Here is a 55,949-nt window from a genome sequence, read left to right as displayed (position 1 = left end):
GTCGTCGGGGAGGCTGATGACCTCGTAGGTCGAGGCGAGCACGAACTCCCCGGGGTGGAGGATGAACGGCTCGTCACCCTCGGGCTCCACCAGCCGCGTCAGATCCGCCTGCTCGATGGAGGGGTCGATGTGGGGGTAGCGGTGGTTCTCGAACACCCGGAAGTAGCGGTCGAGGCGCACGTCGACGCTCGACGGCTGCACCATGGATTCGTCGTAGGGATCGATCCGTACCCGCCCGGAGTCGATCTCGGCCCGGATGTCCTTGTCTGAGAGAAGCACGCCCCGAGGATACGCAAGGCGCGCGAACCCGACACCATCGGCCGGTTCCGCGCGCCTACTACTGCCTCTACTGCTACGTCACATGTCTGCTTCTGCTTCTACTTCTGCTCTTCTACTTCAATTACTGCTGGTGCTCCGCTGCTGCTGCTCCAACGTCACGGGCACCACACTGCGGAGCCGCGCGCAGCGCGGACACCGGACCAGCCGGCCGGGGCCGAGCCGCTCGGCCTGCTGCATCGGGAACGAAGCGGTGCTGAACACGTGCCCTTCGGCACAACGGACGACGGTGCGCTCGATCAAGTCCTCAGAGTCCCTTCCCCAAGAGCCGTCGCCGGTCACTGTCGAGACCAGCGAGGAAAGCCACATTACGGGACGAAAGGGGCGGCCCTCCAGGCGGCACTCCGATCCCGCCCGACCCCTCTTCCGCGCCCCCACCGTACGCCCCAACTCCGGGCGCTCGCAGCGGGGTCGCGTCGCGAACATGGGTCCGGAGGCCATACGGAACTCACTCGGAACGCACCCGGAATCCGCCTGAAATCCGCCAGGGAAAGGGGCAGGCTCCACGGCTCGGCGCCGGGGACCTGGCATGGGGTAGAGTGACTGAGCGTTGTGACGCCGGTTCGGATCGGCGTATTACGCGGGTGTAGTTTAGTGGTAGAACATCAGCTTCCCAAGCTGAGAGTGCGAGTTCGATTCTCGTCACCCGCTCTTCTTCAGGCCCCAGGTCAGCGACCCGGGGCCTGTTTCATAGGGGTGTCGTTGCTGCGGTTTGCGAGTACTCCCGCACCCCGAGACTGGGACCCGCGCAACGGTCGTCGCGCCCAGACGGTAGAGATGCCCGGAAGCGCTGGCCAGCTTCGGGCAGCATCCCTCCGGACGGGGACTACTCGCCATCACCACGTGGCGTGCCCTGTCGGCCTACCTGGTTCGCGACAGCGTGCAGACCGACCAAGGAGTACGGCCGGGACGGAAGGTGATCCCTAGTTAGTGCCGCCGAGCGCCATCCCGTCCTGGCCCAAGATGAGGACCTGGGGGCTCTCCTGCGACCTGTCATTCCTCGGCATCTCCATGCCGCCATTCTCTCGCACGCATGCTTTCCCACACGGTGTGCCCCTGGACGAGGGTGGATCACCCTCGTCCAGGGGCACGGTCCGGCAACGGAGGCTCAGTGCGCGGCGCGGCGGGCCAGCGCCCCGCGCGAGCGGGTCACCAGCGCGGCCAGCAGGGCGGCGCCGAGGGGCACGGCCACCAGGAGGGCGGCGAGTGTCTCCCAGGGGACGACGATCGGCACGTACGGCGGGGCGTCACCGGCGCCGACCCAGCCATTGTCGAGAGCGTCCTGGTAGAAGCGCATCTGCTCGCGCTCCTCGGTGAGCCGCAGCCCGACCGCGGGCAGGACACCGGCAGCCGAGCCGAGGACCACACCCATCGCGGCGACCACACCGCACTGGAAGCCGCTGAGCGTGCGGCGCACCCGGGGCGGGGCGCCGACCGCTGCGAGCGTCTTGAGATCGGCCTCCGCGTCGGCCTGGGCGAGACCGGTGGCGATGCCGGCCGCACCGATGGTGACCAGGCCGGCGAAGACGGTCAGCGCGAGCAGGACGAGCCCGTTCTCGTCGACCCAGCCCTGCTCCACGGTCAGCTCGACGTTGCTGCCGAGCTTGGCGATCTCGGCGTCGAGCTTCTGCCGCTGCTCGGTGCTGGGCATCCGGTCGGTGCTGAAGAAGGCGCCGAGGGGGACGGTGGTCAGTCCGGCGGCCTTGGCGGCGGCGGGGCTGAGCACGCTCTGCACTCCGTAGGAGTCGGGCGAGCCGGGCACCTGGTAGGCGGGGAAGGACTTCAGCTCGCCCGGGACCGGCTTGTTCTGCTCGGCGGCGCGGTCGGCGGCCTTCGGGTCGGTGATCAGCTTGATGCCGACAGCGCCGTTCCTGTCGACCTGGGGCCTGTGGAAGCTGAGGAGCTTTCCGTCGGCGAGGGCCTTGGCCGCGCCCGGGTCGTCGATGCCGAGGACCTTCAGGAGCGGGGCGTCGGCGATGAGGAGACCGCCCTCGACGTAGATGCCGTTGCCGTCGCGCGAGAGGCAGCGCCAGTCCTTGGCGAGCGCGCGCCGCTGCTCCTTGGTGTACTTCTCCGCCGGGTCGGAGCCGTCGGGGGTGCTGACCCACAGCGGGCACTCGTTGGCCGGCGGGGTGACGACCTCGAAGTGGCCACAGCCCTCGCCCTCGCCATATGGGGCGCAGCCGGGCTTGCCGACGGCGATCCGGAACACGTCGGCGCGGACGTCGACGGGCAGCGTCCGCTGCACGGCGTCGCGGACCTCGGGGACGTCCCGGCCGCCCTCCTCGGTGACGAGCGTGGCGACGGCCCCGTACGGCAGGCTGGCCCGGTACTCGGCCTGACTCTGGGCGTCCTGGCTCGCGGCGTACGTCGAGACGGCGACGGTGCCCGCGACGGCGGCCAGAACGGCGGCGACAGCGGGTGCCGTACGGCCCCGGTTGCGGACGGCGTCCCGCAGGGCGAGGCGCGGCGAGAGCGGCAGCCAGCGGCCGGCCCGGCCGAACAGGCCGACCAGGGCGGGCGTCATGGCGACCACACCCAGCTCGGCGATGGCCGAGCCACCCGCGACCAGGACGAACTGGTCGGAGACGACCGAGCCGTACAGGGCGATGGCCGCGCCGAGCAGGAAGGCGCCGAGGCCGATCAGCGGCAGCACGCGGTTGCTGCGGCGCACGCCGCGACGGCCGGTGAGGGAGGCCAGGACGGTCTGCCGGGAGGCGGTGACGGCCGGGACGATCGCGGAGAGCAGGCCGATGAGGACGGCGAGCGCGGCGATGGCGAGCAGTTCCAGCGGCTTGACGGTGAAGCCGCCGAACCGCTGCCCCATGTAGTCCTCGAGGAGCGGCCGGAGGGCGAAGGTCAGGGTCAGGGCGAGGACCGTGCCGACCAGGGCAGCCGCGACGCCGATGACGAGGCCGCCGCTCAGCATGATGGCCCGGATGTGGCTGCGGGCACCGCCGTTGGCGCCGACGAGGCCCAGCTGGCGGCGGGAACGACGGGCACCGACGGCGAAGGCGGGACCGGCGAGCAGGCAGATCTCCAGCATAGCCAGACCGACGACCGTGCCCACGGCGGCGAGATCGGCGGCGTCGGCGGCCCCGCTGCTCTCGTAGTTGGCCCAGCCTTCCTTCTGGTAGAGCGGCACCTCGGAGTCGGCGGGCGGGTCGAGGGCCACGGCGCGCGAGGTGACCAGGACACCCTTGACGTTGATCGCCTGGACCGTGTTCCACGTGAAACCACCGGACTTCTGCACCAGGTAGGTGGTGGAGACGTCGGGCTTCGGCAGTCCGGCCTTCTCGACCGCCTTGGCGTACGGCGCGAGGAAGGCCCCCGGCAGGGCGTTGACCTGCTGTGCCGTGAGCTCGCTGGGCAGCTCGTACGAGCCGCTGATCACATAGGTACGGTCGAAGCCGCGGGCGGTGAGGGTGGAGCCGACGGACAGCCCGCTGCTCTCCAGGAACCGGGTGGTCGCGGCGATCTCGTCGTTCTTCTCGGGGAAGTGGCCCTCCTGCAGCCGCATGATGCCCCGGGCGACGGGATCTGCGGCGGCCAGCTCACGGACCTCGGCTTGGAGCAGGCCGTACCTGGTGGTCAGCTTGGCGCTGCCGCTGCTGTCGGTCAGCACCGTCGAACCGGCCGGGATGGTCCTGGTGACATCGGTCGGGCCGTCGGGCCAGGACTTGCCCGGCGAGTCGTAGTCCCCGGCCGGGGTGTGCTGCTCGCCGATGGGGTCCTGCAGGATGGCCACGCCGGCCGTCCCGGCGTCGGAGAAGCGAGCGTCGGCGGCACCCAGGGTGCGCTCCATCCGCTGCGCGGGGGTGAGTTCGGCGCTGCGCACGGTCAGGTCCAGGGCGCTCACGCCCATGATCGGCAGCGCGATCATGGCGAGGACGAGGAAGCTGCGGCCCTTGGAGCGCCAGGCGTCACGGCGGGCGATGCGGACCGCGACCCGCCAGGAGTGGAACCAGGTCGTCACCGCTGGGCCGCCCGGCCGGTCAGGAGCGACTCGGCGTCGCTGCGTACGGTCTGGTCGACGACGGCGCCGTCCCGCAGGAAGACGACCCGGTCGGCCCAGGCGGCGAACCGCGGCTCGTGGGTGACCATGACGCCGGCGGCTCCGGCGTCGCAGCGGGAGCGCAGCAGGGCCAGCACGGACTCGCCGGTCTCGGAGTCGAGGGCGCCGGTGGGCTCGTCGGCGAGGACGAGCCGGCGGTCGCCGACGAGGGCGCGGGCGATGGCCACGCGCTGCTGCTGGCCGCCGGACATCTCGTCGGGGAACCGGTCGGCGAGATGGCCGAGGTCCATCTCGCCGAGGGCGGCGAGGGCCTCGGTGCGGGCCTTGCGGGCCGATATGCCGTCAAGTTCGCGGGGCAGGGCCACGTTCTCGGCGGCGGTGAGGGCCGGGATGAGGTTGTAGTCCTGGAAGACGTAGCCGATGCTGCGACGGCGCAGGGCGGCGAGCCCCTTGATGCCGAGGGCGGTGACGTCGGTGCCCTCGACGAAGACCTGCCCGGAGGTGGGGTTGTCGAGGCCGCCGGCGATGGTGAGCAGGGTGGACTTGCCGGAGCCCGACGGGCCCATGACAGCGACGAGTTCACCGGGGTGGACGTCGAGGTCGATGCCGCGCAGGGCGTGCACCTCGGTGGCGCCGGAGCCGTGGACGCGGGTCAGGTTCTGCAGACTCAGCACGGGCTGCTGCTGTTGTGTGGACATGGTTCCCCCTCGGGCGTACGCCGGCGAGCGGCCGGACGTCGGTGCGACGGACGGTCGTTAGCGGCGCCGTGCGTACGGTATGGGTCTGGTTGGGTGGTTCGGAGTCTTCAGGTGCTACGGGTGGGTCGGGTGGAGCCGGTGGACTCGGTCGGCCCTGTGGATCCGGTCGTTCGGGTGCTCAGGGCCGGTCGTGAAGGGCGGGCATCACGGGCGGTGGCGTGCGGCCCTCTCTGCCCCGGCCCCCCGCGCCCCCGTCCCCGCCGCTGCCGCCCCCGGCGAGGCCGGCTCCGGCCCCGCCGCCGGGGCGGTCGACGAGAGACGGATCAGCCGGGACTCGCAGTGGTCGAGCCAGCGCGCCTCGGCCTCGGTCTGGAAGATCAGCTGCTCCAGGACGAGGAGCCAGGCGATGTCGTCCCGCTCCCGGGCCCCGTTTTTCTCCACGGCGGTGAGGGCCTGCGCCTTCAGCCGGGTGTAGTCCTGCATGGCCTTCACGGTGTGCCGGCGCTGGGACTGGATGACGTCACGAATGTCGACCCCGGGCGCCCCGACGGCCATGGCCAGCTTGATGGCCAGCTCGTCACGGGCCGGGCTGGTGCGGTCGACGGGGTTCTCGAACCAGCTGCGAAGTTCGACGCGACCGCTGTCGGTGATCGCGTAGAGCGGGTGGCCGGCCTCGTCCTCGCCGTCCTGCACGACCATGCCGTCGCGTTCAAGCCGGCTGAGCGTCGTGTAGACCTGACCCACGTTGAGCGGCCAGGTGGAGCCGGTGCGGGACTCGAACTCCGTACGGAGCTGCGAGCCGTAGCGCGGGCCGTGTTCGAGGAGGGCGAGAAGCCCGTGGCGGATGGACATACTGAGTATGTATACCGAGTAAGTTCGCGTGGACAAGCGTCCTGAGGCGGACGCCGGAGGTCCGACTCAAGGGGGACCCGGGCCGTCGCGAGCCGCTCAGCGGCGGCGCATCCGCACCCCGAGGAAGCCGATGCCGAGGCCCACCAGAGCCAGCCCCACGCCCAGTGTGAACACGGGAATCCGCCGGTCGGAGAGGTTCGAGGGGGGCCTCGGTGCCGGTCCGGTGAGCGGCCACCGACAGCTCCGCGGGCGAGCTCTCGGCGACCGGGGCGTCCGTCTTGGGTACCGCCTCGACCCCCTCGTCCGACTCCTCGGCGGGCTCCTCCTCTGTTGCCGTTTTAGTACGAGGGGGCTTCACCGGGCTCGTGGAGGACGGCGAGCCGGAGGGGTCGGCCGGGCCGCTCCCGGCCCTCCCCCGCCGGCGCCCCCGAGGGAGTCGGAGTCGCTGGGCGCGGGCGCGTCGGGCGGCCCCGACGGCTCGGGGGCCGCCGGACGGCCGGGTCCGGCGGGTCCGGCGGGTCCGGAGGAAGGCGACGCCGACGGGGCGGACGGGCGATCGGGCGGGTTGGGTGCGGCGTTCGTGGCTGCGGAACCGTGGGCGGTGCGGGGGAGACCGTCGCCGGGCGCGAGGGGGCTGGCGGGCGCGGGACGGACGGGATGGTGGGCGGCCCGGAGCGGTGCCTCACGGCGGCGGCCTCCGGCCGGAAGGCGCTGGCGCTCCGCGCGGCGCGGGGCACGCCCTCGCCCTCGTGCGCATCGGCCTCGTGCGCATCGGCCTCGTGCGCATCGAGGCCCAAGGAGTCCTCAACTCGCAGCAGGATGCTTGATGCGCGCCACTGCATCCGAAAGACGCCATGTGTGCAGTCGCGACGGCCTCACTCGGCTGCCGTTCGAGTCGGAGCCACTCCCGGTCTCTCGCAGCCAACCGGAGGCCCTGATCTCCCCCATCCCTGCGTCGCGCCCATAGCGTGCCCTTCAGAGCGGACAACCACGGTCAACAACGGTGCAACCAGTCCCTCACACCTGCCGCCTGACAACGAATCTGCCCAGTTCAGCTGCCCTATGGCCACGCAAGCGCCGTAGCTTCCCAAGCTGAGAGTGCGAGTTCGATTCTCGTCACCCGCTCTTTTTGAAGCCCCAGGTCAGCGGCCTGGGGCTTGTGTGTTGGTGGGGTCTTTCGGGGTCGTTTCGGCAAGTGGAACCTGGGGAGATCGGGCACGCGAAGGGCACGTTCTCCGGGGGCATGTCGCAGAGCCAGCCAGCGGGAGTCGCTTACCTGCGATGTTGCTCGAAGAATCGGCACGCTCGCCGGCGAAAGCCCTCAGTTTGCTGTTCCCTCGACGAGACCAGTCGGCATGTGTGCTGACAGCAGGAGGAGCAGCCGGGCGTGGGGTGGCCCGGCCCGTGCCCGCGCTACAACGGCGAGGGCGACGGCACGTTCACGGGCCGCGTCAGGTGCTGTCGAACCGGGGCGGCTCGTACAACGCGGTCGTCGGTGTCGGCGGCATCAACATCACGGACGACGGCAGGCCGGACCTGGTCTTCCGCGACACGCAAGGGCTCGTTCGGTCCGCGGGCTCAGGTCGCAAGCGCCTGAAGCGGCTACAAGGTCCTTTCTTAGGCGGTGAGTTCGGCCTTCCAGGGCGCCCGGGGGACTTGATGTCATCGGGCGCCTCTGCACTTCCCGCCTTGTGCTGGCGCACAGTTGACGCTCCTGGAGTGGCGGGGTTCATGAGCAGACGGGGCGGATCCGCGTTCGGCGTCGTCAGTCCGGTCGCGGGACGTTGCTGCCGGTCGTCAGATCCGGATTGCCCGGACGGGAGGGCTCGGGCGGTGCGAGCGCGTAGCCGGCAACCAGTCCTCCCACGCCCAGAAGGCAGTCCAGGTAGACCCCCGTCGACTGCGCGGTGCCGTTGACCACCATGATCAGAACGATCCCGGTTACAAGCACGGCAAGAAATGTCATGTAGTGGCGGCGGAGCGACATCCTCGGGTCGATCGGCATGCTTGCTCACCTTCCCCGTCTTGTCCTCGGTTGGAGACATCGGTCATTCGACCAGCCGCCCCTCCACCTGGTCCACGGATTCCTGCACAGTCCGGCATTCTCGGAATGCACCGGAGGATTTCAAGCTTCTTCGGCGGGATTCGGTGATGTTCGGCGGGTGCTCGGCGAAAGTGGGACGATCGCGGTCATCGGACCCGGCGAGGCTCTTGGAGAGGGACCATGGACGCCCACCCACGCGGCGCACCGTTACCTGTGCGGCAATTCGCATCGGAGCTGCGCCGATTGCGCATCTCCAAGGGCAACCTTCAGATAAGGACGATCGCCGCGCGGGCGCAGTGCAGTCCCGCGACGGTCTCTGACGCCCTCAACGGGCGTCGCCTGCCCGGCGAGATGGTCACCCGCCGGCTGGTTGCCGTGCTGGGCGGGGACTGGACCCAGTGGCAGCCTCTGTGGCGTGAGGCCAGAACGGAACTGGACACGCTCAAGCGGGAGGGACCTGAGGCACCGGCGGAAGCGCTGCACGCCGACATGGTGCGCTATCCGGACCCGCCCTCCTTCTACCGCGCCTCCGCCGACCGGATCCGCACGGCTCGCCGCGAGATCCGGCTCACTTACGTCCGGCTCCACCCGCCTGGTCACTGGGGAGCGGCGGAAGTGGCCGAGTACTACAGCACGGTGTTGCAGTGGGCCAGGGATCACTCCGGTGAGGGTGCCAGTGTCCGGCGCATCATCGGCGTTCCTGAACGCGACGGAGCACCGCGGGCGGCCTACTTGCAGTGGCTGCGCGAACACCAGGAGGAAACGACGGACATATACGCTTACGAGGCGCGCGTCATGCCCTGGACTGCCTCCTGCGCCTGGCACAACACCGGCCTCGTGGACGACTCCGTCACTTTTCTGTCCTTCTCCGGTGCCGGCCGTCAACAGCTGACGGGATTCAGCGTCGAGGGGCCGGCCTTCCTGGCGTACTTCGCGGACAGCTTCGACCAGGCGTGGGGCGCACTGGAGCCACTGGAGCCACTGGAAGCGTACGTGGCACGCTACTGTCCTTAGCGTAAGGCTGTCGGCAGCCCTAGGGCGTGTGCTTCCGCAATGGCCACTGGCCGACCGATGGTCGCGCCCAGAGCCGGGCGCCCCTCTGCCAACGTGCAGGGGCTGCCTCGTCCCCCGTTCGAGCGGCGTGCCCATGGCGTGCCCTTCAGAGCGGACAACCACGGCCGGCAGCGGTGTCAACAGATCCTCGCCTCCGCAGCGCTATGACGAGTATGTACAGGTCAGCGACTGCACGGCCGACCAAGCGCCGTCGCTTCCCAAGCTGAGAGTGCGAGTTCGATTCTCGTCCCGCTCCAGAATTGCCCCCAGGTCAGTGGCCTGGGGGTTGTTTGTTGTCTAGTCCAAAGCGACCTACCACACCTTCAGCATGGCGTGCCAACTGGTCCTCTGCGGCGAGGTCTTGAAGGCGAATCCCATGCGTCCACGTGACGCGGAACCTGCCATGACTGTCAAGAACCGCAGGCCGGTCCTACACCCACGTGGTGCTGTCCACAGGGCGGTTCATGGGTGCTCGGCGGACGGAACCACGGGCTCCTGCCTGCCCACGCTGACCAGCCCTGTCTCGTAGGCGGCGATGACGGCCTGGACGCGATCACGCAGTTGGAGCTTGGCGAGGATGCGGGAGACGTGGGTTTTGACGGTCGTCTCGGCCAGGTGCAGGCGGTCGGCGACTTCGACGTTGCTCAGCCCTTGGGCCATCAGGCCCAGGACTTCACGTTCGCGCGGGGTGAGCGAGGCGAGGTCGCGGTGGATCGCGATGGTCTGGCCGTCATGGCCGTCCTGTCGCGTGAATCGCTCGACCAGGCGGCGGGTGACGGCCGGTGCGAGCAGGGCGTCGCCGGAGCGGATCGTGTGGACCGCGGAGATCAGCTGCTCGGGGGTGACGTCCTTGAGGAGGAAGCCGCTGGCGCCGGCTGAGAGTGCCGCGTAGACGTACTGGTCGAGGTCGAAGGTGGTCAGGATGATGACGCGGGGTTCGCCCGGAGTGCCGGTGAGAATGCGGCGGGTCGCCTCCAGGCCGTCCATCTCGGGCATCCGGACGTCCATCAGGACCACATCGGGCCGGGTACGACGGACCGCGTCGACGGCTTCGAACCCGTCGGTGGCCTCGGCGACCACCTTGATGCCGCCGGAGCGCAGGATCATCCGGAATCCGGAGCGGACCAGGGTCTGGTCGTCGGCGAGCACCACGCGCAGCGGCGGCTCGGTCACGGTGCCTCCAGGGGGATGAGTGCTTCGACACGGTAGCCGCCGGTGAGGCGCCGGCCGGTCTGCAGGGTTCCGTCGTAGACGGAGAGGCGCTCGCGCAGGCCGAGCAGTCCGCGGCCGTTTCCGGTGGCCGCGCCCGGGCCCGGAGGGCCGCCGGTGTCGGAGACTTCCACCCGCAGCCGGTCGGGGGCGTACTCGACGGAGACCGTGGCATGCGCCCCGGACGCGTGTTTGACCGTGTTGGTCAGTGCCTCCTGGACCACGCGGTAGGCGGTGAGGCCGATGCCAGGTGGCATGGTGCGGGCCGCTCCGGTGATCTTCAGGTCGACCGGAAGGCCGGTGTCTCGGACCCGCCCGATGAGTGTTTCCAGTTGCTCCAGACCTGGTTGTGGGGTCAGGTTCTCGGCGCGGGGCGCATCCTGGTCGCCGCTGTCCATGGTGAGCAGCCCCATGACGTGACGCAGCTCGGTCATGGCGGCCCGCCCGCTCGCCTCGACGGCGAGCAGTGCCTCGTCGGCCTCGTCGGGGACGGCTCTCATGACCCTGCGAGCGGCGCCGGCCTGGATGACCATGACGCTGACATTGTGGGTGACGACGTCGTGCAGTTCGCGGGCGATTCTGGCGCGCTCCTCATCGACGGCGCGACGCAGCGACTCCGCCTGCTCGCGTTCCACGGCGGTCAGCCGCGCGTGGCCCTCGTCGGTACGCACCCGCCAGGTGCGCAGGCCGTTGGCGGCCATCGCCAGCGGCCCGAGGACCCACAGGACCACGTACTCGTTCGGAACGATGCCCGGTTGATACGGGTAGACGTGGGTGGTCGAGGCACCCGCCGTATAGATCAGGAGGACTGCCGTCGGCACGGCCGCCAGCGTGGGAATCCTGTAGGGGCTGTAGGCCGCGGCGCTGTAGACGGCGACGACGAGGGGGTAGAAGGTCAGCCGCGCAACGTCCTCCGGGGTCAGCAGCGCTGCGCCGGTCACGATGAACAGCACGGCGAGCGGGTAGCGGCGGCGCCATACAAGGGCACCCGAGGTGACGAGCGCGAGGACGCTCAGGGCGACCCGCGCACCCGTTCCCGACGGGTGGATCGCCATGCCCACACCGGGGAGGACCTCGCGAATCTGATTGTCGGCGACATCGTTGGCGTAGTACACGGTGCTGACGGCGAAGGCCACTGCCACGACCAGGTCGAACTGCCAGCTGCGCCGGGTGAGTTTCGGCGCCGGTCCGGTCGGGCGCAGCGCATGGCGGGCTGCCTCTCGCAGCCGGTCCACCGCCGTCGTCCCGTTCGTCACCGGCACATTCTCGCTGTCCTCCCGTCCTCGTGGGATCCATCTCTGCTATCACTCCTCGCACACCGCGTACATCAGCCGACTACATCTCAGGGAGGACACCCGCAGGATCCTCGTTCCGTCGGAGGACCGGAAACAGCTCGGGCGAAGGACGTGTCCGGGGCAGGAGGCCGCCTAGCGTCCAGGGCGCCAGATGCGCGGACCCTAGGAGCCCTTCATGACTGAGCCGGTGATCGAACTGTGCGACGTGAGCCGCAGATACGATGACGGACCGCCCGCACTGCGGGAGGCGTCGTTGACCGTGCGGCCCGGTGAGGCCGTAGCGATCCTCGGGCCCTCAGGGAGCGGCAAGTCCACGCTGCTCAACCTGATCGCGGGCCTGGACCGGCCGGACACAGGGACCGTCACCGTGGACGGCGTACGGGTCGACCGGTTGGGCGAGGCGGCGGCGGCCCGCTACCGGTGCTCCAAGATCGGCATGGTCTTCCAGTTCTTCAACCTGCTCGACGACCTGACCGTCGCGGACAACGTCGCGCTTCCCGCGCAGCTGGCCGGCACAGCCCGGGACGACGCGCATCGGCGGGCCGCGGAACTGCTCGAAACCCTCGGCATCGACCGGCATGCCCACGCCTACCCAGGGCGGTTGTCGGGTGGTGAACGTCAACGCGTCGCCGTGGCCAGGGCGTTGATGAACCGGCCGCCGCTGATCCTGGCGGACGAACCCACCGGCGCGCTCGACACGGCCGCGGGTCAGGACGTCAGTCGCCTGCTCAGGGACCTCAACGCCGAGGGCCAGACCCTGGTCGTCGTCACGCACGATCTCGCTCTGGCCCGCTCGTGCACCGACCGCACGCTGCGGATCGTCGACGGCCGGATCGCCGAGGACGTCAGCGCGGAGGTGGCTCGATGAGCGCGCTGGGCCGGGTGGTGCGCTCGGGCGTGGGAAGACGCCGGGTGCAGACGCTGGTGATCGGCCTGACCGCGATGATGGCGGTCGCCGCGTCCGTCCTGGGAGGCTCGTTGCTGGGGGTCTCCGGCGCGCCGTTCGACGACGCCTTCGCCCGACAGCACGGCGCGCACCTGTCCGTCGACTTCGACGCCGCCCGCACCAGCGCCGAGCAGGTGAAGGTGACCGGGCGCGCCGACGGGGTGGCGGCTGCGGTGGGCCCGTTCCGCGCGGTGTCGGTCACCCCACGCCTCCGCGGCGGCGCGGACGCGTGGCCGATGGCCGTCGTCGGCCGCGCCGATCACGACGGAGCGGTCGACGACCTCACGCTGACCGCCGGGCGCTGGGCCACTCGTCCCGGCGAGATCGTGCTGAACACGGACGCCTCGCTGATTCCGACCCTCGGTCTCGAACTCGCCTTCCCCGGCCTGCCCGGTGGCCCCCTGAAGGTGGTCGGCGCGGCCCGCTCGGTCACCGGGAGCGCCGACGCGTGGGTGACACCGTCCCAGGTCACCGAGCTCACCACGCCCGACCGCCCCGGCAGCTACCAGATGCTCTACCGCTTCACCGCCGCCGACACGGCCGCACGGGTCTCGGCAGGCCGCAAGGCCGTGACAGCGGGAGTCAAGGCGGTGACGGGGACGCAGTCCTGGCTCACTGTCAGGGCGTCCGCCGAGCGCGACACCGCGCTGTACGTACCGTTCCTCCTCGCGTTCGGCGTCCTGGGCCTGGTCATGTCGGTCCTCATCGTGGGCAACGTGGTCGCCGGCACCGTGGGTGCGGGGCTGCGCCGGATCGGCATCCTCAAGGCCATCGGCTTCACCCCGGCGCAGGTCGTGCGCGCCTACGTGGGCCAGGCCCTGATCCCGGCGGCGGTCGGCACGGCACTCGGCGTCCTCGCGGGCCACCTGCTGGCCGTACCGGTGATGTCCGAGACCGAGGACGTCTACGGCACCACCTCCCTGGCCGTCGCCCCCTGGGTCGACGCGGCCGTGATCGCCGGCGTACTCGGCCTGGTCGTGGCGACCGCGTGGGCGAGTGCCTGGCGGGCCGGACGCCTGCGCACGGTCGACGCGCTCGCCGTCGGGCGTACCGCGCGGACGGACCGCGGCCGGTGGGCGGCACGCCTGGCCGGACGGCTCCCCCTGTCCCGGCCGATCGCCCTGGGGCTGACCCGCTCCTTCGCCCGCCCCGCCCGTGCCCTGAGTATGGGAACGGCGGTCCTGTTCGGCGCCGCCGCCATCACCTTCACCGTCGGCATGGGGGCATCGCTCGCCGCGGTGACGAAGGCCAAAGCCCACGACACCGCCGACGTCACCGTCGCCGCACCGCTGCCGGAACCCGGCCCCGACGGTCCGATCGGCGCGACCCGCACCGAGCCCGATCCGGCCGCCGTCGCCGCCGCGATCGACGCCCAGCCCGCGACCCGGACCTACTACAGCACCGCGACAGCCCGGGCCACCGTCCCCGGCGTCGCCGGCACCACCGCGGTCGTCGCCTTCACCGGCGACGCCTCCTGGGGCGGCTACACCATGGTCTCTGGCCGGTGGATCGCCAAGTCCGGCGAGGCGGTGGTGCCCACCGGCTTCCTCACCTCCACGGATACGCACATCGGGGACACCGTCACTCTCGACGGCCTGGGCAAGGCGGTCACGGTCCGGATCGTCGGCGAGGTCCTCGACCCCCGCAACGACGGCATGCAGGTGTTCACCGACGACACGACGCTCGCACCCGCGCACCCCGACCTGACGGACACCACACAACACATCGTGGTGAAATCCGGTACCGACATGGCCACTTACGTCGACGCGCTGAACAAGAGCCTGAAACCGCTGGGGGTCACCGCCCGGATCGGCCAGGCCGAAGGCGGCAGCGACATGGTCGTCACCCTGAACGCACTGTCCGCGCTCCTGACGCTGATGCTCGTCGCCGTCGCCGCGCTGGGTGTGCTCAACGCGGTCGTTCTCGACACGCGCGAACGCGTGCGGGAACTCGGCGTCCACAAAGCCCTGGGCATGACCCCCCGACAGGTGATCACGATGGTCGTCACCTCCGTCATCGTGACCGGACTGGCCGGCGGCGCCCTGGGAGTTCCGCTCGGCATCACCCTGCACGGCTGGGTCATCCCCGCCATGGGCCACAGCGCCGGCCTCGACCTCCCCGACTCCGTACTCGCCGTCTACCACGCGGCCGAACTGGCCCTGCTGGTCCTGGGCGGCCTGCTCATCGCCGTCCTGGGCGCGCTGCTGCCCGCGAGTTGGGCCGCCAGGGTCCGCACCGCCACCGCCCTGCGGACCGAATAGTGGTCCCTGCGCTGATGCCGTGCCTGGGCGGCAGTGATCAGCTTGCCGATGTCGGTGGCAACACCGGCCGCGCAGACCCAACTCATCCCCTGCTGGACTGGCCGCCTCCGTTCCGGTTCGACCAGACCTCGATCCAGGCGCTTGCACACGGAACCAACGACAACCGCGAGGACGTGACGACGGAGGTGGCCTGAGCCCGGCGGAACGGGTGAGGCAGGCGCCTTCGGAAGACCTGGGGTGACGTCGATAGATCGTCGACCCTTGGCACCGGTCCTCATCAGCATCGCCGCCGCCATCAACCCGCACATGCCGATGTCCCGTGGCCGTGTGTGCGGTCGCGATGCCCCGCTCAGTTTTCCTGTGCGCTGAGCCCTCTCGAGCCTCGAAGGCACCTCCCCGACCACCATCGGCTCATCCATCACAGCGCCGTGCCCATAGCGTGCCCTTAAGACCGGAGAACCACGGTCAACAGCGGTGCGATCGCGCGCTCCCGAACGCCAGCCAAAAACACATGGTCCCAGTTCAGAAGGCACACACCTCCCCAGGCGCCGTAGCTTCCCAAGCTGAGAGTGCGAGTTCGATTCTCGTCACCCGCTCCATGCGAACCCCCAGGTCAGAGACCCGGGGGTTCTTTGTTGTCTAGACCGGTGGGCTAGGTGCGCACCACAACCGCACCATTAGCTCTCTTGCAGCCTCCTCGTTGTGGTGCGCGGGGTCGTCCCTGCGGCGCTTCGCATGCTCGGTGTGCACCAAGCCGTCAAAGCCGGCCGCGACCTCGTGCTGCCGTTCTCGTCGGAGTGCTGATAGATCAGCGCGGCGGTCTCGGAGGACCTGGCCGCGCGAACCATCGTGTGCGTGAGGGTGGCGCCCGAGCGGGGGGCGGCTCGCCGCTGGAAGTGACCTCCCGGCGAGCGCCGGCAAACGTACGGAGAGTTGTCGCCGGATCTGGCGCGCCGCCCGTGGCCCGTCGCTGCGGATCGTGGTGCCTGGACGGGCTCCCACCAGCCCCCGACTGCCGATCACGGACGGTGGCCAGTACTCCACTGAGACAGGTGCCGCTCGGCGACCAGGACAACCAAGGGTGAAAGGTAGTCGGCAAGACATGCATCAAGCCGCCGAGAGAGCACATCTGCCTTCCCGGCGAGGAGTGCATCGCCGACATCCGCGTACGGCACGAGCGCCTGGCCACGATCCAGCGGGCGGACGGAACACCGTCATCGATGCACACCCTTCCACGGCCCGAACTCTGGCGGCAGGTCGTGCCAGGGCGATCCGGTGTGGCACTTCCACGCGATCGCCTCGATCACCAGCCCCGCTGCGGGACCCGGTCCGGAAGCAATGGCTCGATACGCACCCCGCCGGCAGCAACATTCCTGCGTGAGTCGGGAACCTCCGGACGCCCGACGGCGTTCGTGTCACTGACGGCCGGACGAGCCGAGCCGTCGGCTCACAGTGCTCAACTGCTGACTCCGTACGACGACTTGACCGGGGGGCAAGAGGCGTGCAGCAGCACCGCGCACACCCGACGCGCCCGGCCGCCGTCGTGCTCTCCGCGCTGCTCGCGGTCCTGACCTTCCTCCTGCCGGTGTCGGCCAAGGCGATGCCGACGTCCCGCCCGTCCTCGACGGGCACGGCCGCGGCGGCGACCGCGCAGGCGTCCGCGACCACCGACGCGCAGCGACCCGTCACCGTGGCGCACTCCGTGCTCGGCCACGCCGACGCCGTGCCGTACCCGTACCACCCCTTCCTGGGTCCTGGCGCCGGGGACGCAGCCCCGCACCGCGCTGTCGGTGGCCCCGCCGTGGCCGTGGCGGCCGCGGCTGCAGGAGCGAGCCGGGGCGCCCACGCGTATCGCCCGCGCGGCCCGCCGTCCCGATGGAGCACCGAAGTCCGTATCGACGCCTGACCGTTCGCCTCCGCGCCCGGGGCAGACGTCGACTCCGTCTGCCTGCCCATCGTGGAGAACTCATGTCTCGCGCGCCCATGTGGCGGGCGATCGTCGCCCTAGGTGTGATCGCCGCCTCGCTCTTCTTCGCTCTCACCCAGTCCGCCCGCCTCGGCCTCGACCTGCGCGGCGGCACCCAGATCGTCCTGGAGACCAAGGATTCACCCCTCGTCAAGGCCAATGCCGAATCGACCCAGCGGGCCCTGGAGGTGCTCCGCCAGCGGGTCGACGCGCTCGGCATGTCCGAGCCGAGCCTGTACCGGTCCGGACAGCAGCGGATCTTCGTCGAGCTGCCCGGCGTACAGGACCCGCGCGAGGCCGCCGAAGTCATCGGCCGCACCGCGCAGTTGACCGTCCACCCGGTGCAGGGCGCGACGGACAAGCAGGACGAAAACAAGGGGAAGCCGGCCAAGGACGGCTCGCGCACCCTGGCCGACCCCGACCAAGAGGGGGCGTTCCTCAAGCTCGGGCCCACCGTCCTCACCGGCGAGGGCGTCAAGGACGCCGAGGCGGTGCTCGACCAGCAGAAGATGTCGGGCTGGATGGTCAACCTCACCTTCCGCGGGCAGGCAGGCAAGGACTGGGCACGGGTCACCGGTGCGGCGGCCTGTGCCCCGCAGGGCGCCCCCGAGCGGCGCGTCGCCATCGTCCTGGACGGCAAGGTCCTCTCGGCGCCCGGCGTGAACGCGGATGTGGCGTGCCAGGTCGGCATCTCCGGCGGCTCCACGCAGATCACCGGCGGCTTCGGCCGGGAAGAGGCCCGCGATCTGGCCGCGCTCGTCAAGGGCGGTGCGCTGCCGGTGCCCGTAGAGGTCGTGGAGCAGCGCACCGTCGGCCCCACGCTCGGTGCCGATGCCATCGCCGCCAGCACCCAGGCCGCGATCATCGGGCTCGCCCTGACGGGGCTGTTCATCATCGTCGTCTACCGGCTCCTCGGCGCCCTGGCCACCATCGCGCTCGCGCTGTACGGGCTGATCTCCTACGCCGTACTGATCGCTCTGGGCGCGACCCTGACACTGCCCGGACTCGCTGGTTTCGTCCTGGCGATCGGCATGGCGGTGGACGCGAACGTGCTGGTCTTCGAGCGTGCCCGCGAGGAGTACCTGGGAGCCCGCGCCCTGAAGTCGGCCTCGGCGCGCCTGGACAAGCCGCTGAGCATCGGCTTCAGCAAGGCATGGAGCGCGGTCGTCGACTCGAATGTGACCACGCTGCTCGCGGCAGGGCTGCTCTTCTTCTTCGCCACCGGACCCGTCAAGGGCTTCGGTGTCACGCTCTCCATCGGTGTCCTCGTCTCGATGATCTCGGCCCTGGTGATCACCCGGGTCCTCGCCGACTTCGCGATCCGGCGCCGCTACGTGCGGGGCCGGCCCGGCCTGACCGGGATCACCTCCACCGGCCGGGTACGTGCCTGGCTCGCGCGCCGCAAACCCCGCCTGGTGCACCACCGGCGCCGCTGGCTCGGCGTCAGCGCGCTACTGATCGTGGTTGCCGTCGCCGGAATCGGCCTGCGCGGCCTGGAGTTCGGGGTGGAGTTCACCGGCGGGCGCCTGGTGGAGTACAGCACCAGCAGGCCCGTGGACGTGGACGCAGCACGTACGGCGGTCACGGACGCCGGGTTCCCGCGCGCGGTGGTGCAGGAGTCGGGGGACGGGGACATCTCGGTACGCACTGGCGAGCTGAGCAACGACCAGCAGCACACGATCAGAACGGCGCTGGCGAAGGAGGGCGGTGAGGTCACCGTCGAGCGGGACGAGCTGATCGGCCCGAGCCTCGGCGACGAGCTGCGCCGGCACGCGCTCATCGCGCTCGGCATCGCCGTCGCGACCCAGCTGATCTACCTCAGCGTGCGGTTCCGGTGGACGTTCGCCGCCGCGGCGGTGTCGGCCATGATGCACGACGTGCTGCTTGTGGTGGGCCTGTTCGCCTGGCTCGGCAAGCCCGTCGACAGCGTCTTCCTGGCGGCCCTGCTCACGGTCATCGGGTACTCCGTCAATGACACCGTCGTCGTCTTCGACCGGGTGCGCGAGGCGCGCCGCCGCGATCCGGCGGCGGACCTGGAAACCACCGCGAACAAGGCCGTCATCCAGACGCTGCCGCGCACTGTGAACACCGGTATGGGCGCGCTGTTCATCCTGGCAGCCCTGGCCGTGCTCGGCGGTGACTCGCTCGCGGACTTCTCCGTGGCGCTGATCGCCGGCGTGGTGATCGGTATGGCATCGACGGTGTTCACCGCCGTGCCGATCGCCGTGCAGCTTGAGGGCAGCCGCCCGGCGCCGCCAGTGCGCCCCAGGCGCAGCAAGGACAGCGGGGCGCGCAGTCCGCTGGAGCGACGCGGGCGGGCGCGGGATTCAGGCGCTGTGGTGTGAGGGCGCGCGGAGGCTCGTGGGGAAGACGCGGACAGCCGGGCGCATCCCCCTATCCGGCTGTGCAACGTGCAGCATGCTCCTCGTTCGACGCCCGTACCCCTACGCCTCTATGGCGACAGACCCACGTTTCCTACAAGTGGCTCGACAATGTTTCCGCAGGCTGATCAGCCGGAGGCGGTCCGCCTGGATGAAGAACGAAGGGCCGGCACGGTGGTGGGCGTTTTCCTCGCCCACCACCGTGCCGGCAGACTCCTCGGGGACCGGCTGCGCGCAGGCTGCGTAGCCCGCGCATCCCCGGCGCCGCCTGGCACCGGGCCGACACACTGATGAGACGCCATGGTGACCGTGCCTTCCTCCTGGCCCGCTTCCTGCCCGCGGCATCGGGGTGGCACTCCTGCGGCGCCGCTCCGGGGTCCGCAACGTCGTAACAGACGCCGACCTCCGAGCGGGACGGGCCCGGCATGAATCGCTCCGTGCCGATGCCCGGCCGCGCGGCTCTCGACGGCATGCCCACAGCGTGCCCGTAAGACCGGTCACCCACGGTCGACCACGGTGCGATCCTGCACCTCCGGGCACCACGCCCGGCTGCATATGCCCAGGTCAGGAGCCATCCGGCCGCTCAAGCGCCGTAGCTTCCCAAGCTCAGTGTACGGACGGTGCTGACGCAGACGATGCAATCCGATACGGTCCCGAGCCATGGCGAATGGCAACAGTGTGCCGGAGAAGGTGGCGTGGATCCTGGTTCGGGACGACCGGGTATTGGTGACGCGTAGTCACGGCAGAGATCGCTTCTACTTCCCGGGCGGTCATCGCGAGCCGGGCGAGTCCGACGGCGAGACCCTGGTGCGGGAGATCGACGAGGAACTCCAGGCGGCGATCGACCCCGGTTCCATAGTGCACTTCGGCACTTTCGAGATCGGCGAGGGCCATCCGGATCACGGCCCTTTCCGGATGATCTGTTACACCGCTGATCACCGCGGTGAGCTGACCCCGTCGAGGGAGATCGCCGAGAAGGCATGGTTCCGCTACGCCGATCGGGACCGGGTCTCGGCCGTCGACGAGATGGCTTTCTACGCGCTTCACGAGACCGGGCGGCTTTCCTGATCCCGTGACCGCGCTTTTACGGTCGCTGCTGCGGTCTTCTTCTACGTTACGGCCGCACCACAACCGCACCAGATTGGGCGGGGAGCAGCGGGGAAACACGGGGAAGGAGCACCGGATCGAGGAAGCCGTCACACAGCCGTTCACGCAGGTCAACGCTCCAAGTAGCCGCAAATGCCCGCAGCTTCCCAAGCTGAGAGTGCGAGTTCGATTCTCGTCACCCGCTCCTCTTGAAGCCCCAGGTCAGACCTGGGGCTTTTATTGATGGGTCATTTCGGCGCTTTGCCTGCGCCCCCGCGCCGGAAGACTGGGCACGCGGAGGGCACGAGCGCCTTGTGGGTGCAGTCGGCTCACGTTGCAGCACGGCGCTGGCCTGCGATTTCGCACGGCCATCAAGGGAGTTCGCGCAGTGAGAGCACTCAGCCCGCCGTTCCATGACGGCTCCGCACGCCCCTGGATCACACTCCGGCAGTCAGGAACAAAGCCCCTTGCCGGTGCGCGCGCTTGGCCACAGATGATCTCGTGTCAGAGCGGGAGGTCGTCGGGTAGTACCCGGAACGCCTTGTGGCGGCCCAAGGGCCGTACGGCCCGGAAGTCCCGCCGGTCGAGGGTGAGGATCGCGTCGGTGTCGTAGTCGGCGGCGAGCGCCACGTTCACCGCGTCGGCGAGGTCCAGGTCGAGCGCGCCGTAGCGGACTCGGACGGACTGCGCGGCGCCCAAGTGGTCTTCCGTGATCTCGGGCATGACGATCCGACCCCGGCCCATCCATCGCCGCAGGTCATCGATCGCGCTGACGGACGCTGCGCGCCCCAACTCGCGCGTGGCCACGTGATCGAGTTCCGCCAGCAGGAGCGGGGACATCACCAGGAGACCGGCCGCCATGATCGCCTCGTTCGCCGTTCCGTGTTCCGGGTGCGTCGAGTCGAGAGCTGCCAGGAGGCCTGACGTGTCCGCAATGACGATGATCACGCGGCGGTTCCGGGATCTGTCTCGTGGCGGACCGCATCGGCGACCGCGTCACGGACCTCAGCCTTGGTCGGCGTACGCCCCGGCCCCTCGAACGTCCGCGAGAAAAGCGGCTCGTCCCAGACCCGGTTCGCCATGGCCGCGAGATGGATCCCCTGTCGGATGATCTCGGCCTCGCTTATGCCCCTCCGCTTGGCCGCCTCCTTGATGATCGCCAGGTCTTCGGGGTCGGCATAGACGTTCGTACGCTTCATGGACATGTACCAAGAGTAGTCCATGTACTGGATTGATGTATCCCACGCGATGGGCAGCCTCACGGCGATCCCTCGCACGCGGCTGATCTCTACGCACCCCGAAACGCTCCAGATGCAGGCGCAGCAGGGCTACGCCGCCGCGGCAGCCACCGACGTGCGGGGCGATCAGCTCAGGCAAGTGGCTGCTGTTGCCGTGAGCGGGCCGGGCAGCCGGCTGCCTCACCAAGCGGCGACGACGATCGCCTTTCTGCTCGGGAAGAGTCGCAAGAGGTACGGCTGCGTGAGACCGACATGCCTGGCCATCGCCTCAGTAGAGGGGCCGCAGTGGCCCTCGAGTGCGAACTCGGCGATCGCAGCGGGGATGACGCTCTCACGCCTGTTCCGCCTGCTCACCACGCCCTGCCGCCACGCCCGCGGGCAGGGGTCAGGCCCATCTGAAGACAGCCCGTGACGTGTGCCCAGGATCAGTTCCCTGCTTGAGCTTGTGCATTGGAAACCGATCGGTTTACAGTGGAGGCAGATGGAAACCGATCGGTTTCCGCCAAGAGTTCGGGAGTTCATGATGACGACAAATCGGCCGGTGGCCCTGGTGACGGGGGCGTCATCCGGCATCGGGAAGGAAGCCGCGCTCGCGCTGGTCGCGGCGGGGTTCGAGGTGGCCGGCACAGGCCGGGACACCTCGCGTGTCGCCCCGCTCGGCGGGGTGACGTTCTTCGACCTCGACGTGGTCAGTGACAAGTCGGTCACCGCAGCGGTCCAGCAGGTGATCGAGCGGTTCGGGCGGATCGACGTCCTGGTCAACAACGCCGGCGTCGGCTCGATCGGTGCGGCCGAGGAAACCTCCGTCGCACAGGCCCAGGGCGTCTTCGACATCAACGTCTTCGGAGTCATGCGCATGGTGAAGGAGGTTCTGCCGCACATGCGCTCCCGGGGACGCGGGCGCATCATCAACCTCTCGTCCGTGCAGGGGTTCATCCCCGCTCCCTACATGGCCGTCTACGGCGCGTCCAAGCACGCGATCGAGGGCTACTCCCAGTCCCTGGACCACGAGGTGCGGCAGTACGGCGTCCGGTCGCTGCTCGTCGAACCCGCCTACACCAGAACCGGATTCGAGGCCAACAGCACGAAGCCCGACACGCCCCTGCCGGTCTACGCGGACCAGCGGCACGTCTTCGACCGTCTGATGACGGAGGCGATCAAGGGCGGTGACGACCCCGCCGTGGTCGCCAAGGCGATCGTCACGGCAGCGACCGACACGAAGCCGAAACTGCGCTACGCCGCCGGCCCCATGGCCGGACGCGCGCGCCTCCTCCGTTTCGTTCCTGCCTGGGTTCTGGACAAGCAGATCCGCACGATGAACAAGCTGGCCGGCTGACCCCCGCCGCCCGCCCCGCCTGTAAACCCCGTCGCGCCGTTGATACCGGGAGAGACCCATGTCCGAGACCCCACACTCCGCCGCCGCTACCGTCGCGCGCTGGCGCGCCGCCGAGGAACGCGGTGATGTCGACGCCGCGGTCGCGTGCCTGAGCCCGGACGTCGTGCTCAGCTCGCCGCTCACCGACCAGTTTCGCTTCGAGGGAACTGACCAGCTGCGCGACTTCCTGACCTCGGCGTTCGCGGCGGTCAAGGACGTCCGCTACCACACCCAGACCGGCGAGGGCGACACGTACGCCCTGGTCTACCGGGCGCGGGTGGGTTCCCAGTCGTTCGAGGAGGTGCAGATGCTGCGGCTCGACGACGAGGCAAAGATCAAGGAGATCACGCTCTTCGGGCGTCCGATGCCGGCCCTCACCGCCCTGATGCACCTCATGGGTCCCGCGCTCGCTCGCCAGCAGGGCCGCCGGGGACTCGCGGCGCTCATGAGCGTCAGCACCGTGCCCATTCACGCGATGGTCTCCTCGGGGGACCGCAGCATGGTCGCGAAGACCCGCCCGGCAGCCCGGCAGACCTGACAGCACCAGATCCACGGTCCACTGGGCGTCCGACCCTCGTTGCCCTTCCAGGAGTTGGCGGCAGCCGCAGGCGATGTCCCCGGCGGACAACCTCAGGTCGCAGGAACGCACGAGGCACCTGCCGTCCAGGTGCACTTCGGCTCGCCCTGACCACACGGGCGAAGCCGACTCCCCGAGAGCGGCTACCGGAGGCGACGTCCTCCACCGGCCACGGCAGCGTCCGGACTATCCCCCCACGCGAGGTGATGCGGCAACTCGCCGCGCCCTCCAGCGACTTGACCCTCCAGGAGACGCCCCCATGCAACGACGTACGTTCCTTACGGCGACCACCGTTTCGCTGGCCGCCACCCAAATCGTCGGACCCGCCTACGCCTACGCCGCCCCCTCCCACTCCCCCTCCGGTTCAACTGCAGCCGGTCACTACGAGGTCGTTGCCCGCTTCTGGGGCGCGATGCCGACGGGTGTCACCGTCTCGCGCCGCGGCCGGGTCTTCGTCAACTTTCCCCGCTGGGGCGACGACGTCCCGTTCACCGTCGCCGAACTGCGGGGCGGCAAGCCGGTGGCCTACCCCGACGCCGAGGTGAACCGCGAGGACGCCTCCGACCTGGCCGGGCACTTCCAGTCGGTGCAGAGCGTCGTCGTCGACCCGGCCGACCGGCTGTGGATCCTCGACACCGGAAGCCCGCTGTTCGCCGGGTCCTCCTACGGCGGTCCCAAGCTCGTGGCCGTAGACCTGCGCACCGACCGGATCGTACGGAAGATCCTCTTCCCGCCCGAGGTGGTGCCGGCGAACAGCTACCCCAACGACGTGCGCTTCGACCTGCGGCGCGGCGCCGAGGGCATGGCGTTCATCACCGACTCGGGCGGCTCGAACGGCATCATCGTGGTCGACCTCGCCACCGGCCGCTCCTGGCGGCGGCTGGCCGGGCATCCCTCGGCGCTCCCGGACGGGCAGTTCCTTCCGGTCATCGAGGGCGAGCCCTTCATGGTCCGCCCCGCGGGCGGCGAGCCCATCCACTACGAGACCGGCTCCGACGGCATCGCTCTCAGCGCCGACGGCACGCGCCTGTACTACTGCCCGCTCTCCAGTCGCCGGCTGCACAGCGTGTCCACCGACGCCCTCGCCGACCCGGACGCCACGGACGCCGAGGTGGCGGCGACGGTCGAGGATCTCGGGTTCAAGCCGATGGCCGACGGCCTGGAGAGCGACGACAGGGGGCGGCTCTACGGCGGCGACCTGGAACACAACTCCATCTGGCGCAGGAGCCCGAACGGCACCTACCGGACCCTCGCCCAGGGGAGCGACCTGCTCTGGGTCGACACCCTGTCCGTCGCCTCGGACCGGCACCTGTACGCCATCGCCAACCAGCTCAACCGGCTGTCGCCCTTCCACGAGGGCAAGGACCTGCGCCGCAAGCCCTATCTCCTGGTCCGCCTGCCGATCGACGCCGGACCGGTCAGGCTCGTCTGACCTCTCCGGCTCGCGTCATCCGGCTGCGACACTCCGGACGGCGTCCTCAGTCTTCACCCGATCGCTGGAAATGCGTTCTTCGCAGTCAGTATCCGAGGTAGCGCACATCGCGACCGACGTCATCATCGCCATCATCAACAACAACGCCGGCGTCCTACTGCCGGTGCCCCGCACCCGCCCAGAGCGGCGAACACCAGTTTCCTGAGACCGGAGAGGTATTGGCAATGAGTACGAATTCACAGAAGAAGAAGTTTTACGCCCTGAATATGTTTGACGTGGTTGATTTGGAGAAGTACCTCGCGTATTTCAGTCGTTTGCCCGAAGAGGCTCCGCGATATGGCGGTCGAATGGTGGCGTTCGGTCGTTTCCGGGACAACGTAGCCGGTGACCTCCCCTCACGGCAGGTTCTGTTTCTCGTTGAATGGGAGTCCGAAGAAGCGTTCAACAGCTTCCGGGACGATCCCGACCTGGCCGACTTGCATCCGCTGCGGGAGAGCGGGACGGCGTCCTATGTCTGGCAGACGTTCGATGGTCTGGATATGAGTGACCCCGCCAACGTTTCGCTCGACGATGTACTGGCAGTGCTCAAGCCCTGAAACCCGCATCGCTACAGAGCCGGATGAGCCGGCCGACGAATCGTCGGCCGGCGAAGGAAACCTCCGGCCAGCGCGGACTCCATTCGGCGGCATGCGGATCGCGTGCTTCGCGACCAACACGCCTGACCGGCCGATCGCCGAGTTGGAGCTCCGTCACCGGTTGCGGGTCCGGGTCGAGGACCGGGTTGACGAGCGCTCGGCCGGCTCACACCTTCAGCACCAACCGCTCTCCTTCCGGTGCACGCGAGACGCAGGGCAGCATGGCGCCGGCCGCACGTTCGGTGGCGGTGAGCCGACGGTCACGGTGATCGACACGGCCATGAGCCACCCGTACCCGGCAGGTGCCGCAGAACCCCTGGCGGCAGGAGAACGGCAGGTCCGGCAGGGCCTCGTGGAGCACGTCCAGGGCGGAGCGGTCGTACGGCACTGGCAGAACCCGTCCGGTGTCGCCCAGCTGAAGTTCGAAGGGACGGCCGTCCGTGATCGGGGCCGGGGCGAACCGCTCGAAGTGCAGGGCTGACGCGCGGCTGCCACCGAACGCGCGCCGAACGCCGTCGATCATGGGCGCGGGCCCGCAGCAGTACACGGCACCCGTCGCCGGGATCGAGCTCAACAGATCGGCTGCTTCGGGCACTCCGGACTCGTCGTCAGGACGGATGGAGACCCGGCCCGGGGCGGCGGCCGCGAGTTCGGCCAGCTCCGCCGCGAAGGGCATCGAACCGCGGTCGCGGCCGGTGTGGACGAGCCTCCAGTCCAGCCCGCGTCGGGCGGCTTCCCGAGCCATCGGCAGGATCGGGGTGATTCCGATGCCACCCGCGATGAGCAGGATGGATGCTTCGGCGGCGAAGGGGAAGGCGTTCCGGGGCCCGGTTACGGCGACCCGCATACCGTCTCCGAGGGCATCGTGCACCTCGGCCGAACCGCCTCCGCCGTCGGCGATACGGCGCACCGCGATGCGGTACCGGTACCGGTCGGCAGGGTCGCCGCACAGCGAGTACTGCCGCTTGCGGCCGGAGGGCAGGTGCAGTTCGAGGTGGGCGCCGGGCTGCCAGGGCGGGAGTACTCCCCCGTCGGGTGCCGCCAGCCGCAGGGAGACGACATCGTCGGCCTCTTGGCGCTTGCCAGCGACCACGAGTTCCCGGATCACGGGCATCTCGGTGGCCGGCGGGCGCCTGGGAGGAGTACGAGGAGTGCTGCGCCGCGCGAGGCGCGTGACCGCGTTGTCGCTGAAAGCCGCCAGCTTCCGCATGAAGGCGTCGCTGCGCGGTCTGCCGTACAGGTCCGGCGGCCGGGTGACGGGTGTGCTGATGTCCATGGGATGCCTTGCTGGTTGCCGGGTCATTGGGCGGCCGCCCGGGCAGCGGGGGACGCCGCCAGGTAGGCGACCGCCTGCTGGGTCGAGCCCTCCTGGGTCGGGTGGTAGCCGGGGCGGAAGTAGCGCAGCACCGAGCGGGCGAACGCGACCGGCCGGGGCAACAGGTCCTTGCGGGCCGCGGCCTGGTAGTCGCGGAAGCGGACCTTGACCCGGTCGTCCAGTTCGGGGTCGGCGCTCATCAGGAAGCGGACTCCGCGAATCCACAGCCGGATCAGCACCGGAGCGGTGACGAGCATGCCGACCAGTCGGCGCCGGTACCGGGGATCGAGGTGCACCAGCAGGTCGAACGCGACCGAACGGTGTTCGACCTCCTCCGCGCCGTGCCAGCGGAACAGATCGAGCATCGCGGGGTCCGCGCCGGCCTGGTCCAGATGCCCGTTGCTGAGAATCCAGTGACCCATGTACGCGGTGAAGTGCTCGAAGGCCGCTATGAGGGCGAGCCGTTGGAGGAGGTGCGTGTGCGCGGCGGCCGGCGTCAGCTCCGGCCGGTCCCCGAGCACCCTTCGGAAGATCCATTCGGACTGCCGGGTGTACGGAGCCGGGTCCAGCCCCTTGGCGAGCAGGTGCTCCAGGACCTCCTGGTGCGCCTCGGCGTGCATCGCTTCCTGGCCGATGAAGCCGCGTACGTCCTCGCGCAGCCGGTCGTCGGTGATCAGGGGCAGTGCCTGCTCGAAGGTGCGCACGAACCAGCGTTCGAGCTCGGGGAGCATGAGGTGGAGCACGTCGAAGGTGTGGGTCGCGAAGGGCTCACCCGGCAGCCAGTGCAGCGGGGTGGTGCTCCAGTCGAAAGTGACGTCTCGGGGTTGCAGCACCAGGTCGTGGTGGTCGATGGGCTCGGACGGACGTTGCAGGTGGGCATGTGCGGCTCGGAACATGACAGGTTCCTCCTCCGTCGGCGATCGGTGTGTCCGAAGGGGCGTTCAGGCAGTCGTCGGCCAGGCAGTCGTGCAGTCGTGCAGTCGTCCAGTACTGCTGGGCTGTTGGGCTGTTGGGCTGTTGGGCTGTTGGGCTGTTGGGCTGTTGGGCTGTTGGGCTGTTGGGCTGTTGGGCTGTTGGCTGTCAGATCGGGTGCGCGGTGTGGTCCGGACTGCGGAGAGAGCCGTCGTCTTCGACGCGGTTGGCGAATTCCGCGATCCGGGACGCGATCTCCTCGGGGTGGCTGAGCTGTACCCAGTGCCCGGCGTCGATCGGGTGCCGTTGTATCCGGCCCGTCCAGTGCTCCACTCCGTACGACAGCACCGGGGTGACGCAGAAGTCGCGGGTGGGGACGATGAGTTGAACCGGGACGGTGGTCGGCCGGTCCCGGGGACGCAGCAGGCGGGGCAGCATGTTGGCGCGGTACAGCGCGGTGCCGGACACGGCGTCGCGGGCCAGCGTCGGCGCGGGGTAAGAGGTGTGCCCGGGCATGCCTTGGGAGCCGGTGAGGAAGGTGCGCCAGCGGTGTCCCAGTGCTCGCCAGGTCAGGGCGGGCAGGAGCGGGAAATGGAAGTAGGCGATGTACCAGGACCGTGCGGCCTGCCGCAGCATCTTCGGCAGATCCGGATGCCGCGGCCGAAGGCGGGCCCGGATCAGGTGGCCGACGTGGTCCAGGCAGGGTCCGGAGATGGAGGTGAACGAGGCGATCCGCCCGGCCAGGCGGGTGCCGGTGACCGACTCCCAGGAGTGGATCGATCCCCAGTCATGGCCGACCAGGTGCACCGGGCGGTCGGGGCTCACGGCGTCGAGAACCGCCGCCAGGTCGGCTTCCAGGCGGGACATCCGGTAGGCGCGCAGACCCCTGGGCCGGTGGGATGCACCGGCTCCCCGCACGTCGAAGGCGGTGACATGGAAGCGGTCGGCCAGGCGCTCGGCGACGGGGTGCCACACGGCGCTGGTGTCCGGGTAGCCGTGGACCAGCACCACCGGAGGAGCCGTGGACGCTCCCCATTGATAGGCGGCCAACTCCACGCCGTCCAGGCCGTCCAGGCCGTCCAGGCCGTCCAGGCCGTCCAGGCTGCCCACGCTGCCCACGCTGCCCACGGCGATTCGGCGGGCGGCCGGGCCGGTCATCGGCCACCACTGGCAGGCGTCAGTTCGCCGTAGTTCAGGCCGCCGTGGAAGAAGCTGGGCAGCACCGGCCACTGCCGCTTGAAGGGGGCCAGTTCCGAGGAGGGCAGGATCTGCAGCCAGCGCGGATCGCGCCGGCTGGGGTCGGCGAGGGTCTTCTCCTTGACCATGGAGTCGTACTGGTCGAGAGAGTCCTCCAGGGTGTTGGCGTTGGGGACCACCTCATGGCCGTAGAACGCGGCGTGGCGGCGCACCCCGGGGATACGGGAGAGCTCGGGCTGCCAGTTGTCGGCCGAGATGCCGTTCTCGGAGGACACCCACACCCCGTCGGGGGTGTTCAGCACCAGGGAGTGGTTGCCGTCCGTATGGCCGGGGGTCCACAACAGGCTGACGCCGACGCCGAGTTCGATATCGCCGTCGAAGGCGGTGACGCGCTCGGGCGGTACCCCGTCCATGCCTCCGTCGACGTACCAGGCCCACTGCATCGGATGCATCGATTCGAAGGTGCCCAGCTCCCTGCGGTGCACCAGCAACCGGGCGCGCGGGAACAGCGCTTCGCGGGGCGCCTGTTCGCCCGGAATCGTGCTGGTACTTCCCATGATCATGCGCACGTCCTGGACGTGCAGATGATCGAAGCTGACGAAGTCCACGTCCTCGGGTCGCAGACCGCAGGAGGGCAGGACGGTGTTCGGGTCCTGGTAGAAGCGGGCGAAGACGTGGTCGGTGAGAAAGTCCCCCGCCAGCCGCTTGAGCTGGGCGTAGAACGGCGCTTGAGCCGTTCCGGCGGCGACGGTCGGCTCCCACACCAGTGTTTTCGGCTCACCGTCGAAGCCGTCGAACTGCACGACGAGCATCCGGTTGACGATGCTCACGAACGGGTTGACGGCGAGCGCGGCGCCGTGGAAGCCGAACCGGGTCGGGTACGGGGCGGCGGCGATGTCGAAACTGCGGACGGCGTGGATGCGGCCCTGCTGGACGAACCGCTCACGGTAGGCGGCCGCGGCGCCGCGCACGGCGCGCAGCCGGTCACCGCGGGGCCATACGTCGTGGACACCCTCGAACTCGGGGATGGGACGCGGAGCGGCGGCGTCCTGGGCCTTGTCCTGGGCCATGTCCTGGGCCTTCTTCGCGCTGGGCGCCGGCTTGGGCGTGGTGGTCACGGGCTCATCCTTCGGGCAGGCGGGCGGTGCGGGTGCGCTGCTCGTAGGCCGCGCGGACCGACCTGTCGGACAGGGCGGCGAGCTGGTCGGGGACAAGGAGGTGATGCAGGGCGTCGCGGGCACGGCCCGGCAGCAGCGCGGCCAACCGGGTCAGGGCGGCTATCTCGCGGGGGACGAAGACCTCGAACCGCGGGCGCAGCACGACGTCGAGCACCGCGTCGGCCACCTGGTCCGTCGTCAGGCGTCGGGTGGGGCCGGTCGCGGTGCCCACGGCCAGCTCGGTGTCCACGACGCCGGGCATCACCAGGGACACGTGCACGCCGGTGCCGCGCAGTTCGGCGCGGACGGCTGTGCTGTAGCCGTGGAGGGCGTGCTTCGTCGCCGCGTAGGTCGCCTCGCCGGCCGGGGCGACCTTGCTGGCGGCGGAGGCGATGTTCACCACGTGGCCGCGACCGCGTTTCCGCATCCCCGGGATCACGAGTTTCATCCCGCGCAGTACGCCGTGGACGTTGACGTCGAACTGGCGCAGGGCGGCTTCCTCCGGTTCCTCCTCGAAGGGGCCCACCCACATGATTCCGGCGTTGTTGATCAGTACGTCGATCGGCCCCAGCTCGGTCTCGACGGTGCGCAGGAAGTCTTCGCAGGACGGTGTGTCGGTGACGTCGAGAGACAGCCCGAGCAGTCGGCCACCGGGATGCGCGCCGATGGCGCCGGCCGTCTCCCTGGCGAGCTCCGCGTCGAGATCGCCGATCGCCACGGCGGCTCCGGCCGCGGCGAGCCGGGCTGCGACGGCACGCCCGATTCCGCGGCCCGCGCCGGTGACCGCGATCACTCGGCCGGTCAGCGGTTGTGTACGGGAGAGCCTGTCGCGGTCGCGCTCTCTTCGGCTGAACGTGTACGGATTCCTGGGCGGTGCTGCCACGGTCGAGCCCCTTCCTTGCCCTGGGCACGAGCGGACCGCCGAGCGGCAGGCGGCCCCCACGCATTTCTGACACGATGCCATGTCAGATGAACTGACAAGCTAGAGTGTCAGTTCGGAGCACACCGGTGTCAACACCTCTGCGAAGGGGAAAAATGACCGGCACACAGACCGCCGGGCGGCGCTACGGCGGACGCGACGCAGCGCAACGCCGGCAGGAGCGCCGCACCCGCCTCATCCAGGCGGGCCTCGACCTGTTCGGCACGGTCGGATACGCCTCGGTCTCCGTCAAGCAGGTGTGCTCGCATGCCGGACTGACCGAGCGCTACTTCTACGAGTCGTTCCGCGACCGCGAAGACCTTCTCGCCGGGGTCTACAACGAGCTGATCGCGACGATCAGCGCCGAAACCGCGCAGGCCGCAGCCGCCGCCGCACCCGATGTCGACGCCCAACTACGCGCCGGCCTGGAGGTGTTCATCCGCACACTGGCCGGCGACGCCCGCATGGCCCGCCTGGTGCTCATCGAGGTCGTGGGCGCCAGCCCCCGTCTCGAAGTACGCCGCCGTGAGGTCCTGCACGAATTCGCCGCGATGGTCGCCGCCGTCGTCGGACCACTCCCTGGCGGCCCGGAAACCCCCTCCAGTCGGCTCACCATGACCGCGATGAGCCTCGTCGGCGGAGTCAACGAACTCCTCGTGGACTGGACCCTCGGCCACCAGAACGCCACCGTCGATGAACTGGTCGACCTGTGCCACACCCTGTACATCGCGGCCTACCGAGCCATCAGCGATCAGCCCTGACCACGAGGGCCCGGATCCCCCTGGTCCCGCTCTCCGCCGAAGCCGACGCGACCGCTTCGGCGCCCTTGCCTGCCGACGCGACGAGTCGGCAGGCCCTCCCACCGCTTTCCGTCAGGCCGGAACCACACCCACCACGGGCAGGACGATGCGGGACGGCCGGGCGGGGTCGTGGAAGACCTGCTGGCGGGCCACTCGGGCCGTGGTCGCGGCCTCTTCGGCGACCTCGGTCCGGATTTCCGTCATGTACTGCTCCTCAGGTGTGGTCCCAGTGGCCTCGGGGCGCTCACGCCGCCGCGGTCAACAGCTCGGTCGGCACGTCGGGCCGTTCCAGGGCGATGAAGTGGCCGGCCTTCGACACCTGTCTGAACTCGCCGGCTCTCTGTCCTACTTGGCCAGTTGGGCGTACAGCCCTGCCAAATCCCCGGCCAGGCCCGCCTTGACCTGCTGTGAGATGTCGTCCGCGAGCACCTCGTACGCTCCCGTCTCGACACCGTCGAGGGCGAGTGCGGCGACGTCACGCGGGTCGGACTTGGGCGCGTCGACGCCCACCGTCAGGTCCGTGTCCACGTATCCCACGTGCAGTCCGGTGACAGCGATGCCGCGCGGTTGCAGCTCCAGGCGCAGGGAGTTGGTCTGCGACCACAGAGCGGCCTTGGATGCGCTGTAGGAGCCGCGGAGCGCGATCCAGGAGAGCGCGGAGTGCACGTTGAGGAGGTGGCCGCCGCCGTTGCGCTCGATGACCGGCACGAAGGCGCGGGCGAGAAGCAGCGGGCCGTAGAAGTTGGTCTCGAACTCCCTGCGCACGTCGTCCACCGGGGAGTCGAGGAAGGACGCGCCGACCGAGCCACCGGCGTTGTTGATCAGCACGGTCACGTCTTGCGCCTGCGCGGCGGCGGCTACCACGGAGGCCGGGTCGGTGACCTCCAGCGCCACCGGGACGGCGTCGGGGTGCGTCACGGTGCGCGGGTCGCGGGCCGTGGCGTACACCTTGGCCGCGCCGCGCGCGTACAGCTCTTCCACCAGCGCCTTGCCTATGCCTCGGCTGCCGCCGGTGACGAACACGTTGGCGCCCTTCAGAGCGGTCATGACTGCCTCCAGAAGAATGAGAAACCGATCGGTTTCAACTAAGGTAAACCGATCGGTTTTCCGACGCAAGCCCGCCAGGGTTGCCCGGCTTCACCGGGGCGTTCCGTACCCGTGGATCCCTGGGACGACGAGCTCTCCACCTGTCTGTCCCGCCTGGTCGATGTCGGCGTCGTCCAGGCCGAGTCGGAGCTTGAGGCCCAGTTTCCCGAGCGTGTCGTAGAGCCACTCCGGGACGGTGTCGGGCGTGAGGTGGAGGCGAAGGACCGGGGGCAGGGGAATGCCTTCGACGCCTGAGAGAGTGCCCGTCAGGCTCTCGACGTACATGGTGATGCCGGCGCCCCGCAGAGTGGACGTCGAGCGGGGCGCTCCGTCGATGTGCTGGATCTGCGGGCCGTCGGGCACCGCCATCTTGAGGTCGCGGATCGTGACCGTCGCCGCGGAGAACTTGAGCACCCGCTTGGGCCCGGCGGCCGTGTCCACGGTCACCACGCCGCCGAAGACGAGGTCGCGTAGTTCGAGGCGGCTGCCCTTCATGTTCCAGGACTCGGCGGCGAATCGACCGGCGCTCGTATCCTCGGGCGCCTTGAGATCGCTGATGTCACAGGTGCGGGCCGCCCCGGTGGCGGGCGCCGATCGGGATGCCGGCTCAGTGGTCCTACGGCCCGGGGTGGGTGACGCGTGCGGTGCGGCCGGTGGCGGGTCGGATGGTTCCGCGGCCGTCGCCGTCGCTGTTGGCGTCGGCGTCGGCGCGGCCAGGCTCGGCGAGGGGCTCGTGTCGGGTGCCGGACTCTGCTGCTCGGTGTCGCCCTGGAAGAGGGAGCCGAGGATGTCGGCAAGGCCGGTGGTGGCAGTGGTCGCGCTCGGTGAGGCGGTCGGCGCCGGGGCTGCAGCCGGGGCCGGGGCTACAGGCGGAGCCGGGGCAAGGTCTGTTTCCTCGTCGGCCGGGTGCTCCGACGGTATGACCGGCTCACCGCTCGCGGGGGCACTTGGTGTGCTGGGAGCAGCGGAAGGAGTGGGTGCCGTGGCAGGAGGTGGCGTGGCAGGAGGTGCCGTGTTGTCGGGGCGGGCACAGTCGACGCCGTCGCCGGGCGCCTCTGCGCGAGCGGTATGGGCCGCAGTGGCGCCCGTGTCGACCGTGGGCGGACGCTGACTTCCCAGGACGAGGACGGTCGGCAGCGCGGTCAGTGCGAGAGCCCTCCCGAGCGGCAGGCGCAGGCGGGTCAGCGCGGACGTACGGGGAACGGCGTGGCGGCCTCTCGTCGGCCGGGCACAGTCGGGTCCTACGGCCTCGCCGCGGAGGTCTGGCGACTGGTTGGTCATTCTCCGGCCCTCCCCGACGGCTCCTCGGTGTCGTCGGAGGTGTCGCCGGACGCGTTCACCGGGCCCCACGCCAGGGCCAGAAGTCCACCCGTGGCCGCGCACAGCGTGCCGACGAAGAATCCGCCGAAGTTGGAGATGGGCAGCGCCAGCACACCGAGGAAGACGGCCACGCATCCGGCGAAGAACCTGATGACCGGCTGGAACCACAGAAGTCCGCCGAGGACGATCAACGTCAGGCCGATGACCAGGGATCCCGCCCCCGCGGTGGTGGACATCGCCACGGACAGGGCGCCCAGGGAGAGGTTGAAGTACGGGAAGTAGATGATCGGCGCGGCGGCAAGGATCACCAGCAGGCCCGCCCAGAAGGGGCGGGTGCGCCGCCAGTACCGGAAGTCCCGGCGAACACGGGCGAAGCCGCTGCCACTGCGGGGGTGCGCGGGTGCGCCGGCACTCGTCATGTGGAGGTTCCCAAATCGTCAGCGGGCGGAGGAGGTTGGGACGTGATCAGAAGCAGTCGTCGCGGCCGGCCACGATGCCCATGTGCAGGCCCGCCAGTTCGAACGTCCCGGCAGAAGTGGCCCAGACCCTCTGGTGGGCGTCGATGATCTCGATCGAGTCCGCCTGCTGGGCGTAGCCGTCGGGATCGACGTGATCCTTGGGGTTGACCTGGCCCTTCGTGATGGAGCCGGTGGCGACGCCGATGTCGACGTTCCTGAAGGTGCCGGACTTGGCCTGGAGGTCGGTCATGTCGATGTACAGGTCCTTGGCCTTGACAGCCGTACCCGATCCGCCGGCCTTGAGCGTCATCGTGTAGGTCCCGAGCACGGGAATGTCCACCGGAACGGACTGGCACATGTCGGTGATCTTCGCGTTCTCCAGCGCCGAGACGGCGACGGGTACGCGCTTGCCGTTCCTGGCGACGTCCACCGTCGCGTAGTTGGCGAATCCGGTGCCGCTCAGGGAACCGGCCGAGACCTTGAAGTCGGAACCGGAGATGCTGAACGAAGCGGCCAGCGCGCCCTGGGCCATGGAGACGGCGACAGCCGCCGTGGCGACCACCGTCGGCACCGCACCGATGGCGAAACGCTTCCAGTGGGTTCTGCCGATTCGCTGGGACATACGTGGCCCTCCGTTGTCGAGGTGTACGAGGAATGCGAGTAAGCGAGGAGTACGAGGTGAGTCGAGGTGTGCGAGGTGTGCGAGGTGTGCGATGTGTGTCGAGGCCGGGCGCACAAAGAAGGCGCACCGGCGAAGCACTCGATAGCTCCACTACCGGGTGCCGATAGTGGCACTATCGGGCCAGTGGGGCAACCCCCGGTAACGCGATACTGGAGGGACAGTTGAGCGTGAGGGAGCGCATGAGGATTTCAGAGCTCAGCCGACGGTCCGGGGTGCCGGCGGCGACCATCAAGTACTACCGACGGGAGGGACTGCTCCCCGAGGGGCGTGCGCTGAACCCGACCACGGTCGAGTACGACGAGGAGCACATCCAGCGGCTCCGTCTGATCCGTTCCCTCATCCAGCTCGGGGGGCTGTCCGTCGCCCGCACCCGGGAAGTGCTCGAAGCCGTCGAGCGTCCGCTGGACGCGTTCGAGACCCTGGCGGTCGTCCACCACGCCCTGCCCGTTCCTTCCGCGGAGACGAGCGGGAAGGACGGCGAGGGCCGCGAAGGTGGCGAAGGTGGCGAGGGTTCCGCCGACGAGGCGGCATCCGGCGGAGCCGCCGCGAGGGTCGAGGCTCTCATCGAGAACATGGGCTGGCAGATCTCCGACGCGTCACCGCACCGCCCGGCACTCGCCGGAAGTCTCGCGGCGCTGAGTCACCTCGGTACGGACTACACGGCCGACGACCTCATCCCCTACGCACGGCTCGCCACCTCCACCGCGGACCTGGATTTCGCGCAGCTCGAAGGGATCGAGGACCAGATCGCCCTCGCCGAGCGGGCGGTGGTCCTCAGTGTGCTGTTCGAGCCGGTCGTCAGGCTGCTGCGGCGCCTGGCTCAGGAGGACGCCAATCATCGTCGCCACCACCGTCATGCGTGCGGGCGGGGGGAGCAGCCGGCGGAGTGAGTTCCCCGGCGGGGTGCCGACGGGTGACAGTGGCAACAGTGGTGGCAGTGGTGCCAGGCAGGGGTGGCGCGGCAGCGAGGAGCCGGTCGCCGGGCTCGCGCAGGTGACGTGATCCCGGCCAGGTCGCGCCCCTCGACTCGGGCTTGCGTGCGGAAACCGATCAGTTTACAGTTGTGAAACTGATCGGTTTCTCGCTGTGAGGGCGAGTCTCGACCCGAATCCCCAGGAGTACGGATGACTGCCGCGCGCGACGCCGAGGGGCAACCGACGGCCCTCGCTCCCAGGCTTCCGACGAAACGCCCCGCGTCCACCGACCGAGAGACACGTACGTCATGAGTGGCATTCACCCCTTCCGCGTCCTGCGCGCCAAGCCTCTGTGGATCGCGAACGGCGTCATCACGGGCGTACTCGCGCTGCTGTTCGCCGTGTTCTACGTCGGCGCGAACATCGATCCGGCCGATCACCTGACCAAACTGCCCGTCGGCCTGGTCAACGCCGACAAGGGAGCCGCTGCCGGCGGCAAGCAGGTCAACCTCGGGGCGCAGATCACCGAGTCGATCAAGAAGTCGACCGCGAGCGGGGACAGGATCGACTGGAAGGTGATGGGCGAGAAGGAGATGAAGGACGAGCTCGGCGAGGGCAAGCTGTTCGGCGCGCTCGTCGTGCCCGCCGACTTCACCTCCTCCGTCACCGCACTGACCGGTACCGCGCCCACCGGGACCCCGGCCCGCCCGACACTGACGGTGCTGACCAACCAGTCCGCCGGCAGCCTGGGCTCCGGCCTGGCCCGAACGGCGACGACCCAGGCGGCCGAGAACGCCTCGCTCCAGGTGGGCAGGGAGCTGACCGCCCAGATCGGGACCGCGCAGGCGAAGCTGCCCGCCGCCGCGCGCGTCCTGCTCACCGACCCGGCCACCGTCACGGTCGAGGACGGCCACCCCCTCGACTCACACAGCGGCCTGGGTTTGACGGCGTTCTACTACGCCCTCACCCTCGTGGTCGTCGGCATGCTCTCCGCCAACGTCATCAGCGGCCAGGTCGACCACGCCCTCGGCTACACCCACAACGACATGGGCCCCCTGCGCCTGCACCGCCCGCTGATCCGGGCGACCCGGGTGCAGACCCTCACCATCAGCAGCACCCTCATGGCCGGCCTGTCCCTGCTGATGGGAAGCCTGGTCATGGCCGGCGCGGTCGGCCTCATGGGCATGGACGCCTCCCACCTGCCACTGCTGTGGCTGTACTCGGTGTGCGCCATCGCAGTCACCGGGATCGGCGCGCTCACCCTCCTCGCGGTCTTCGGCACGCCCGGCATGCTGGTGGTCACGCTGGTCTTCATCGGGATGGCGGTGCCCACGGCCGGCGCCACCACCCCCATCGAGGCACTGCCCGGCTTCTACCGCTTCCTCTCGGAGTTCGAGCCCCTGCGGCAGATCACCGGCGGTATCCGCTCGATCCTCTACTACGACGCCCAGGCCGACGCAGGGCTGACGCGGGGCTGGGTCATGATCGCGGTCGGCCTCGTGGCGGCCGGACTGTTCGGCTTCGGCGTACTGGGGTGGTACGACCGCAGGGGACTGCACCGCATCCCGGCGGAGACGAAGCCCGAGAAGACCGCCGTCCCGGCGTAACGGCAGGTCACCCAAGACGGGCCATTACTCGGAGTGGCCCCGGTGTGTGTCGCCCTGCCGGGGACGACAGGCACGCACACCATCGTGGCTCGGCGACGGTCTTTACCCCAGGCCGTCGCCGAGCCCCTGCCTCTGCCTCTGCCCCTGCCCCTGCCCCTGCCCCTGCCCCTGCCCGGAACCCCCTGGAAACCGATCGGTTTTCATTTCGTCCGCTTCGGGTTAACCTCGCGGTATGACCACCGAAATGAAACCAAGCCCCAGGGAGCGACTGCTGGAGGCTGCGGCCACGCTCACCTACCGAGACGGTGTCGGCATCGGCGTCGAGGCACTGTGCAAGGCGGCGGGGGTGTCCAAGCGCTCCATGTACCAGCTGTTCGAGAGCAAGGACGAACTGCTGGCGGCGAGCCTGAAGGAGCGTGCCGCTGCCTTCGTGGCGAGCCTCCTGCCCCCGGCGGACGACGGCCGGTCACCCCGCGAGCGGATCCTGCACGTCTTCGCGCAGGTGGAATCGCAGGCAGGGACGCCTGATTTCCGAGGCTGTCGTTACCTGGCCGTGCAGATCGAGCTCAAGGATCAGAGTCACCCCGCGAGCCGGGTGGCCCACCAGATCAAAGCGAACCTGACGGCCTTTTTCCGTGCCGAGGCCGAACAGGGTGGCGCGAGCGATCCCGACCTGCTGGCCCGGCAGCTCATCCTGGTCTTCGACGGTGCAAGCGCCCGCGCGGGAATTCAGGCCGACAAGCTGACCGGACTCGTCGCGCCCACGGTGACCACCCTGCTTGACGCGGCAGGGGTGCGCTGACGCATCGCCCGTCCATCCATCGGCTTCCTCGTTACGCCCGAGCGCCCGGAGGTTCTCCGCCAGACGACTGCGGGCGCGTGCTGTGCTCGAGTGGTCCTTTCCGGCCAGGCCTCGAATCTCGGCAGCAAGTCTGCGCTGATGGCGCGTGCCGCCTCACAGTTGCCCAGTTCGTGCGGGGTCTTGGCGATGCCGTCTCCGCGCCGAGCGTCTCGAGGGAGTTCTTCGTCCGCGAGCCGCCGTGTTCAGACCTTCTCGGCCTGAACCCGCGGGTGGCCGGCGGTGAGCAGTCCGACATCCTCGACGTCCGAGGTCAGGATCGTCACCCGGCCGGGATGCTGCAGCGCGGTCGCGCACAGCATGGCATCGATGGCGTACTTGTGACCGTGGAGCCCGGCGGTCCGCAGCAGGGCGGCGGCAGAGTGCGCGACCGTCTGCGTGACCGGCTCCACGCGAAGCCGGGACAGCGTCCACTTCAAGGCGGCGCCGTTGATCTTTGGATGGATGACCTCGACGAGCACCGCCGCGGACGTGACAACGGGCAGGTCCGCTTCACGGGCGGCCGTAAGCCACTCGTGAACCTCCCGGTCACGCTGCACGGCCTTCGCCAGGCCCTCGCTGTCCAAGACCAGGCAACCGGTCACGCGGCCGCCCCGGCGTCCGCGGTACTGCCCGTGAGCCGGGCACGCTTGGCCGCCACCGCCTCCGGATCGGCCGGGCCATGCACCGTCTCGAAGTCGGCGATCAGCTCATCCAGATTGTCCCGCTCTATCTGCCGCTGGGCCGCCTTCTCCAGGTACGCCGAGACTCCACGCTTGCCGACCCGCTCACGGATTGCCTGCAAGGTGCCGGCAGTCAAGGTGACGGAGATGCCATTGGTGGGACCGGCACCGGGGGGGAAGTCGTCGTCATCAGCCATGCTACCCATCATGCCATTTGAAGTGCTATTCAGGAGTGGGTTTCACTGCTCCTTCATCGCGAAGGCGGGCGCATCGCGAAGGCTCAGACAGTGGACGGGAAGCAGACGCACGCTCCGCACAGAGCCGCTGTCGGGCCTCCTCGGAGTCGAGACAGCCACCGGCAGGCGGGGCCACTCTACGTACGGCTGCGGGCGGCGGCCCAGGCGGAGTACGACCGCCGGAGCCGCGCCCGTCGGCCTGCCACGGACGGGCCGGCCGAGCAGTCCTCGTAGAACCGTTCGCGGTTGGCGTCGGGTCAGCTTCGTTGGAAGAACTCCACCTCCGCGAGGGCCAGTTGACGGCCCGGAGTCAGGCCGACGGGTGAGCGCAGGGTCAGGCGTACCGTCTTCACGTCGCTGATCCCGGTGGGGTTCGGCTGGAAACCCGGTTTGTCGCCGAGGGTGAGCTGCTTGTTGTGCCGCTCGCCGTCGGACGTCGTCACCTCCACGTCCACTTGGAGTGCGCGTGCCTGACTGTGGTAGTCCTCCGGGTTCCTGGACGGGCCGTTGGTGATGAGGATGTCGACCATCCGGAACGGCTTGCCGAAGGTGTAGGTCACCGAGGCGCCGGGCGCGGGCGCGCCCCAGTAGCTGTTGCTCAGTCCGTCCGTGGTGTTCGTCGCCGGGTGCCCGGGGACCTGGGCGCTCGCCCTGATGCTCACCGGGGTCACGGCCTTGGGCTTGCCCAGTTTGTCCCGGGTGTCCTCGAACAGGGCGCGTCCGGCGGGGAGCAGCAGGAGAGCGCCGGCGCACAGCGCCACGACCACGGCCAGGATCACCAGGAGTCGCACCGCCCTGCCCGAACTCGCCCGCACCCGACGGCGGAACGGCCACACGGTCCGCCACCACGGCAGCGGTTCGGGCTTCGCGGCGGGGTTCAGCGCGGTCGCGCAACGTCGGCAGAACCGGCGGCCGGGCGGGTTGGGGGTGCCGCAGGAGGGGCAGGGGGCGCCTGCCACCTCGTCGGGGACCTCTGCGGGGCGTACGACCGGGCGCGGGGCCACCGGCTTCGCGGGCTGTACGGGCTGGATGGGCTGGATGGGGGCGGGAGTTGGCGTGTCGGGGGTGGGGCCGGCCGGGCGCCGGGGGCCCGACGAGTTCTGAGGGGCCGGCGAGTTCCGAGGGGCCGGAGCCGGTGGAGTGGGCGGAGCAGGAGGGGTGACCGGGGCTGCTGACGCCGCGCTCGTGCGGGGGGCGGGAGCGGAGGGCTCGGCGTCGGCGTCGGCGGGGCTGGGCCGGGGTGCGGGGTTTGTCGTCTCCCCGTGCCGGCCGGAGGTGGTCCCGGAGCCTTCGCCCTCGGCCGACGCCGTGCTGGCGCCCCGCTCCTCGCCTCGGCCGCGACCCGTCAGCCGGGTGCGCAACGACGAACCGCGGGCGGGTGCGGCGGACGCCGGTTCCTCGGCCGGGGGCGACGAGGGCGCCGGAGTGGCGGCCGACGGGGCTGCGTCGGGTTGGGGGGCGTCGGGTTGGGGGGCGTCCGGCGCGGCCGGGGGTTCGGCAGGTGTGCTCGGGGCCGAGGGTGCCGAGGACGTCCCGGGGGCCGGCGGCTCCGCGGGCGTACCCGAAGGCGACGCACTCGAAGGCGACGCACTCGAAGACCCCGTACCCGAGGCCGCCGTACCCGAAGACCCCGTACTGTCCGACCACCCCAAGTACGCTCCGCAGTTGCCGCAGAAGTCGTCCGTGGGGCCGTTGGACGCCCCGCAGGCGGGACAGGCGCGCATGGCGTCACCTCCCTTCGTCGATGGGCGGGCCGGGCAGGAGTTCCACCCGGCAGACGGTGTGCACCGGGCACATGGCCCTGACGACCTCCTGGACCCTGGCCGGGTCCACCCGGGCCTCGCCGTCCGGCCCGTCCGGCCACACGCGGACCAGGACCTCGGCGGGGGGCTCCGGCGGCAGGTCGGCGCCGGGGGTGCTCGACCACACCGCGCCGCCGTCCCCGGTGACCTCGGCGTGGACGCCGAGCGCGAGCCGCAGGGCCTCGACCATGCCGCGCCGGGTACCGCGCCACCGGTGCAGTTCCACCGCGCGGGCGACCGCCTCGCGGCGCCGTTCCACCGGCCACTGCGGGTCGTCGGCGACACCCACCCAGGACGCCAGCCAGGCGAGGAAGTCGGCGGGGGTCACCCGGGGGTCGAGATAGGCGGGCAGATTGTCGAGGGTCGCGAACACCGGGGCGAGGACGGTGTCGAGTCCGGCGGTGAAGCGCTGCGCGAAGTCGTCCTCGGCGTACAGGGCCGGTAGTTGCTCGCCGATGGGGTGTCTGCTCGGCAGACCGGGCACGGCCGCGCGGCTCATCCCCGTGCCTCCGGCTCCATGGCCGTGACGACCACCTGGTGCTGGTGCGAGAAGACCAGCGCGCCCGCGGCCACGTCGATGCGGTCCGTCGGTGCGCCACGTCGCCCGGTGATCGGGTCGGCGGGGAACAGCAGGATCTCCTCGACCAGCGCGTTGCCGGTGGCGCGTTGGAGGACGCCGAAGACGTCGCCGTACTGGACGGGTCGTCCGAAGGGCCAGCCGGTGCCGTCCGTGCCGCCGACCAGCGGGTTGAGGTGGCGGAACAGGGCGGCCAGGGCCGCGTCGCGGACGCGGTCGGTGTCGGCCGGGGCCGCCGCGAGCCGGGCGACCACGGTGACGCCCTGGTAGACCGGCGGCTCGACGATCAGGCGGGTGCCGATCAGGCGGCGTTCGTCGAGGCTCGTGGTGATCGCCCGGAAGACCTGGTCGGAGGGGATGAGCTGTTCGAAGCGGAGCCGGTCGTCGGCCTCGTCGGCCACCGCGTCGGGCACGACCAGGACGCGTACCGCGCCCGCGCCTTCCGCGGCGGGCAGGCAGCGGACCCGGCGTACCGAGGGGGCCGCCTGGCGGGCGATGATCTCGTAGTCGTCGGCGGTGACGGCGCGTTCCTGCATGCGCAGTGCGTCCGGCGCCCGCAGTCTGGCGTTCGCGACGGTCTCGCCGGCGGCGCCGCCGCTCGCCGACTCCCGGTTGACGACCCGTGCGATGTAGGGGACGGAGCTGCGCAGTACGGAGATCGCGCCCCGGGCGACATTGCCCGCCGGGCCGCCACCGGTGCGGTAGCGGGCCACCCGGATCTGGGCGCCCTTGGGCGGCACCGCGCCGCACTGCCGCAGTGTGCCGTCCGGTTCGCGCAGCGCCGGCGGGAAGGTGAACTCGCCGGTGGTGGCGTCGACCTGGACATGGCGGTCGGCCGGGCCCGAGCGGCCGAAGTGCTCGACCACGTCCCAGCGCTGCCAGCCCTCGGCCGAGGACACCTCCACCACGGGGGGCTCCCCGTCGAGGAGGACCGGTGGGCGGCCGAGCCGGAACGTCTGCCCGGCGACGCCCTCCGAGGTGCCGAGCGGCACGTCGGTCTCGCTCTCGGCGTGCTCGACGGCCATGGTGCCGCCCACGGTGAACACGGCCGCCTCGCGCACCGTCGGGGACCCCGAGTAGAAGGGCTGGCCCGGCGCCGGCTCGGTGACCCGGCAGCGCAGCCAGCCGGCCCGGGTGCCGCCGATCACCGACGCCGTGTGTCCGGCCGGTACGTACACGATGACCTCGCCGGGCCGGTTCAGGCCGCCGGTGGAGTCCTCGCCGGTCTCGCACACCTGCCAGCCGCCGCCGTCCCACGCCTCCCACACCAGCGGGGGCTGGCGCGGGTCGACGCCGATGCCCTCCACGCGGCTGTCCAGGTTCACCGCGACGATGCAGCGCGGCACCGCCGTCGGCAGGCCGAACAGCAGCGCGTCGCCGGGCTGGGGTGCCGCCTGGAAGGCGGGTATGTCGTGGCCCTCGGCGAGCTCCCCGGTCCGGTCGTTCTGCTCGCCGGTCCGGGACGCGGTCACCAGGCGGGTCAACTCGCTGGGCACGATGCGCAGTTCGCCGGTGGTCGTGAACACCACGGCCTCGTCGGCCTCGCCGCCCGCGGTGGTCACCTCGGTGCCCGGGGTCAGTGTCACCGTGTCGGGCTGCGGCGCCGACAGCCAGAAGTCGACCTCGGCCATGGCCGCCGCCGGCGGGAACAGGCGGATGCCGAGCAGGTCCAGGAAAGCGATGTAGTTCTTGTCCGGGACCCGGTTCAGCCGGTACAGCAGCTGGTCCACGAGGTAGGCGAACGTCTCGATCAGGGTGACGCCCGGGTCGGAGACGTTGTGGTCGGTCCACTCCGGGGCGCGCTGCTGCACGTACCGCTTCGCCTCGTCGACGAGTTGCTGGAACCGCCGGTCGTCAAGGTTGGGGGAGGGCAGGGCCATCAGGCGGCGCCCCATTCCTCGGCCCCCTCCTCGGAGGGGATCGTGTAGAAGGGAAAGACCAGGTTGCGCTGGTCGTTGGTGGAACGCAGGGTGTAGTGCACGTCGATGTAGAGGGTCCCGGCCTCGACGGCGTCGAAGGCGACCACCACGTCGTCCACCGCGATGCGCGGCTCCCACCGTTCCAGGGCCTCGCGCACCTGCTGTGCGATACGTCCGGCGGTGGCGCCGTCGCCGGGCGCGAAGACGTAGTCGTGGATGCCGCAGCCGAAGTCGGGGCGCATGGGGCGCTCACCGGGCGCGGTGCCGAGGACCAGGCGGATGGCCTCCTCGATCTCCTGCTCCCGTTCGACCATGCCGATCCCGCCGGTCGGCCCGACCCGCAGCGGGAACGCCCAGCCGCGGCCGATGAACCGGTCGCTCATGACACGCTCCCGATCCGGACGCTCGGAGCACCGGGCAGGACCATGCCACCGCACGCGGGGCGCCCGACCCGCAACGGGTGCGAACAGTCACGCCGATTCGACCGCTCGCTCATCACACGCCCCCGATCAGGACGTTCAGGGCGCCGCCCGAGATCATCGCGCCGCACGTGGTCTGGTCGCGCATCCGCGCGGCAGGCAGCCCGCCGATGAGGACCTGGCCCCGGGCGAGCCCCGCCGGGTTGGGCATGATCACGTTGCCCGGTCCCAGGGCCGCGTGCGGGGGCATGACGCAGGTGTGCAGGCTGCCCACGACGGCTGCGGGACGGCCGCCGATCAGCACACGCGCCACCGCCGCGGCGGCGCCGGGCGGCGGGGTGGCGATCACGCCGCCGTGGTTGGTGGGGTCACCGGTACGGGCTGCGGCCGGCATGGGATCTCCTTGGTGGGTGTCGGGGAGACAGTCGTCATCGGGGACAGCGGTCAGTTGATGTGGACGAACGTGCCCTTGAGGACAGCCAGCGCACCACCGTCGACGGTGACGTCCGCCGAGCCGTTGACGCTCACCTTGCGGCCGCCGATCGTCACCCCGACCTTGGCCTGGATGTCCACGTTCCGGCCTGACACCTTCACGTCGCCGCGCCCCGCGTCCAGGGTGATGCCCTTCTTGTCGAGCACGACGGAGGTGAGGGGCCGCCGGCGGTCCTTCTGGGCGTACACGATCAACTCGATCCGGTCCCGCCGGTCGTCCAGGAACACTTCGAGGCGCTCGTTGGCGGTCGTCAGCCGCACCCCGGAGCGACCGGGTGCCCTCGTGTCCAGCAGCTCCATCCGGTGCCCCGAACGCGACACGATGGAGCGGCGGTTGACCTTCCCGGTGGTCTCGTCGATCAGCGGGACCTTGGCGTCGTGCGGCGACGGCTTGTCCACACCGTTGTAGAGCCCGCCGATGACGTACGGGCTGTCCAGCAGGCCCTGTTCGAAGCCGACCAGGACCTCGTCGTTGACCTCCGGGCTGAACACACCGCCACCGCCATTGCCGCCCCACTGCACGGTGCGCACCCAGTCGGTGACGTAAGTGTCGTCCAGCCAGGGGAACTTCAGCCGTACCGCGCCGGTCTGGGCGCCGCCCTCTTCGTGTACGTCCGTCACCACACCGATCGCCAGACCGGGCATGCGCGGGCCACGGCTCGGCGCGTTCGCTCCGGTCACCAGGCCGGTCAGGGAGCGGTCCGGGCTGGCGCTGACCCACACCGTCGTCCGGTATCCGCCGTGCGGCTCCAGGACGTGCCGCACCGCCGTCGCCGTGTACTTCCCCGAGAACGCCTGCCCGACGTTGCCGAGCGCCACGGGTTTGCCCGCCCGCAGCTTGGGGTTGCCCTCGACCACTGCCTCCAACTCGGCGAATCCGGCGCTTACTTGAGCGGCCGTGGCGTCCGCGACCGCCTTCGTCTCGGCATGAGTGCGGTACGGGGTGTCAGTGACGGTCAGCTTCGACTTGCCGAACCGGGCGGCGAACGCCGGGCTCAGCCCCGGCACCACCGTCTCGCTGTTCACCGACGCCTTGGGGGCCACCAGTGGCCGCTTCGTGGTGACGTCCCAGCCGCGCACCTCCACCTGCTGCGCGCCGTCCGCGGCCGACAGTGAGGCCCGCAGCGCCAGCAGGTTGCGCCCGTACTCCAGCACCATGGGGTTGCGGGTGGCCGAGGTCGACGGCGCCGGCGCGGCGGACGCCTTCTGCGGCTTGGTGAACTGCAGCAGCCCGTTGTCGTCGACCTGCACCTGCGCGCCGCTCTCCCCCGCCAGGAACTGCAAGAAGTCCCAGTCGGACACGTTCGCCTGCGACAGCTGGTCGTAGGTGACCGGCGCGGCCTCGACCTTCCCGCAGGCCAGCCCGGCCCCGGCGGCCACCTTGCGGACGATCGCCGCCGCCGTCATGTTCCGGTACGCCACCACCTTGCGGCCCCGTTGCAGACGGTGCGCCTTGGAGTAGGCGCGCACGACCGTGAACGAGCCCGTGCCGTCCCGGTCCAGTTCCAGGGCGGTCACCTCGCCGCTGAACAGCAGCTCGCGTGCCTTCCCGGACACGGTCACCACCGACACCTTCAGCGGGGTGCCGATGGTGATGCCGGTCGCCTGCAGGAACTCGTGGTCGGGGTCGCGGAAGCTGAGGACCGCCGCGTCCGGCAGGCCCATGTTCTCGTCGACCACACAGCTCACCAGCTGGGCGGCCCAGATCTGCGGGAGTTCGGCGGGCGTCTGGATGATGGGATCGGCCGCGAACGACCGGCCGCCCCGCGCCTCGGGTGTGGTCACTGGTCCTCCTCTGCGCCCGCGTCACGCAGCCCCGGCACCACCAGTTCGGTGCCGGGTACGAGAGCCATCGGGTCGTCGATGTCGTTGGCCTCCGCGATGACCCGCCAGGCGGTCGCGTCTCCGTACTCCCGCCAGGCCAGCAGGGCCAGGCTGTCGCCCGTCACGACGGTGTGCGTGCTGCGGGCGGTGCGCGCGCCGGACGTCGGGTTCTGGCCCGCCGGGTCGACGCTCGCCTCCTCGATGGACAGCGCGCAGGTGGCCCGCAGCGGCTGTCCGTCCACGTCGAACAGCGTGTACGACACCGACAGGCTGGCGAGCACCCCGTCGAACGACGTCGTCCGCGCCGTGCCCCACTCGAACCGCACCCACGGGCTGGCCGGCTTCTTGCGGCCCAGGCTGGCCGGGGTCGGCACGCACCCCTTCATCAGCTTCTCCACCGCCAGTTCCACGGAGTTGTCGTGGGTGGCGGTGGCGTCCAGGAACACCTCGAGGCTCAGCGAGCGCGGGCCGCTGCCGACGAACTCGGGCAGCGCCGACTGCCCCGCCATCCGGGACGGGGTGCGCCGCCACTCGGTGGTCTTGCGCAGCTCCAGGGTCGAGGGGTTGAACTGCAGGTTCAGCTGCGCGATCGTCCCGCCGGGCTTCGCCCCGACGGAGGCCGGGGGCTCCTTCAGGGTCAGCTGAGCCCTGGCTCGGCTGGAGCGGGCCGCTGAGGACATGCCGGGACTTCCTTTCGGGGACGGGACGGCTGTTGAGTGCGGTTTTCGTGAGGTGGCTTTCGTAAGGCGGTTTTCGTGAGGGCGGGTCAGGCTGGGCGCAGGCCCTGGTGGGCGATCTCCAATGTCTCCACCGCCGCCTGGGAGTTGGCGGGGTCGAAGGACGGCCCCTGCCAGCGCACCGGAACGATCCCGAACACCTGCCAGCTGATGATCGGCGTCAGATCCGGTTTCAGCGCCACGATCTCGCCGTCCTTGGGCTCCACCCGCTTCAGCGTCTCGTCGAGCCAGCGGGCGATCTTCGCCGTGTCGGCGGTGACGGGCCGGCTGAGCGTGATGTTCGACCAGGTCACGCGGCCGGGCAGCTGCCAGGTGAAGCCGTTGTTGCCGCCTTCGGCGTACGTCTCCATCTCGACTTCGGCGCCCATGCCGGAGCAGGTGTGGAAGGCGCCCAGGTCGTTGCCGCCGATCGCGAGCCGGAAGAACACGCTCGTCGCGAAGATGCTGTCGGTCATTCGTCCGTCACTCGCCCGTCAGTCGTTCGTCAGTCGTTCGTCGTCCATTGCGTGCCCTCAGCGGCGTCCGTCGTAGGGGCGTCCGGTGCGGTCCCGGCCGCGGCGCAGCTCGGTGCGCAGCAGCCGGGCCACCGGGTCGAGCAGGCGGCGCGAGAGGTCGTCGAGGTCGAGGCCGGGGTCGCGCCGGAGCTCGATGCGCATCAGCCGCGAGACCGGGTCGAGCAGGCGGCGCGCGAGGTCGTCGAGGTCGGGGCCGGGGTCGTCCTGGCGGGTCTCGGTGCGGCGGGCCGCGTTCTTGCCGGAGGCGGCGGACGACGTGGCTGACTCGGAGGCCGCGGAAGACTCGGAGGCCTCGGAGGACACAGAGGACACGGACGACGACCGCTTCCGGCCGGGTGCCGGAACCTCCTTGGCCAGTGCGCCTGTTGGCGGCGCGGGGGGCGCGGAGGACGACCGCGGGCGGCCTCGTGCGTCGCGCTGCACCGCGAGTGCCGCCTCGCCGGTTCCGCCGGTTCCGCCGGCCGCCGTAACGCTCCTCGGCCGGACCACGGGAACGGGTCCCCCCGGTGCCGTAGCCGCCGACGGGCGGTCCGCGAGCGGCGGCGCCTGCGGGGCGGTCACCGGCAGGGGCTTCGCCGGTACGGCTGCGGTCGCGCCGGCGGTCGGCAGGCGGGGCGGCGCGGGACGGACGACCGGGACACGCTGAACCGGGGCCGGGGAGGCGGTCGTTCGTACGCCTGCGTCCTTGCCCTGCGGTCCGGGGTACGAGGTCGTGGCTCGCTGGAGCTGCGGTGTGGCCTGAGTGGGCGCGGACGGGCCGAGTGCCGGGCGCGTGGGGGCCCCGAAACCGCCCGGGGAGCCGCCCGGGGAGGCGGCCGGTGTGCCGAACCGGCGCGCGGGCGCCCCGGTGGGTGGCGCGGTGGGTGACACGGTGTCCCCCTGGGAGGCGCCCGGTGCACCGGGCCAGCGCGCCGCCACCACGGGACGGCTGCCGGAGCGGGCGGCGGCGGGTGGTGCCGCCCCTTCCGGGGTCCGGGTGGTCAGGGTGAGCGGGCGGGCGGCCAGCAGCGAGAGGGTGCGGTGTGGCGTCGTAGCGGAGTGTGCTGCGGAGCTGGTGACGGTGAGGGGGCGCGCACCTGCCGAGCCGGCGGGCCGGGTACGTGCGGTGCCTGGGGTGCCTGCGGTGCCTGCGGTCACGGCCCTGGCCACGACTACCGGGCCCGAGGCGGCGGAGTGTTGGGGCCTTTGCCTGCGGGAGCTCGGGGCGTCCGCTCGGGGTCTGCCGGAGGTCGGTCCGTCAGCGCGCGATCCATCAACGCGGGATCCGCCCGAGCCCGGCCCGCCGGCGCTCGCCCCACCGGGCGCCGCGGCGGGGCGTCGCTCTTTTCCTGCCGCGCCTTCCGTGGCTACGGGGGCGACAGCCGGGGGCGGCGTCACCAGTGGTGTGGCGGGCCCGTTCGCGTGGTCCGCGGGAACGGCCTTGGTGGTGCCGCCGGTGGTGGAGTGGTCCGCGAGGCTGCGCTGGACGTCGGCCGTCCCCAGCAGCGGGGCATCCGCTCCCGGAGCGAGGGGCGCGGCCCCGGTGGGCGGCACCGGAGCGGTTGCGGAGCTCTGGCCCGGACGTACCGGAGCGCGCTGGACGTCCGGGCCGGGCGTCGTCGTACGAGACGCACGGGGCGCGGCGGAACCGGGCAGTTCGGCGCTCGGCGGCAGCGCGGGCAGCGGAGCTCCCAGGCCACCGCGCGCGCGGGCGCCCGTGCTGCCGGGGCCGGGGGCGGGCGCGGGGGTCCGGCGCGGGGCGTCGGCCTGGGCAGCGGGTGCCGTTCTCTTCGTGGCGCCCGTACCGCTCGTACCGCTCGTGGCGCCCGTACCGCTCGTACCGCCCGTACCGCTGTCCTTCGCCCCCGAGGTGTCGGCCTGGCGTTGGACGACGGGCAGCGTCGGACCGGGTGCGGATCCGGTGCCGGACGCGGGGGTGCTCTGCGTCAACGGTGTTGCTGTGGAAGGGAGTTCGCTCAGCGGGGCGCCGAGGGGCGCGCGGCTTCGCGCGGGCGTGGCGGTGCGTTGTACGGGGGCGGTGGAGCCCGTGGTCGTACTGGCCGGTGTTGTGGTGGCAGAGGCGTCAGGCGTTGGGGCGGTGTCGGGCGCCGGAGGGTTGGCGGGCCGCACGGCGGCGATCCGGCGCGCGGGTCCGGCCGGGCGACGGGCGACGGTCAGGCGAGGCCCCGACGGGCTGAGCCGGACAGCCGGGTGGGACCCGTCGGCGCCGGAAGTACGGGATGCCTCCGGCTGCGGCCCGGTCGCCTCCGTCACGGCGCGCTGGACGGCCGGGCCCGAAGACGTACGACCACCGGAAGCGGTCCAAGTCGCAGATGTGCGGCCGGAGTTCGCCCCAGAAGCAGGTCGGGGCGCAGCCCCGCCGGGGGCTGCGGGCGGCACGACGACCGCCACACGTCGCACGAGCGGGGTCCTGGGAACGACCGGCTGCTGGTGGCCGGTGTCGGCGGGGGCCACGGCCGGGCTCGCGCCCGGCTCGACGGCCCGTTGGACGGAGGCAGGTGACGAGGAGAGGACGGCGGGGGAATCCGAGGACGTGAGGCCACGGGACCGAGGAGCGCCGCCGCCCGAACGCCCCTCCCCCGCAGTGGGGTTGTCTCCGGTACCGCTACCGGAGGGCCGTACGGCGGATGCGCTCGAACCGGAAGCCGCCGAGCCCGACTTCCGCTCCCTCGGACCCGTCCGGCTCGCAGCCTGAGGTGTCCGGGCGGCCGTCGGTCCGTCCAGGGTTCCGTCCCCCGAACCGTGCGCCCCTTCCGGCCGCAACGCCCTCAGCAGCAGCGGCCCTCCGGCGGTGTGCGTGGGCTGCGAGGCGGCAGGGCGGGTGACACCGCGTACCAGGCCGGTCGGAGCGGCGGGCAGCAGCGCGTGCCCGAGGCCGCTGTCGAACGACGGGTTCTGCCAGGCCGCCAGGCCCGCGCGGAAGGCGAGGCCGTCGCTGACGCCGAGCGGGGCGCGGGACACGGTGAGTTCCGGCGCGGCGGTGCGGCGCCAGCCCCCGTCCCAGTCGCCGGGCAGCGAGGAACCCGGGGCAGCGGGCGCGGACGGCGACGGGTCGCCGGGCGCGCCACGGTCCTGGCCCGCGTCGGACGGACCGTCCCCCGAGACGCCGGAGCGGTCCGCGGCGGCCCGGCGGCGCAGCCTGTCCCGCCATGCCATGTGCTCAACCGCCTTCGTTCACACGGGTGTTGATACGGGCGATCTCCGCCACCCACTGCCGGCGTTCGCCGTGGGTCAGGTCGAGGATCTCCTCGCGCTGCCAGTGGAAGTGATAGGCGATGTACGCGATCTCCTCCCGGAGCCGGGGAAGGGCGTACGTCACGATTCCCCCAGGCGCCCACCCGAGAGGTCGACCTCGAAGCCGCCCTCGCAGTGCGGGCAGGTCACCGCGGCGCGGGTGTGGCCCTCGCTGTTGACGCGACGGTAGAAGTCCTGGAGGAAGGCGACGTCGGTGGCGTACATCCGCTCCACGATCCCGGCGTGCACATCGGTGATCGAGCCGATCCGGGTGATCACCTGGCTCAGCAGCACCACGCTCAGGTACGCCGGGTTCTCCTTGACCCGCAGGTCGATCTGCGGACGCAGCTCGTCACGGGCGGTGGCCAGGCGCATCGCGCCGTGCCGGTGCACCGTGCCCGTCTCGTCCACGTAGCCGCGCGGCAGCTCGAACTCGAACTCGGTGCGCAGCCCGCGGTCCTCCCGGGGCGCCGGGGCGGCGGGGGCGGGGGGCGGTGCCCCCTGCTCCGGCCCGGCGGCGGGCGTCGTGGCCTGGAGGATCTCCTCCAGGTTGCCCGCCGTGACCGTACGGCGCCTCATTCGACGATGATCTCTTCGAACACGATCGTCACGGACTCGGTGGCCGCGGCCGACTCGCCCGCCTTCAGGGACGGGCCCTCCCACTTGGAGGCCCAGCCCTGCATCAGCTGGATGCGGCGGACCGTGTTGCCCTCGGTGTCCTTGATCTCGATGGTGAGGTTCTGCCGCGCGGAGTTCACGGCACCGTTGTTCAGGGTCTCCTTGATCCAGCTGGTGAACTCGCTGCTCTGGTCGAGTCCCCGGGTGATCGTGATCTCACCGGCCTGCCGGGCGCCGGGCTGCTTGCGGATGATCTGCTTGCCCTCCGCACTGACCTGACGTACCTCGACGACCTCCTCCTCGACGGTCAGCCCGCTGATCTCCTGGATCGACTCGACCAGGTATCCGCCGAGCTGCACGCCGAAGACGTGAGTGGAAAGAGCATCGCCCGTTGACATGACTGTCTGTCACCTTCCGTTGTTTAACCCACAGGTCACTCGTCTGCTTGACCCGTAGGTCAGTCGTCTGCTCGACCCGCAGGTCACTCGTCGATGAGGCTGGTGCTGTCGGAGAACTGGGCCAGCCGGAACACCACGAACTCCGCGGGCTTGACCGGCGAGACGCCGATCTCGCAGATGACACGGCCCTGGTCGATGGACTCCGACGGGTTGTTGTCGCGGTCGCACTTGACGTAGAACGCCTCCTCGGCCGTACGGCCGAACAGTGCGCCCCGGCGCCATTCCTCGGTGAGGAACGCGGTGACGTTGCGCCGGATGCTGGACCACAGCCGGTCGTCGTTCGGCTCGAAGACCACCCACTGGGTGCCCAACAGGATGGACTCTTCGAGGTAGTTGAAGAGGCGGCGCACGTTCAGGTAGCGCCAGGCCTGGTCGGAGGAGAGGGTGCGGGCGCCCCAGATGCGGATGCCGCGGCCGGGGAAGGCCCGTACGCAGTTGACGCCGATCGGGTTGAGCAGGTCCTGCTCGCCCTTGCTGAGCCGGAGCTCCAGGTCCACCGCGCCGCGGATGACTTCGTTGGCGGGCGCCTTGTGCACACCGCGCTCGCCGTCGCTGCGCGCCCAGACGCCGGCGATGTGGCCGCTCGGCGGGACGGTGGTGTTGCGTCCGGTGGCCGGGTCGAAGACCCGCACCCAGGGGTAGTAGAGGGTGGCGTAGCGGGAGTCGTAGCCGGCCTCGTCGTTGCGCCAGGTGCGCACCTGCTGGGCGCCCAGGCCGGGCGGGGTGTCCAGGATGGCGACGCGGTCGCCCATCTGCTCGCAGTGCGAGATCACCGCGAGCTGCACGGTGCGCACGCCCTCGGCGTCGATGTCGCCGCGCTGGTAGGCGCTCATCAGGTCCGGCACCGCGACCATGGTGATCTCGTCGATGGTCTCCAGGCCGCCGAACCCGGTGCGGGCGGCGGTGTCGCCGACGTACTCCGCCGGGTTGAGGCGGGCCACCTCGCCGGAGCTGTTCGTGGCGGGCGCGGCCGGGGCGTCGGGCACCGCGAGGGTCTGGGTGGCGGGCCGGGTCTGGGCGGCGGACTGCTGCTCGGTGACCTGGATCAGCTTGGAGGCGCGGGCCTGGTTGACCAGGTATCCCTTGACGTTCTTGCGGGTGGAGGCCTCGTACGTCTCCGCGACCTGGTCGCCCTGGCGGACCAGGACCTTGAAGCGGTCCTCCGGCGGGTTCTCGCCGTCCGCGTCGGCGACCTCGACCGACACCCCGGTGACACCCGGCTTGGCCGCGACGAGGAAGCCGCCGAGAGCCACCGGCTCCGCGGCCTTGTTGCCGCGTCGGCCGCCGTCGGCCGACGGGGCGGAGGCGTCCTCGGCCTGGCCGCCGATCCGCACGATGTACGCGGCGCCGCCGCCGTTGGAGAAGTAGCCGTGGACCGAGAGAGGCAGGTAGGCGCCTTCGGTGAAGCCGCCGAACGTCTGGGTGTACTGGTCCCAGCTGGTGACCAGTGTCGGCGTGTGGAACGGGCCGTTCTCGGCGAACCCTACGAACGCGGCGACGGCGGTGCCGACCCCTTCGATCGGTCGGGCACCGGACTGCACCTCTTCCACGTACACGCCCGGGGTGAGGTACGTCGGCATGCTCGCTCCTTCGCGTCCTACGGGTGGGTCACCTGTGTCCAGGGCGAGTCTGCGCGGACGCCCGCCGGGACGACAGGGCCGCGGGGACCTGACCAGGGGCAAGATCACTGCCTTCGTTGCCCGCTCCAACTGTCCGGCCACCGCCCCGGCTTGCCCTCGCTCTGCCCGTACGGGCCTGGACATCCCGTTCGCCCGGGCGGTCCACTGGGGGCAGCAGCAGGAGTGCGCCGACCAGGAGGCAGTGAATTGCGGACGTCCGGGGCGCACGCCGAGCAGAACGAGACCCGGCAGGCCACGCGCGGCCCGGCCACCGCCCGCCGGGAGACGTCCGCAGGCAGCGCCGTACCGCCCCCGCTCACCGCCGACGCCCTCCGGGCGGCGCAGAGCGGCGCGGGCAACGCCGCGGTGACCGCGATGATCGCCCGCCGCGCCCGCCCCGCACCCGCCGTGGAGCAGCTCGACCACGGAGTGGACGAAGTCCTGGGCTCCGCGGGCAAACCCCTCGCCGCGCCGGTGCGCCAGGACATGGAGTCCCGCTTCGACACCGACTTCTCCGACGTACGACTGCACACCGGGGCCACCGCCGCCCGCTCGGCCCGCGCCATCGGGGCCCGCGCCTACACCTCCGGCAGTCATGTGGTCCTCGGCGACGGCGGCGGCGACAAGCACACCCTCGCGCACGAGCTCACCCATGTCGTCCAGCAGCGCCAGGGGCCCGTCGCCGGAACCGACAACGGGGCGGGACTGAGCGTGTCCGACCCGTCCGACCGGTTCGAGAAGGAGGCGGAAGCCAACGCGAAAAGGGTCATGAGCACGTCGGCCCCGTCGGCCGGTGCCGGCCTCCGCTCGTCCGGCGGCCACGAGATCGCCCGTTCGGTGGACCACCGGGCCCTGAGCGACGATACGGCCGTCCAGCGGGTGACGGACGTACAGCGCCAGGAACTCGACATCCAGGGCGGGAACGAAGGGCCCACGACGATTCGCTCCGCGTCGGACCTGCTCGTGTGGCTGGTGGGCCACCCCGTGCACCCCGCACCCCGCAACTACGCCGAACCCGCCATCCTGCAAAGGGTCCTGGCGAGGCTGGAGCGGTTGGAAGACCCGGTCGGCCACGACGCGGTGTGGAACGCTCTGCGGGAAGTCGTCGCCGCCCGCCAAAGGGCGCAGGAGGCCGACAGCAGCAGCAGCGACAGCGGAAGCGACGGCGGCTTCTTCCGCCCATCGAGGGCCCAGAACAGCGACGACAGCAGCAGCGACGAGGAATCGGAACGCTCCAGTGTGGCCTCTTCGGAATCCCTTACGGGGGAGAACTGGGACGAGGGCACGTGGGGCGAGGACGAATTCGGTGTGCCGGAGCCGTTGGAATTCCGGCGCGACATGCCCGAAGACGCGCTCGAGGAACACCGGCAGGCGCTGAACGAGAGTCTGTCCGGCTACCGCCTGGTCGGCTTCCACGGCACCCACATCGAAAGCGTCGGAAGTCTGATCACACACGGGCCTGATCTGGCCAGGGCCGGTATGGCGAACGGCATAGGGAAGGGCGTGGGGTTCTACGTCGCTCCGGTGGTCGGGCCCCAAGGGGTGAAGGCGTCCGGCACGGCCGCCGCGAAGAAGGAAGCGAAGACCTGGGGGAAATTCCTGGTCGCGGTCTATGTGAAGAACGGCGTCGATGTGCAGAAGGCCTTGGACGACGAGGAGGGCGGTGTCGGGTTCGAGAGCGACAGCGATTCCGGATCCGGGCCGGTCATGACGTACCACGGTTCCGATGAACTCGTCATCCCTGCCGAGCTGTTCGACAGCATCAGACTGGTCCGTAATGCGGACGACGTCGCGATGACGTCCGACCCGAGTTTCGCAGCGGAGGAGTACGAGGACGGCGTGAGCCAGTACAACAAGGCCTCGGAGAAGGGGAAGCCGAGGCGGTGAAATCCGCTCAGGCCTCGGTGGCCGCCGCCAGATACGGCCCGAACTCGCTCTCCAGGAGCAGCCGCCCCAGCTTGCGGTACTCCTGCGCGACCGCCGTCACCAGCTGCCGCATGGTGAGCGGGCCGGCGGACTCGGCCGCGAGGTAGGCCGCGGTCACCGCGCAGGCGCGGATGGAGCCGCCGGCGAGTTCGAAGCGGTCGGCACAGAAGGCGAGGTCGAGGTCGGTGGCGCGGGGCAGCCGGTCGCCCAGGCAGCGTTCCCACAGGGCGAGGCGCTGGCCGGCGTCGGGCACCGGGAAGTCGGCCACCACGTCGAGGCGTCGGGT

General features: G+C 70.6%; 52 protein-coding genes, 1 tRNA gene and 2 pseudogenes (2 of these 55 running past the window's edge). 17 read left to right on the top strand and 38 right to left on the bottom strand.

Going from position 1 to position 55,949, the window contains the following annotated elements:
• Together dcd and OG734_RS25370 are read right to left on the bottom strand one after the other, a co-directional pair.
• A protein-coding gene (dcd, locus tag OG734_RS25375; RefSeq protein WP_330289787.1) for a dCTP deaminase crosses the window boundary here: on the bottom strand, positions 1–279 show its 5' end (the start). The gene continues 297 nt to the left of window position 1, outside the view; 279 of the gene's 576 nt are visible here — the first part of the coding sequence; its start codon is at positions 277–279; its stop codon lies beyond the left edge, outside the window.
• Between the two features lie 117 nt (positions 280–396).
• Positions 397–576, bottom strand: coding sequence for a hypothetical protein (locus OG734_RS25370; protein ID WP_330293782.1), 180 nt, complete (start codon positions 574–576; stop codon positions 397–399).
• A 340-nt stretch (positions 577–916) separates the two neighbouring features.
• Between OG734_RS25370 and OG734_RS25365 the strand changes: the two genes are divergently transcribed.
• Positions 917–987, top strand: a tRNA-Gly gene (locus OG734_RS25365).
• Positions 988–1,268: 281 nt separating this feature from the next.
• On the opposite strand, the pseudogene OG734_RS25360 reads toward OG734_RS25365, so the two are convergent.
• The 5 genes and pseudogenes from OG734_RS25360 to OG734_RS25340 form a co-directional block, all read right to left on the bottom strand.
• Positions 1,269–1,349, bottom strand: a pseudogene (locus OG734_RS25360) (DUF2587 domain-containing protein); the annotation flags it as partial.
• A 95-nt stretch (positions 1,350–1,444) separates the two neighbouring features.
• Positions 1,445–4,312: an FtsX-like permease family protein gene (locus tag OG734_RS25355; RefSeq protein ID WP_330289786.1), complete on the bottom strand. Its 2,868-nt coding sequence runs from the start codon at positions 4,310–4,312 to the stop codon at positions 1,445–1,447.
• Positions 4,309–5,049, bottom strand: coding sequence for an ABC transporter ATP-binding protein (locus OG734_RS25350; RefSeq protein ID WP_330289785.1), 741 nt, complete (start codon positions 5,047–5,049; stop codon positions 4,309–4,311). The genes OG734_RS25355 and OG734_RS25350 overlap by 4 nt, the downstream gene beginning before the upstream one ends.
• Before the next feature lie 204 nt (positions 5,050–5,253).
• Entirely contained in the window at positions 5,254–5,901 is a 648-nt protein-coding gene (locus OG734_RS25345) for a PadR family transcriptional regulator (RefSeq protein ID WP_330289784.1), read from the bottom strand.
• A gap of 1,765 nt (positions 5,902–7,666) precedes the next feature.
• Positions 7,667–7,906 carry a hypothetical protein gene (locus OG734_RS25340; RefSeq protein WP_330289783.1) on the bottom strand — a complete coding sequence of 80 codons (240 nt, stop codon included), beginning with the start codon at positions 7,904–7,906 and terminating at the stop codon, positions 7,667–7,669.
• A 252-nt stretch (positions 7,907–8,158) separates the two neighbouring features.
• On the opposite strand from OG734_RS25340, the gene OG734_RS25335 reads away from it, so the two are divergent.
• Positions 8,159–8,959 (top strand): helix-turn-helix transcriptional regulator, encoded by an 801-nt coding sequence (locus OG734_RS25335; protein ID WP_330289782.1) that lies wholly within the window; start codon positions 8,159–8,161, stop codon positions 8,957–8,959.
• 501 nt (positions 8,960–9,460) lie between these two features.
• Here OG734_RS25335 and OG734_RS25330 read toward each other — a convergent pair.
• Together OG734_RS25330 and OG734_RS25325 are read right to left on the bottom strand one after the other, a co-directional pair.
• Positions 9,461–10,171 (bottom strand): response regulator transcription factor, encoded by a 711-nt coding sequence (locus OG734_RS25330; protein WP_330289781.1) that lies wholly within the window; start codon positions 10,169–10,171, stop codon positions 9,461–9,463.
• On the bottom strand, positions 10,168–11,463 hold the full coding sequence (locus OG734_RS25325) for a sensor histidine kinase (protein WP_330289780.1): 1,296 nt from the start codon (positions 11,461–11,463) through the stop codon (positions 10,168–10,170). The genes OG734_RS25330 and OG734_RS25325 overlap by 4 nt, the downstream gene beginning before the upstream one ends.
• Before the next feature lie 214 nt (positions 11,464–11,677).
• Here OG734_RS25325 and OG734_RS25320 point away from each other — a divergent pair, with 214 nt between their 5' ends.
• Both OG734_RS25320 and OG734_RS25315 read left to right on the top strand, forming a co-directional pair.
• On the top strand, positions 11,678–12,370 hold the full coding sequence (locus OG734_RS25320) for an ABC transporter ATP-binding protein (RefSeq protein WP_330289779.1): 693 nt from the start codon (positions 11,678–11,680) through the stop codon (positions 12,368–12,370).
• The gene (locus OG734_RS25315; protein WP_330289778.1) at positions 12,367–14,709 is read left to right on the top strand and encodes an ABC transporter permease; all 2,343 of its coding nucleotides are present in this window, start codon (positions 12,367–12,369) and stop codon (positions 14,707–14,709) included. The genes OG734_RS25320 and OG734_RS25315 overlap by 4 nt, the downstream gene beginning before the upstream one ends.
• 1,214 nt (positions 14,710–15,923) lie before the next feature.
• Here the strand turns inward: OG734_RS25315 and OG734_RS25305 are convergent.
• Positions 15,924–16,016 (bottom strand): transposase, encoded by a 93-nt coding sequence (locus tag OG734_RS25305; protein ID WP_443064905.1) that lies wholly within the window; start codon positions 16,014–16,016, stop codon positions 15,924–15,926.
• A 194-nt stretch (positions 16,017–16,210) separates the two neighbouring features.
• Between OG734_RS25305 and OG734_RS25300 the strand changes: the two genes are divergently transcribed.
• The 3 genes from OG734_RS25300 (at position 16,211) to OG734_RS25290 (ending at position 20,124) form a co-directional block, all read left to right on the top strand.
• The gene (locus OG734_RS25300; protein ID WP_330289777.1) at positions 16,211–16,615 is read left to right on the top strand and encodes a hypothetical protein; all 405 of its coding nucleotides are present in this window, start codon (positions 16,211–16,213) and stop codon (positions 16,613–16,615) included.
• Positions 16,616–16,677: 62 nt separating this feature from the next.
• Positions 16,678–19,020 (top strand): protein translocase subunit SecD, encoded by a 2,343-nt coding sequence (gene secD / locus OG734_RS25295; protein WP_330289776.1) that lies wholly within the window; start codon positions 16,678–16,680, stop codon positions 19,018–19,020.
• A 696-nt stretch (positions 19,021–19,716) separates the two neighbouring features.
• Complete coding sequence (locus OG734_RS25290; protein ID WP_330289775.1) at positions 19,717–20,124, top strand: NUDIX hydrolase; 408 nt, start codon at positions 19,717–19,719, stop codon at positions 20,122–20,124.
• A gap of 522 nt (positions 20,125–20,646) precedes the next feature.
• Here OG734_RS25290 and OG734_RS25285 read toward each other — a convergent pair.
• Positions 20,647–21,090, bottom strand: coding sequence for a PIN domain-containing protein (locus OG734_RS25285; RefSeq protein WP_330289774.1), 444 nt, complete (start codon positions 21,088–21,090; stop codon positions 20,647–20,649).
• Complete coding sequence (locus OG734_RS25280; RefSeq protein WP_330293781.1) at positions 21,087–21,347, bottom strand: CopG family transcriptional regulator; 261 nt, start codon at positions 21,345–21,347, stop codon at positions 21,087–21,089. The genes OG734_RS25285 and OG734_RS25280 overlap by 4 nt, the downstream gene beginning before the upstream one ends.
• 556 nt (positions 21,348–21,903) lie before the next feature.
• Between OG734_RS25280 and OG734_RS25270 the strand changes: the two genes are divergently transcribed.
• The 5 genes and pseudogenes from OG734_RS25270 to OG734_RS25250 form a co-directional block, all read left to right on the top strand.
• Positions 21,904–22,716 carry an oxidoreductase gene (locus OG734_RS25270; RefSeq protein ID WP_330293780.1) on the top strand — a complete coding sequence of 271 codons (813 nt, stop codon included), beginning with the start codon at positions 21,904–21,906 and terminating at the stop codon, positions 22,714–22,716.
• A gap of 58 nt (positions 22,717–22,774) precedes the next feature.
• Entirely contained in the window at positions 22,775–23,293 is a 519-nt protein-coding gene (locus OG734_RS25265) for a nuclear transport factor 2 family protein (RefSeq protein WP_330289773.1), read from the top strand.
• A 298-nt stretch (positions 23,294–23,591) separates the two neighbouring features.
• Entirely contained in the window at positions 23,592–24,764 is a 1,173-nt protein-coding gene (locus OG734_RS25260) for an L-dopachrome tautomerase-related protein (RefSeq protein WP_330289772.1), read from the top strand.
• 224 nt (positions 24,765–24,988) lie between these two features.
• Positions 24,989–25,360, top strand: coding sequence for a DUF1330 domain-containing protein (locus OG734_RS25255; protein WP_330289771.1), 372 nt, complete (start codon positions 24,989–24,991; stop codon positions 25,358–25,360).
• A gap of 76 nt (positions 25,361–25,436) precedes the next feature.
• Positions 25,437–25,589: pseudogene (locus OG734_RS25250) on the top strand (IS1380 family transposase); the annotation flags it as partial.
• Here the strand turns inward: OG734_RS25250 and OG734_RS25245 are convergent.
• The 5 genes from OG734_RS25245 to OG734_RS25225 all read right to left on the bottom strand — a co-directional run bounded on the left by OG734_RS25245 (position 25,566) and on the right by OG734_RS25225 (position 30,863).
• Positions 25,566–26,675 carry a PDR/VanB family oxidoreductase gene (locus OG734_RS25245; protein WP_330289770.1) on the bottom strand — a complete coding sequence of 370 codons (1,110 nt, stop codon included), beginning with the start codon at positions 26,673–26,675 and terminating at the stop codon, positions 25,566–25,568. The pseudogene OG734_RS25250 and the gene OG734_RS25245 sit on opposite strands and share 24 nt — an antisense overlap.
• Positions 26,676–26,698: 23 nt before the next feature.
• A complete protein-coding gene (locus OG734_RS25240; RefSeq protein ID WP_330289769.1) occupies positions 26,699–27,610 on the bottom strand; it encodes a metal-dependent hydrolase in 912 nt (303 codons plus the stop codon).
• Between the two features lie 184 nt (positions 27,611–27,794).
• Positions 27,795–28,784: an alpha/beta fold hydrolase gene (locus OG734_RS25235; protein WP_330289768.1), complete on the bottom strand. Its 990-nt coding sequence runs from the start codon at positions 28,782–28,784 to the stop codon at positions 27,795–27,797.
• Positions 28,781–29,941, bottom strand: a complete 1,161-nt coding sequence (locus OG734_RS25230) for a hypothetical protein (protein WP_330289767.1) — start codon at positions 29,939–29,941, stop codon at positions 28,781–28,783. Before OG734_RS25230 ends, OG734_RS25235 begins: the two co-directional genes overlap by 4 nt.
• A 4-nt stretch (positions 29,942–29,945) precedes the next feature.
• A complete protein-coding gene (locus OG734_RS25225; RefSeq protein WP_330289766.1) occupies positions 29,946–30,863 on the bottom strand; it encodes an SDR family oxidoreductase in 918 nt (305 codons plus the stop codon).
• A gap of 152 nt (positions 30,864–31,015) precedes the next feature.
• Between OG734_RS25225 and OG734_RS25220 the strand changes: the two genes are divergently transcribed.
• Positions 31,016–31,660 carry a TetR/AcrR family transcriptional regulator gene (locus OG734_RS25220; RefSeq protein ID WP_330289765.1) on the top strand — a complete coding sequence of 215 codons (645 nt, stop codon included), beginning with the start codon at positions 31,016–31,018 and terminating at the stop codon, positions 31,658–31,660.
• A 111-nt stretch (positions 31,661–31,771) separates the two neighbouring features.
• Here OG734_RS25220 and OG734_RS25215 read toward each other — a convergent pair whose 3' ends face one another.
• The 5 genes from OG734_RS25215 to OG734_RS25195 all read right to left on the bottom strand — a co-directional run bounded on the left by OG734_RS25215 (position 31,772) and on the right by OG734_RS25195 (position 35,185).
• Positions 31,772–31,903, bottom strand: coding sequence for a hypothetical protein (locus tag OG734_RS25215; protein ID WP_330289764.1), 132 nt, complete (start codon positions 31,901–31,903; stop codon positions 31,772–31,774).
• A gap of 141 nt (positions 31,904–32,044) precedes the next feature.
• A complete protein-coding gene (locus OG734_RS25210; RefSeq protein ID WP_330289763.1) occupies positions 32,045–32,746 on the bottom strand; it encodes an SDR family oxidoreductase in 702 nt (233 codons plus the stop codon).
• 90 nt (positions 32,747–32,836) lie between these two features.
• Positions 32,837–34,066, bottom strand: coding sequence for a hypothetical protein (locus OG734_RS25205; protein ID WP_330289762.1), 1,230 nt, complete (start codon positions 34,064–34,066; stop codon positions 32,837–32,839).
• Positions 34,063–34,524 carry a DUF6114 domain-containing protein gene (locus OG734_RS25200; RefSeq protein WP_330289761.1) on the bottom strand — a complete coding sequence of 154 codons (462 nt, stop codon included), beginning with the start codon at positions 34,522–34,524 and terminating at the stop codon, positions 34,063–34,065. The genes OG734_RS25205 and OG734_RS25200 overlap by 4 nt, the downstream gene beginning before the upstream one ends.
• Positions 34,525–34,570: 46 nt before the next feature.
• Positions 34,571–35,185, bottom strand: coding sequence for a DUF6230 family protein (locus tag OG734_RS25195; RefSeq protein WP_330289760.1), 615 nt, complete (start codon positions 35,183–35,185; stop codon positions 34,571–34,573).
• 239 nt (positions 35,186–35,424) lie between these two features.
• Here OG734_RS25195 and OG734_RS25190 point away from each other — a divergent pair, with 239 nt between their 5' ends.
• The 3 genes from OG734_RS25190 (at position 35,425) to OG734_RS25180 (ending at position 38,568) form a co-directional block, all read left to right on the top strand.
• Complete coding sequence (locus OG734_RS25190; protein ID WP_330289759.1) at positions 35,425–36,135, top strand: MerR family transcriptional regulator; 711 nt, start codon at positions 35,425–35,427, stop codon at positions 36,133–36,135.
• A gap of 332 nt (positions 36,136–36,467) precedes the next feature.
• Entirely contained in the window at positions 36,468–37,766 is a 1,299-nt protein-coding gene (locus OG734_RS25185) for an SNG1 family protein (RefSeq protein ID WP_330289758.1), read from the top strand.
• Between the two features lie 232 nt (positions 37,767–37,998).
• Complete coding sequence (locus OG734_RS25180) at positions 37,999–38,568, top strand: TetR/AcrR family transcriptional regulator (protein WP_330289757.1); 570 nt, start codon at positions 37,999–38,001, stop codon at positions 38,566–38,568.
• A gap of 242 nt (positions 38,569–38,810) precedes the next feature.
• On the opposite strand, the gene OG734_RS25175 is transcribed toward OG734_RS25180, so the two are convergent.
• The 15 genes from OG734_RS25175 to OG734_RS25105 all read right to left on the bottom strand — a co-directional run bounded on the left by OG734_RS25175 (position 38,811) and on the right by OG734_RS25105 (position 53,698).
• Complete coding sequence (locus OG734_RS25175) at positions 38,811–39,209, bottom strand: type II toxin-antitoxin system VapC family toxin (protein ID WP_330289756.1); 399 nt, start codon at positions 39,207–39,209, stop codon at positions 38,811–38,813.
• Positions 39,206–39,484, bottom strand: coding sequence for a hypothetical protein (locus OG734_RS25170; protein WP_330289755.1), 279 nt, complete (start codon positions 39,482–39,484; stop codon positions 39,206–39,208). Before OG734_RS25170 ends, OG734_RS25175 begins: the two co-directional genes overlap by 4 nt.
• A gap of 296 nt (positions 39,485–39,780) precedes the next feature.
• Positions 39,781–40,884 carry an NADase-type glycan-binding domain-containing protein gene (locus tag OG734_RS25165; RefSeq protein ID WP_330289754.1) on the bottom strand — a complete coding sequence of 368 codons (1,104 nt, stop codon included), beginning with the start codon at positions 40,882–40,884 and terminating at the stop codon, positions 39,781–39,783.
• Positions 40,885–41,251: 367 nt separating this feature from the next.
• A complete protein-coding gene (locus tag OG734_RS25160) occupies positions 41,252–41,824 on the bottom strand; it encodes a phage tail protein (RefSeq protein ID WP_330289753.1) in 573 nt (190 codons plus the stop codon).
• Positions 41,821–43,782 carry a putative baseplate assembly protein gene (locus OG734_RS25155; RefSeq protein ID WP_330293779.1) on the bottom strand — a complete coding sequence of 654 codons (1,962 nt, stop codon included), beginning with the start codon at positions 43,780–43,782 and terminating at the stop codon, positions 41,821–41,823. The genes OG734_RS25160 and OG734_RS25155 overlap by 4 nt, the downstream gene beginning before the upstream one ends.
• Positions 43,782–44,204, bottom strand: a complete 423-nt coding sequence (locus OG734_RS25150) for a GPW/gp25 family protein (protein WP_330289752.1) — start codon at positions 44,202–44,204, stop codon at positions 43,782–43,784. Before OG734_RS25150 ends, OG734_RS25155 begins: the two co-directional genes overlap by 1 nt.
• Before the next feature lie 112 nt (positions 44,205–44,316).
• The gene (locus OG734_RS25145) at positions 44,317–44,634 is read right to left on the bottom strand and encodes a PAAR domain-containing protein (RefSeq protein ID WP_330289751.1); all 318 of its coding nucleotides are present in this window, start codon (positions 44,632–44,634) and stop codon (positions 44,317–44,319) included.
• A 50-nt stretch (positions 44,635–44,684) separates the two neighbouring features.
• Complete coding sequence (locus OG734_RS25140) at positions 44,685–46,517, bottom strand: VgrG-related protein (protein WP_330289750.1); 1,833 nt, start codon at positions 46,515–46,517, stop codon at positions 44,685–44,687.
• Positions 46,514–47,236, bottom strand: coding sequence for a CIS tube protein (locus tag OG734_RS25135; protein ID WP_330289749.1), 723 nt, complete (start codon positions 47,234–47,236; stop codon positions 46,514–46,516). The genes OG734_RS25140 and OG734_RS25135 overlap by 4 nt, the downstream gene beginning before the upstream one ends.
• Positions 47,237–47,322: 86 nt before the next feature.
• Complete coding sequence (locus OG734_RS25130) at positions 47,323–47,748, bottom strand: phage tail protein (RefSeq protein ID WP_330289748.1); 426 nt, start codon at positions 47,746–47,748, stop codon at positions 47,323–47,325.
• Between the two features lie 57 nt (positions 47,749–47,805).
• The gene (locus OG734_RS25125; protein ID WP_330289747.1) at positions 47,806–50,964 is read right to left on the bottom strand and encodes a hypothetical protein; all 3,159 of its coding nucleotides are present in this window, start codon (positions 50,962–50,964) and stop codon (positions 47,806–47,808) included.
• Between the two features lie 4 nt (positions 50,965–50,968).
• Positions 50,969–51,127 (bottom strand): DUF6760 family protein, encoded by a 159-nt coding sequence (locus OG734_RS25120; protein ID WP_330289746.1) that lies wholly within the window; start codon positions 51,125–51,127, stop codon positions 50,969–50,971.
• Positions 51,124–51,621: a hypothetical protein gene (locus OG734_RS25115; RefSeq protein WP_330289745.1), complete on the bottom strand. Its 498-nt coding sequence runs from the start codon at positions 51,619–51,621 to the stop codon at positions 51,124–51,126. The genes OG734_RS25120 and OG734_RS25115 overlap by 4 nt, the downstream gene beginning before the upstream one ends.
• Positions 51,618–52,058: a phage tail protein gene (locus OG734_RS25110; RefSeq protein ID WP_330289744.1), complete on the bottom strand. Its 441-nt coding sequence runs from the start codon at positions 52,056–52,058 to the stop codon at positions 51,618–51,620. The genes OG734_RS25115 and OG734_RS25110 overlap by 4 nt, the downstream gene beginning before the upstream one ends.
• Before the next feature lie 83 nt (positions 52,059–52,141).
• Positions 52,142–53,698: a phage tail sheath family protein gene (locus OG734_RS25105; RefSeq protein ID WP_330289743.1), complete on the bottom strand. Its 1,557-nt coding sequence runs from the start codon at positions 53,696–53,698 to the stop codon at positions 52,142–52,144.
• Positions 53,699–53,944: 246 nt separating this feature from the next.
• On the opposite strand from OG734_RS25105, the gene OG734_RS25100 reads away from it, so the two are divergent.
• Positions 53,945–55,624 carry an eCIS core domain-containing protein gene (locus OG734_RS25100; RefSeq protein ID WP_330289742.1) on the top strand — a complete coding sequence of 560 codons (1,680 nt, stop codon included), beginning with the start codon at positions 53,945–53,947 and terminating at the stop codon, positions 55,622–55,624.
• Positions 55,625–55,631: 7 nt separating this feature from the next.
• Here OG734_RS25100 and OG734_RS25095 read toward each other — a convergent pair whose 3' ends face one another.
• Positions 55,632–55,949, bottom strand: partial view of an AAA family ATPase gene (locus OG734_RS25095; protein ID WP_443065101.1) — the end only. 1,782 nt of this gene lie beyond the right edge of the window; the window shows 318 of its 2,100 coding nt (coding positions 1,783–2,100); its start codon lies beyond the right edge, outside the window — the gene reads right to left on this strand; the stop codon is at positions 55,632–55,634.

The sequence above is a fragment of the Streptomyces sp. NBC_00576 genome, assembly GCF_036345175.1.
GTDB lineage: Bacteria > Actinomycetota > Actinomycetes > Streptomycetales > Streptomycetaceae > Streptomyces.
The sequence above is the reverse complement of the archived record's forward strand: the minus strand, read 5'-3'. Positions and strand labels throughout refer to the sequence as shown.

Coding starts and splice junctions, on each gene's coding strand:
- OG734_RS25350 (WP_330289785.1), bottom strand. CDS start 5,049: ATGTCCACACAACAGCAGCAGCCCGTGCTGAGTCTGCAGAACCTGACC.
- OG734_RS25345 (WP_330289784.1), bottom strand. CDS start 5,901: ATGTCCATCCGCCACGGGCTTCTCGCCCTCCTCGAACACGGCCCGCGC.
- OG734_RS25340 (WP_330289783.1), bottom strand. CDS start 7,906: ATGCCGATCGACCCGAGGATGTCGCTCCGCCGCCACTACATGACATTT.
- OG734_RS25320 (WP_330289779.1), top strand. CDS start 11,678: ATGACTGAGCCGGTGATCGAACTGTGCGACGTGAGCCGCAGATACGAT.
- OG734_RS25315 (WP_330289778.1), top strand. CDS start 12,367: ATGAGCGCGCTGGGCCGGGTGGTGCGCTCGGGCGTGGGAAGACGCCGG.
- secD (WP_330289776.1), top strand. CDS start 16,678: ATGTCTCGCGCGCCCATGTGGCGGGCGATCGTCGCCCTAGGTGTGATC.
- OG734_RS25290 (WP_330289775.1), top strand. CDS start 19,717: ATGGCGAATGGCAACAGTGTGCCGGAGAAGGTGGCGTGGATCCTGGTT.
- OG734_RS25280 (WP_330293781.1), bottom strand. CDS start 21,347: ATGTCCATGAAGCGTACGAACGTCTATGCCGACCCCGAAGACCTGGCG.
- OG734_RS25270 (WP_330293780.1), top strand. CDS start 21,904: ATGACGACAAATCGGCCGGTGGCCCTGGTGACGGGGGCGTCATCCGGC.
- OG734_RS25265 (WP_330289773.1), top strand. CDS start 22,775: ATGTCCGAGACCCCACACTCCGCCGCCGCTACCGTCGCGCGCTGGCGC.
- OG734_RS25260 (WP_330289772.1), top strand. CDS start 23,592: ATGCAACGACGTACGTTCCTTACGGCGACCACCGTTTCGCTGGCCGCC.
- OG734_RS25255 (WP_330289771.1), top strand. CDS start 24,989: ATGAGTACGAATTCACAGAAGAAGAAGTTTTACGCCCTGAATATGTTT.
- OG734_RS25245 (WP_330289770.1), bottom strand. CDS start 26,675: ATGGACATCAGCACACCCGTCACCCGGCCGCCGGACCTGTACGGCAGA.
- OG734_RS25240 (WP_330289769.1), bottom strand. CDS start 27,610: ATGTTCCGAGCCGCACATGCCCACCTGCAACGTCCGTCCGAGCCCATC.
- OG734_RS25235 (WP_330289768.1), bottom strand. CDS start 28,784: ATGACCGGCCCGGCCGCCCGCCGAATCGCCGTGGGCAGCGTGGGCAGC.
- OG734_RS25220 (WP_330289765.1), top strand. CDS start 31,016: ATGACCGGCACACAGACCGCCGGGCGGCGCTACGGCGGACGCGACGCA.
- OG734_RS25215 (WP_330289764.1), bottom strand. CDS start 31,903: ATGACGGAAATCCGGACCGAGGTCGCCGAAGAGGCCGCGACCACGGCC.
- OG734_RS25210 (WP_330289763.1), bottom strand. CDS start 32,746: ATGACCGCTCTGAAGGGCGCCAACGTGTTCGTCACCGGCGGCAGCCGA.
- OG734_RS25205 (WP_330289762.1), bottom strand. CDS start 34,066: ATGACCAACCAGTCGCCAGACCTCCGCGGCGAGGCCGTAGGACCCGAC.
- OG734_RS25200 (WP_330289761.1), bottom strand. CDS start 34,524: ATGACGAGTGCCGGCGCACCCGCGCACCCCCGCAGTGGCAGCGGCTTC.
- OG734_RS25195 (WP_330289760.1), bottom strand. CDS start 35,185: ATGTCCCAGCGAATCGGCAGAACCCACTGGAAGCGTTTCGCCATCGGT.
- OG734_RS25190 (WP_330289759.1), top strand. CDS start 35,425: ATGAGGATTTCAGAGCTCAGCCGACGGTCCGGGGTGCCGGCGGCGACC.
- OG734_RS25185 (WP_330289758.1), top strand. CDS start 36,468: ATGAGTGGCATTCACCCCTTCCGCGTCCTGCGCGCCAAGCCTCTGTGG.
- OG734_RS25180 (WP_330289757.1), top strand. CDS start 37,999: ATGACCACCGAAATGAAACCAAGCCCCAGGGAGCGACTGCTGGAGGCT.
- OG734_RS25170 (WP_330289755.1), bottom strand. CDS start 39,484: ATGGCTGATGACGACGACTTCCCCCCCGGTGCCGGTCCCACCAATGGC.
- OG734_RS25160 (WP_330289753.1), bottom strand. CDS start 41,824: ATGAGCCGCGCGGCCGTGCCCGGTCTGCCGAGCAGACACCCCATCGGC.
- OG734_RS25155 (WP_330293779.1), bottom strand. CDS start 43,782: ATGGCCCTGCCCTCCCCCAACCTTGACGACCGGCGGTTCCAGCAACTC.
- OG734_RS25150 (WP_330289752.1), bottom strand. CDS start 44,204: ATGAGCGACCGGTTCATCGGCCGCGGCTGGGCGTTCCCGCTGCGGGTC.
- OG734_RS25145 (WP_330289751.1), bottom strand. CDS start 44,634: ATGCCGGCCGCAGCCCGTACCGGTGACCCCACCAACCACGGCGGCGTG.
- OG734_RS25135 (WP_330289749.1), bottom strand. CDS start 47,236: ATGTCCTCAGCGGCCCGCTCCAGCCGAGCCAGGGCTCAGCTGACCCTG.
- OG734_RS25130 (WP_330289748.1), bottom strand. CDS start 47,748: ATGACCGACAGCATCTTCGCGACGAGCGTGTTCTTCCGGCTCGCGATC.
- OG734_RS25125 (WP_330289747.1), bottom strand. CDS start 50,964: ATGGCATGGCGGGACAGGCTGCGCCGCCGGGCCGCCGCGGACCGCTCC.
- OG734_RS25115 (WP_330289745.1), bottom strand. CDS start 51,621: ATGAGGCGCCGTACGGTCACGGCGGGCAACCTGGAGGAGATCCTCCAG.
- OG734_RS25110 (WP_330289744.1), bottom strand. CDS start 52,058: ATGTCAACGGGCGATGCTCTTTCCACTCACGTCTTCGGCGTGCAGCTC.
- OG734_RS25105 (WP_330289743.1), bottom strand. CDS start 53,698: ATGCCGACGTACCTCACCCCGGGCGTGTACGTGGAAGAGGTGCAGTCC.